Origin of the sequence: Chryseobacterium taiwanense (assembly GCF_000813825.1) — a bacterium.
GTDB lineage: Bacteria > Bacteroidota > Bacteroidia > Flavobacteriales > Weeksellaceae > Chryseobacterium > Chryseobacterium taiwanense.
This window is the reverse complement of the sequence record NZ_JWTA01000005.1, coordinates 461,374-516,090: the sequence shown is the minus strand read 5'-3', so window position 1 is coordinate 516,090 and position 54,717 is coordinate 461,374. Positions and strand designations below refer to the sequence as shown.

General features: G+C 32.9%; 40 protein-coding genes (1 of these 40 only partly in view). 14 read left to right on the top strand and 26 right to left on the bottom strand.

Going from position 1 to position 54,717, the window contains the following annotated elements:
- Positions 1 to 567: 567 nt before the first annotated feature.
- The 3 genes from RM51_RS08910 to RM51_RS08900 all read right to left on the bottom strand — a co-directional run bounded on the left by RM51_RS08910 (position 568) and on the right by RM51_RS08900 (position 4,594).
- Positions 568 to 1,113, bottom strand: coding sequence for a hypothetical protein (locus tag RM51_RS08910; protein ID WP_039367709.1), 546 nt, complete (start codon positions 1,111 to 1,113; stop codon positions 568 to 570).
- A 204-nt stretch (positions 1,114 to 1,317) separates the two neighbouring features.
- Positions 1,318 to 1,860, bottom strand: a complete 543-nt coding sequence (locus RM51_RS08905) for a hypothetical protein (RefSeq protein WP_039367704.1) — start codon at positions 1,858 to 1,860, stop codon at positions 1,318 to 1,320.
- A 415-nt stretch (positions 1,861 to 2,275) separates the two neighbouring features.
- Positions 2,276 to 4,594: an outer membrane beta-barrel family protein gene (locus RM51_RS08900; protein WP_039367702.1), complete on the bottom strand. Its 2,319-nt coding sequence runs from the start codon at positions 4,592 to 4,594 to the stop codon at positions 2,276 to 2,278.
- Between the two features lie 194 nt (positions 4,595 to 4,788).
- Here RM51_RS08900 and RM51_RS08895 point away from each other — a divergent pair, with 194 nt between their 5' ends.
- The 4 genes from RM51_RS08895 to RM51_RS08880 all read left to right on the top strand — a co-directional run bounded on the left by RM51_RS08895 (position 4,789) and on the right by RM51_RS08880 (position 10,857).
- Positions 4,789 to 6,489, top strand: a complete 1,701-nt coding sequence (locus RM51_RS08895; protein WP_039367698.1) for a helix-turn-helix domain-containing protein — start codon at positions 4,789 to 4,791, stop codon at positions 6,487 to 6,489.
- 123 nt (positions 6,490 to 6,612) lie between these two features.
- Complete coding sequence (locus RM51_RS08890; RefSeq protein ID WP_039367697.1) at positions 6,613 to 7,749, top strand: helix-turn-helix domain-containing protein; 1,137 nt, start codon at positions 6,613 to 6,615, stop codon at positions 7,747 to 7,749.
- Between the two features lie 102 nt (positions 7,750 to 7,851).
- The gene (locus RM51_RS08885) at positions 7,852 to 9,273 is read left to right on the top strand and encodes a serine hydrolase (protein ID WP_039367693.1); all 1,422 of its coding nucleotides are present in this window, start codon (positions 7,852 to 7,854) and stop codon (positions 9,271 to 9,273) included.
- A 72-nt stretch (positions 9,274 to 9,345) separates the two neighbouring features.
- On the top strand, positions 9,346 to 10,857 hold the full coding sequence (locus RM51_RS08880; RefSeq protein WP_052248444.1) for a serine hydrolase domain-containing protein: 1,512 nt from the start codon (positions 9,346 to 9,348) through the stop codon (positions 10,855 to 10,857).
- Between the two features lie 273 nt (positions 10,858 to 11,130).
- Here the strand turns inward: RM51_RS08880 and RM51_RS08875 are convergent, their stop codons facing one another.
- Positions 11,131 to 12,381 carry a hypothetical protein gene (locus RM51_RS08875; RefSeq protein ID WP_052248443.1) on the bottom strand — a complete coding sequence of 417 codons (1,251 nt, stop codon included), beginning with the start codon at positions 12,379 to 12,381 and terminating at the stop codon, positions 11,131 to 11,133.
- 263 nt (positions 12,382 to 12,644) lie between these two features.
- Here RM51_RS08875 and RM51_RS08870 point away from each other — a divergent pair, with 263 nt between their 5' ends.
- The 7 genes from RM51_RS08870 (at position 12,645) to RM51_RS08840 (ending at position 20,829) form a co-directional block, all read left to right on the top strand.
- A complete protein-coding gene (locus RM51_RS08870; RefSeq protein WP_039367690.1) occupies positions 12,645 to 13,304 on the top strand; it encodes a 3-keto-disaccharide hydrolase in 660 nt (219 codons plus the stop codon).
- 211 nt (positions 13,305 to 13,515) lie between these two features.
- The gene (locus tag RM51_RS08865) at positions 13,516 to 15,915 is read left to right on the top strand and encodes a hypothetical protein (protein WP_039367686.1); all 2,400 of its coding nucleotides are present in this window, start codon (positions 13,516 to 13,518) and stop codon (positions 15,913 to 15,915) included.
- A 195-nt stretch (positions 15,916 to 16,110) separates the two neighbouring features.
- On the top strand, positions 16,111 to 17,136 hold the full coding sequence (locus RM51_RS08860; protein WP_039367685.1) for an NAD(P)-dependent alcohol dehydrogenase: 1,026 nt from the start codon (positions 16,111 to 16,113) through the stop codon (positions 17,134 to 17,136).
- Positions 17,137 to 17,322: 186 nt separating this feature from the next.
- Positions 17,323 to 18,315 (top strand): SDR family NAD(P)-dependent oxidoreductase, encoded by a 993-nt coding sequence (locus RM51_RS08855; protein WP_039367682.1) that lies wholly within the window; start codon positions 17,323 to 17,325, stop codon positions 18,313 to 18,315.
- Between the two features lie 172 nt (positions 18,316 to 18,487).
- Complete coding sequence (locus tag RM51_RS08850; RefSeq protein WP_039367679.1) at positions 18,488 to 19,297, top strand: helix-turn-helix domain-containing protein; 810 nt, start codon at positions 18,488 to 18,490, stop codon at positions 19,295 to 19,297.
- A gap of 207 nt (positions 19,298 to 19,504) precedes the next feature.
- A complete protein-coding gene (locus RM51_RS08845; protein ID WP_039367676.1) occupies positions 19,505 to 20,059 on the top strand; it encodes a hypothetical protein in 555 nt (184 codons plus the stop codon).
- Between the two features lie 74 nt (positions 20,060 to 20,133).
- Complete coding sequence (locus tag RM51_RS08840; RefSeq protein WP_039367674.1) at positions 20,134 to 20,829, top strand: ABC transporter ATP-binding protein; 696 nt, start codon at positions 20,134 to 20,136, stop codon at positions 20,827 to 20,829.
- A gap of 32 nt (positions 20,830 to 20,861) precedes the next feature.
- Here RM51_RS08840 and RM51_RS08835 read toward each other — a convergent pair whose 3' ends face one another.
- On the bottom strand, positions 20,862 to 21,296 hold the full coding sequence (locus RM51_RS08835) for a hypothetical protein (RefSeq protein WP_039367673.1): 435 nt from the start codon (positions 21,294 to 21,296) through the stop codon (positions 20,862 to 20,864).
- A 42-nt stretch (positions 21,297 to 21,338) separates the two neighbouring features.
- A complete protein-coding gene (locus RM51_RS08830; protein ID WP_052248442.1) occupies positions 21,339 to 23,276 on the bottom strand; it encodes an SPFH domain-containing protein in 1,938 nt (645 codons plus the stop codon).
- Positions 23,277 to 23,723: 447 nt separating this feature from the next.
- Between RM51_RS08830 and RM51_RS08825 the strand changes: the two genes are divergently transcribed.
- The gene (locus tag RM51_RS08825; protein ID WP_052248441.1) at positions 23,724 to 24,164 is read left to right on the top strand and encodes a hypothetical protein; all 441 of its coding nucleotides are present in this window, start codon (positions 23,724 to 23,726) and stop codon (positions 24,162 to 24,164) included.
- A 31-nt stretch (positions 24,165 to 24,195) separates the two neighbouring features.
- Here RM51_RS08825 and RM51_RS08820 read toward each other — a convergent pair whose 3' ends face one another.
- The 19 genes from RM51_RS08820 to RM51_RS08725 form a co-directional block, all read right to left on the bottom strand.
- Entirely contained in the window at positions 24,196 to 24,996 is an 801-nt protein-coding gene (locus tag RM51_RS08820; protein WP_039367839.1) for a patatin-like phospholipase family protein, read from the bottom strand.
- A 121-nt stretch (positions 24,997 to 25,117) separates the two neighbouring features.
- Positions 25,118 to 25,732, bottom strand: a complete 615-nt coding sequence (locus RM51_RS08815) for a PH domain-containing protein (RefSeq protein ID WP_039367671.1) — start codon at positions 25,730 to 25,732, stop codon at positions 25,118 to 25,120.
- Positions 25,733 to 26,131: 399 nt separating this feature from the next.
- Positions 26,132 to 27,520: a dihydrolipoyl dehydrogenase gene (gene lpdA / locus RM51_RS08810; protein ID WP_039367669.1), complete on the bottom strand. Its 1,389-nt coding sequence runs from the start codon at positions 27,518 to 27,520 to the stop codon at positions 26,132 to 26,134.
- 230 nt (positions 27,521 to 27,750) lie between these two features.
- The gene (locus RM51_RS08805) at positions 27,751 to 28,002 is read right to left on the bottom strand and encodes a hypothetical protein (protein WP_039367666.1); all 252 of its coding nucleotides are present in this window, start codon (positions 28,000 to 28,002) and stop codon (positions 27,751 to 27,753) included.
- A gap of 95 nt (positions 28,003 to 28,097) precedes the next feature.
- Complete coding sequence (locus RM51_RS08800; protein WP_039367664.1) at positions 28,098 to 30,761, bottom strand: glycoside hydrolase family 3 N-terminal domain-containing protein; 2,664 nt, start codon at positions 30,759 to 30,761, stop codon at positions 28,098 to 28,100.
- 247 nt (positions 30,762 to 31,008) lie between these two features.
- A complete protein-coding gene (locus RM51_RS08795) occupies positions 31,009 to 32,451 on the bottom strand; it encodes an alpha-L-fucosidase (RefSeq protein WP_039367661.1) in 1,443 nt (480 codons plus the stop codon).
- Positions 32,452 to 32,581: 130 nt separating this feature from the next.
- Entirely contained in the window at positions 32,582 to 33,481 is a 900-nt protein-coding gene (locus tag RM51_RS08790) for a TIGR01777 family oxidoreductase (RefSeq protein ID WP_039367658.1), read from the bottom strand.
- 147 nt (positions 33,482 to 33,628) lie between these two features.
- Positions 33,629 to 34,333, bottom strand: coding sequence for a YqjF family protein (locus tag RM51_RS08785; RefSeq protein ID WP_039367655.1), 705 nt, complete (start codon positions 34,331 to 34,333; stop codon positions 33,629 to 33,631).
- 107 nt (positions 34,334 to 34,440) lie between these two features.
- Positions 34,441 to 34,917 carry an SRPBCC family protein gene (locus tag RM51_RS08780; RefSeq protein ID WP_039367652.1) on the bottom strand — a complete coding sequence of 159 codons (477 nt, stop codon included), beginning with the start codon at positions 34,915 to 34,917 and terminating at the stop codon, positions 34,441 to 34,443.
- Between the two features lie 77 nt (positions 34,918 to 34,994).
- Positions 34,995 to 35,777, bottom strand: a complete 783-nt coding sequence (locus RM51_RS08775) for a fatty acid desaturase family protein (protein ID WP_039367650.1) — start codon at positions 35,775 to 35,777, stop codon at positions 34,995 to 34,997.
- Between the two features lie 11 nt (positions 35,778 to 35,788).
- On the bottom strand, positions 35,789 to 36,601 hold the full coding sequence (locus RM51_RS08770; RefSeq protein ID WP_039367647.1) for a DCC1-like thiol-disulfide oxidoreductase family protein: 813 nt from the start codon (positions 36,599 to 36,601) through the stop codon (positions 35,789 to 35,791).
- Positions 36,602 to 36,606: 5 nt separating this feature from the next.
- Positions 36,607 to 36,978: a hypothetical protein gene (locus RM51_RS08765; RefSeq protein WP_039367644.1), complete on the bottom strand. Its 372-nt coding sequence runs from the start codon at positions 36,976 to 36,978 to the stop codon at positions 36,607 to 36,609.
- Positions 36,979 to 37,118: 140 nt separating this feature from the next.
- Complete coding sequence (locus RM51_RS08760; RefSeq protein ID WP_039367641.1) at positions 37,119 to 37,781, bottom strand: class I SAM-dependent methyltransferase; 663 nt, start codon at positions 37,779 to 37,781, stop codon at positions 37,119 to 37,121.
- Positions 37,774 to 38,721 (bottom strand): hypothetical protein, encoded by a 948-nt coding sequence (locus RM51_RS08755; protein ID WP_039367638.1) that lies wholly within the window; start codon positions 38,719 to 38,721, stop codon positions 37,774 to 37,776. The genes RM51_RS08760 and RM51_RS08755 overlap by 8 nt, the downstream gene beginning before the upstream one ends.
- A 73-nt stretch (positions 38,722 to 38,794) precedes the next feature.
- Positions 38,795 to 39,295 carry a GbsR/MarR family transcriptional regulator gene (locus RM51_RS08750; RefSeq protein WP_039367635.1) on the bottom strand — a complete coding sequence of 167 codons (501 nt, stop codon included), beginning with the start codon at positions 39,293 to 39,295 and terminating at the stop codon, positions 38,795 to 38,797.
- A 149-nt stretch (positions 39,296 to 39,444) separates the two neighbouring features.
- A complete protein-coding gene (locus RM51_RS08745) occupies positions 39,445 to 43,980 on the bottom strand; it encodes a TonB-dependent receptor plug domain-containing protein (protein WP_165584993.1) in 4,536 nt (1,511 codons plus the stop codon).
- Positions 43,981 to 44,028: 48 nt separating this feature from the next.
- Positions 44,029 to 46,794: a hypothetical protein gene (locus RM51_RS08740; protein ID WP_039367629.1), complete on the bottom strand. Its 2,766-nt coding sequence runs from the start codon at positions 46,792 to 46,794 to the stop codon at positions 44,029 to 44,031.
- A gap of 77 nt (positions 46,795 to 46,871) precedes the next feature.
- Positions 46,872 to 49,223: a TonB-dependent receptor plug domain-containing protein gene (locus tag RM51_RS19090; protein WP_052248440.1), complete on the bottom strand. Its 2,352-nt coding sequence runs from the start codon at positions 49,221 to 49,223 to the stop codon at positions 46,872 to 46,874.
- A gap of 12 nt (positions 49,224 to 49,235) precedes the next feature.
- Positions 49,236 to 49,754, bottom strand: coding sequence for an RNA polymerase sigma factor (locus RM51_RS08725; protein WP_039367626.1), 519 nt, complete (start codon positions 49,752 to 49,754; stop codon positions 49,236 to 49,238).
- 342 nt (positions 49,755 to 50,096) lie between these two features.
- On the opposite strand from RM51_RS08725, the gene RM51_RS08720 reads away from it, so the two are divergent.
- Positions 50,097 to 51,959 carry a T9SS type A sorting domain-containing protein gene (locus RM51_RS08720; protein ID WP_039367623.1) on the top strand — a complete coding sequence of 621 codons (1,863 nt, stop codon included), beginning with the start codon at positions 50,097 to 50,099 and terminating at the stop codon, positions 51,957 to 51,959.
- Between the two features lie 234 nt (positions 51,960 to 52,193).
- Positions 52,194 to 53,396 (top strand): C1 family peptidase, encoded by a 1,203-nt coding sequence (locus RM51_RS08715; RefSeq protein ID WP_039367620.1) that lies wholly within the window; start codon positions 52,194 to 52,196, stop codon positions 53,394 to 53,396.
- 395 nt (positions 53,397 to 53,791) lie between these two features.
- On the opposite strand, the gene RM51_RS08710 is transcribed toward RM51_RS08715, so the two are convergent.
- Positions 53,792 to 54,717, bottom strand: the 3' portion of a protein-coding gene (locus tag RM51_RS08710; RefSeq protein WP_039367617.1) for an NADH:flavin oxidoreductase. It continues 136 nt past the right edge of the window; 926 of the gene's 1,062 nt are visible here — the last part of the coding sequence; its start codon lies off the right edge, out of view — the gene reads right to left on this strand; it ends in the stop codon at positions 53,792 to 53,794.

Genomic DNA, 54,717 nt, shown 5'->3' with positions numbered 1-54,717 from the left:
AATGGTTTGGCACCGTTACACTTTTTGAAGAATTATAGGCTGTTGTATTCACATACTTAAAATCTACAGCACCTCCCGAAGCAACATTTCCTACATCTATTAAAATGAAAACATAGATTCTACCTTACAGCTGATAGATACTTATTCCCGGATTTTGAATTTTCTCCATATCGATATCATACATACAAAATCAAAGGCCTCCTATAGGAAGCCTTTGAAACACCAAATCACAAAATATTAATATGAAAAATTTTTACTTAAATAAATTTTACTAACAAATAAAATTAATTTTTTGATACTATTTAATCCCAGTAGATATGTTTTATATATTATTATCTACTTACTTGAATAGATTCTGAACGTAGTAATGATAATGAGCTGATAAAAGTTATACTTGTACGGTTTCCATTTTCATCTACTTTCAAAACAATTGATTTACAGCAGGGTGATGCTTTAAAATAGTTCTCATAACGTGTTCCACATTTGAAACATTCTGTCACTATACTTTTATTTTTTTCCATAATATATCTGATTTAAAAAATGAATAGTTTTATTAAAGCTCAGCAATTATAAAGCTGTCGCAGTATAAGTTACTGTTTGCGTATAAGTTCCGGCTGGTTTACCTAAAATATCAGAAGATGAGGATTTAGCTGCTGGAATCGTGTAGTCCAAATTCAGTGTTAATGCACTTCCAAGAGGAGCATTAGATACTAAGGTTTGATCAGTCGCAGATAAAACTACAGCGCTTTTTGTTCCTCCCATTGTTCCGGCAGCTGTAGCCGCTTTTATCGTCAAGACATTTACAGGGATTAAGTTCGTTCCATTCATAAAGTTAGCACCTCCTGCTTTTACTTTAACATTAAAGTTTTTCGTTGAAGTAACTTTTAAAGAGTTGGCTTTAGTAATTGTTTGATCCGAATTATAGTCTGCCGCAGTAGCATAGTTGAAATCAACTGTATTACCAATTGCTGTACTTCCTGCATCGATAGAGATCACATCATTCAAGGTAATGTTTACCGTTGTAGTTGCTGTAGTGTTCTGAGCCTGAACATTGCTAGTTCCTAATATGATTGCTCCGAAAGTTAAAGCTGTGATTAAGATTTGTTTTGTCATGATATTATTATTTTTTAATTTTTATTCTTATTTAATTGTCCTCTTTTGACATTACAAATCTACAGCGGTGAAAAAAGTTTCTTTGTAGTTGAAAATGGAAGTTCATGTAGTAAAATAACTACAAGGTTGATTTATCTGGCTGAAAAAGAAAAGCCCTCAACACTTGAAAGTATTGAGGGCTTTTCTATTGGAAAAAATATTTATTTATAATGCAGTGGCAGTATAAGTTACTTTTTGTGTGTAAGTTCCTTGTGGTTTTCCGAGGAGTACATTGGATGCTTTTTCCGCTGAAATAGAATAGGCAATATTTAAAGACTGTTTGGTACCTAAACTTGCATTACTTACCAATACCTGATCATTTGTAGATAAGGTAACCTCATTCAGGGTTCCCGTCACACTTCCGCCTGGTACTGCTTTCACCTTTAATATATCTACTGGAATTACGTTTGCACCACTTACAAAGTGCGCACCTTCAGACTTTACTTTTACATCAAAATTTTTAGAGGAAATAATGACCAAACTGTTTGGAACAGTCACATTTTTTGCCGAATTATAATCTTTTGTAGTTCCATAATTAAAATCTACAGTACCTTCTGAAGCAACAGTACCAATGTCCATTGCAATAACATCCGATAAAATAATATTTACTGATGTACTCACCTGTCCCGAATTTTGTGCCAGAACCCGGTCCGTTCCAAAAGCGATGGCTCCCAGAGACAGCGCAGCGGTAAAGATTTGTTTTTTCATAATTTGGATAAATTTGAAGAGCTGTAAAATAATATTGTCATTTAAAATGATCTATACTAACAAACATAATCAAGATCAAATCTAAGAACATTATCTGACCTGACCAAAACCTTTGTCCACGAAATCATGGAATTAGCATATTTATCGTAAGAATAATTAATCAAGTTATACAGTAGCATGATGTTTAAGGAAATTGTTGAACGATCCGATAACTGATGTCATTATTCATGGCTGAGCCACACTATCTTTTTAATTTCTAAAATTCATTCTAAATTCAACGTGAATATTTTAAATTCTTAGAGCTCGATTGCCAGAAACTTTAATTATAAAAAAATACTTCATAAAAATGAACGTTGCAATTCTTGTTTAATTTGACTTACACGTACCAAATCATAGATAAAAGTGTTTAAAATATCTATAAACGGTTAGCGTTTTCATTGACTTCTTTTTCTTTGTAATTGGATTTACTGATTTTACCAAGGTTGTATTTTACAGTTAAAGATATGGTAGGTGTATTACCATAAAAAGTACCTGTAGATGATATTTTTTTATAAGTCAATTTTTGAATATAATCCATTTGTTTAAATATATCGTTATACCTTACAGTAAAATCAAACTGACCTAAATTAGCATTTACTCCCATATTTACCAGACACATTGAATTATACTCAAAAATACCTTCAGTACGGTTGCTTATATAAGAAGCATCCAGCAAAATACTGAGATATTTTCTTAAACTATAGCTATTATTGGTTGAAAAATAGAGATAAGGTGTACTTTTCCTAGATATAGCCATAGCATCTTCAATCTTATCATAATTAAGGCTTAGGTTATTCTGTGATTTCAGTTTTTTAAGTATCAATTCATAGTCTACACCCAGATTCCCTCCGATTTCTTTATCAAAATTAACAATCTTAAATGTTGATATATTCTTAGCTTCATCAAAAACCAAAGTATAGCCCATCGGATTTTTACTTTCATAAAAAGAAGCCGTAACTGACCATTTTTTCAGTTTGGCACTCAGGGTAAATGTATTTGTGTATGATGGCAATAACAATGGGTTTCCTCTATATTCTATGTAAGGACTTCCATACAAACCTCCCGATGCCAGATCACCATAATTGGGTCTTGAGATGCTTTTCCGATAATCTAAGCTGTAGTTAAAATGCTCATTTGGTTCAAAACTGAGCTGAAAAGATGGGAACCAATCTGTATAGTTGCGTGTAATATTATCTGCTTCAGTTTCTTTATTTTCACCTTTTGCAATGGTATTTTCCATTCTTACTCCTGTTTTCAGAGCAAACTTTTCCATATTGAAATCCAAATTCGCATAAGTTGCCGCATTAGATTCTCTGAAAAAGTATTCCAAACGTTCCGGCTCTTTAGTACTCCCAAACTGAGTGGTATTATCCGTAAATGTTTCTGCGCTGTTAAAGCTTCCTCCCAATTCAGCTTTAAAAAGATCTGAGAATTTTTTCTCTATATCTATTCGACCAGAATAAACGTTTCCGGAATAAAGCTGATCTCGGGACTGACTGAATTCGTAACCCGAAAAATCTTTATTATCATAGAAATTGTAGTTCACATGATCTGTTTCTCTTTTATATTGGAAGCCTGTGAAAATATTGGCATTTAATTTTGGCAGATTTTTATTAAAATTAAATATTGCATTTACTGTTGTACGATTTCTATCTTGTATGTTTAAAGTTTGTACATTCGTATTTATGGTACTTTCAGAATAATTGGTCACAGTGGTATTATTACCTTTATCCGGTCGCATATTGCTATTGATAGCCAAAGAAATATAATCACCTTCCTTACCTAATTCCTGATAGAAGTTTGCTCCAAAAATCAATTGTGGACGCTTTGTTATTGATTTTATAATATAATCTGAAGCTATTGCTTTTGTATCAATCTCATAATCAAAACCATTGCTTTCCCAGTGATTGATCTGATTGTAAGAAGCGTTTAATTTCCACTCCGTTTTATTTTTCTTTGCCTGATAATTTCCGGAGAAGTAATTACTGTACTTTTTTTGGAAAACCCCTGTTTCGGTCAGTATCAATTTTTGACCATCCTTTTTACTTTTTTTTAGATTGATTTTTATAACAGCTTTTCCTTCAGCTTCATATTTAATAGACGGATTTCGTATTAGTTCTATTGACTTTATATCATCAACCGACAGAGTGTTTATGACAGAAAAATCAACTCTCTGATTATCGATGTACAATAAAGGCACCCCTTTGCCAACAAAAGAGAGATTTTCACCATTTGGATCTATCCTTACAAAAGGGAGTCGGGATAACAAATCTGTAGGATTTGCCACTTTGCTTAAAGCAGAATTGGCAATGTCAATATTTAAATTTCCATTTTCTGTTTTTACACTATTCCTGTTTTTAACGATCTTCAATTCTTCCAGTTCTGTTATGTGAGAATTGAAAATTATTTTAATCCTATAGTCTGCATTTAAAGTAAACGAAGGTTCATTCTGTAATTGTGAATGATTAACAACCTGGATATGATAAGAAGTATTGGCATCAATATTTTTGAATTCAAATGTGCCGTCTTGCGAAACTATGGACTTGATGATTTGATTCTGATCACCCAATAAATTAACTTCCGACAATTCCAACCTCTGATTTCTCTGATCCAGAATCTCACCTGAAATGCTGAAATAGCTCTGAGCCGAAAGACTAATTGAAAACAGACAGAGAAGCGCAATAATGCTTTTCATATTAATTTTGAATTTTTGCCAAATATAGCTCTGGATAAAAAATTTCTAAAACATTTTACGTCCTAAATGATGAATTAAGACCATACCAAAGTCCTAATTTATCAATGTGTTAGAATAAATACCGAACTCATCGCGCTGAGCCACTGAGCTTCATTGAAAAAATAGTCTATTTTTGTATACATTAACTTCTAACAATGAAATTATTCAACAGATTTTTAGTATTGTTTTCTTTTCTCGTGCTTGGCTTGGTTTGGGAAAAAGCTGTTCCGGAACAAGATTATAACTCTTTGAGACAACAATATTTTTCTCTATCGGAAAATGACCGTACAGCTTTCGATAAGGGGCTGGATATTTTCATCACAAAAGCCACCAAAGAAAAAAATTACGAAAAATTAGCTCAGGGTTACGATGATGCAAGCTTTTTCATCACCGATAAAAACCAAAAACTAAGTTATGCCAATAAAGCAATAAAGGCCGCATTATTATCCAAAAACGAAGATACTATCGGCAGTGCTTATCTCAAGAAAGGTGTAGTTTATTATTATCATTTCAGGCAATTTAAAAAAGCTCTTAACGAATATCTTTTTGCTTATAAATATCTGGAAAAATCAAAAAACAGAGCATTAACCTATCAAAATCTCTATCATATCGCAGAGATGAAAGCCCATTTGGGATACAACGAAGAGGCTTTACATTTATTTAAAAAATGTATGGCTTTCTTTGCTGATCATGATGCCAATGCAAAGTCTCCTTCTATAGATTATTTAAACAGTCTGCATCAAACAATTGTATGTCTTCAAAAACTGAATCACTTTAAAGAGGCAGATATTTACATTAATAAAGCTCTTCATCTTATAAAAAACGATTCAAGCATTCAATTACAAAAAAGTTATTTTTATAAATCCAAAGCCATATCCGAATTACAGAAAGGCAATTACAAAGCCGCACAAAACTATTTCGATAAAGCGCTCCCTGAATTGATATTAAATGATGATTTCATTAATATTTCTATCATTCATTTTTACCAAGGTCTTCTTTTTGAAAAAATCGATCAAAAACATCTGGCTTTAGATTCCTTTAAGAAAGTAGATTCTATTTTCAACAGACATCAATTTGTTGTTCCCGAAGTCCGCCCCGCTTTCGAATATCTTCTGGAAAATCAGCAGAATAACATCAACGTAAAAGAAGAATTATATTATACAAGACAGCTCTTAAAAGTTGATGAAAATTTAAATGGAAATTTCCAGTACCTTTCCGGCAAAATCCACAAAGAATATGATAAACATACTTTGGAAGTACAACAGGAATTATTGATAAAAAAAGAGGCAAGAACATTTTACATCCTTCTTTTTACCGCAGTTTTGTTGACATTATCAATCATATTCAGTATTTATAAATTGCTGGAGCACCGCAAATCCAAACGTGAATATTTTACATTAAAAAATCAGTTGCAACAGGTGGAAAATGAGCTTAATTCTATTAAAGATTCAGCCTCTGAAATAACTGAAAAACCTAAACTTCAAGTCCCTGATGAAATTACTCAACAAATTTTATTGAGATTGGAAACATTTGAAAAAGAGAAAGGTTTTCTACAAAAAGGTCTTACACAACAGAAGTTAGCGACTCAGTTACAGACCAATGTCAATTATCTTTCACAGATCATCAACGAACACAAGGGTACAAATTTTAATAAATACCTTGGTACTTTGAGAATCGGTTATATCACAGAACAGCTGCACAAAAATAAGGTCTTTCTCAAATATAGCGTTGAAACCTTGGCACAAGAATGTGGTATCGCATCCAGGCAGAATTTTTCAGATCTCTTTTTTGACATCAATGGCGTACGGCCGACAGACTTTATCCGTAATCTTAAACGGAACCACCAGATTTCTTAGAGTATGTTCTAAGTAATTCCTAGTGAAAATAATGCAATATTCATCAAACCCGCTTAACCAAATCAAAAATATTATTGATTTTATAATTCTTTAGATCGTAGATTTGTATCTCTATTAAAAAAAATGGACAAGTTCAATTTTCTGCATCTCGTTTCCGCGATTGGGATTTTCATGGTATTTTTGCTTGCCCTGTTTTTGATGACTGTAAAAACTAAGCACAGACTTTCAAATTGGCTGATTGCTTTTTTTCTTTTTACAAATGCCGTAGATGCCATCAAATTTCTTACGCGAGATCTCCCGGTAAATCATATCAACCTTGAGGCATTTCGCTGGAGTATTGTCTATCTGGTTCCGGCATCATTTTATCTTTATGTGTTGTCTGTTTGCTACACAAACTTTCGGCTAAAACCAAAACATGCATTGCACATAATTCCGTTTGTTGCTTACAATTTGTATTTAATGTGGGGGATTTACTTTGTAGACATACCCTCGAAAATACATTTTATAAACGGCATCTATAAAATGCCTATCACACAATTTTTTTATTTTCTATTCGAATTTCTATTTCAGGTATATTTTATTGCTTCATTTCTTGTAATCAGAAAATCCAAAACGGTCTATCTTGAGAATTATACAAACCCCAATATTTCTACCCTCAACGCACTTTACAAAATAACTATTCTATATTATTTATTACATTTTATAGTCCTAATAAGATGGCTGGTTACTTTTATCTTTGGTCCGGGCGAGATTCGAGCCTGGATTGTAACGCTTGATGGGTTCGCATTTTTATTTTGCACATGTTGGTATTTGTTGACTGCATTAAACAATCCAGACTTTTTTCGAGGAGTACATTCCAATCTAAAACCCATTACAGAAGTTATTCCGAAACAAAAAAAGAATCCATTAATCAATGAAGAAAAAAATAAGGAAATCGAATTCTTAAAAGACTTTATGATAGAAAAAGAACCTTATTTGGATTCATCATTAACCATTCAGGATTTAGCTGAGCAGGTAAAAATGCCCGTTAAAGATCTTTCTACTTTAATTAACTTGTATATGGATAAACACTTTTTTGATTTCGTAAACGAATATAGAATTGAAAAAGCAATGCAAATTCTTGCAGATCCTTCCCAAAAAGAACTCACTGTTTTGGAAATTTTATATCAAGTTGGTTTTAATTCCAAATCTTCGTTTAATACTTCTTTCAAAAAATATACAGGAAAAACACCAACTGATTACAGAAAAGAGGCTTTGTAAAATCAAAGTATTTTCAAAAAATGAGTTCGATTTTTTTTAATCGGTCGCGTCCTAAGCTTTTCTGAGGCATATTTGCATCAAATTATAAAATCAGAATCCAATATGAGAAATTTCCTATTTGTACTTTTTGCGCTTTTATCAATTTCTGCTTTTAGCCAATCTAAAGTTGAATTAAAACAAAAAATAACTCCCCAAAACATAAAAACAGATCATACCAATCAAATTGATTCCTTAATGGCAAAATCTTATGAAAGAGGTTTATTCAATGGAAATGTCCTTGTTGCCAAAAACAACAAAATTATCTATCAAAAATCATTTGGTTTTACTGATGAAACGAAGCAAACAGCTTTAAATAAAAAATCAATCTTTAACATTGGTTCTATTGCAAAAGAATTTAATGCAGTTTCCATCATGATTTTGGTTGAACGTGGTCTTCTAAGTCTTGATGACCCGATTTCCAAATTTAATTTGGGATTACCAAAATGGGCAGAAAAAGTAACGATTAGACATTTGATTAATTATGCGAGTGGTATTCCCAAAATAGAGTCAGGCTTAAGTTCGGTAACTGATGATGATGCTTGGAAAATTTTGAGAAGTAATAATACTTTACTTTTTGAACCTGGAACTGGTTACAAATATGATAATGGCAATGTATTTTTACAAAGAAGAATCATTGAAAAGGTAACCGGAATATCATTTGAGGAATTTGTCATTAAAAATATCATCAAGCCTTTGAAAATGACCAATTCGGTATTTGACCCAAAACCGGGTTATAAAAACCGAACGTCTTGTTATGATATGGACAATGTCCGATGTCCGGAAATGAACTTTATTAGCGGCTGGCTTTGGGTAGATATCAATGATCTCTATAAATGGATTGATGCGATGAATCATAACCGATTAATATCCAAAAAATCCTTTCAAACCTTATTGAATAATCCCTATGCAAAAGACGAAGGCGGATCACTTGGCAGATACTTTGAAAAAGATGAATTGCAAAGACACAATGGAGTTTCTTATAAATTTGAATCCATTTTTTTAAACGATTTTAAAAATAATATGACGATAATTCTAGTGTCAAACAATCTAAATAAAGTTTGGGATTTAGGACATATTATTCACAATTTAATATTAGGAAAAGAGTACGAAATTCCTAAAAAATCTATTTATCAAACGATAAGAAAAGAATCTCTCAACGATGTAAATAAAAGTATTGAAACGTATTATTTACTCAAAAAAAATTCTGAAAAAGAATATAGCTTTGAAAACCCAAGTGAACTTAATAAATTAGGATATGAATTATTAAGACTTGGAAAAATGAATGAATCAATAATAGTATTTAAATTAGCTACAAAAGAGTTTTCTAAAGATGCTAATGTATTTGACAGTCTAGGAGAAGCATATTATACAAATAAGCAATATGATTTAGCAATAGAGAGTTATAAAAAAGCAATCAGTCTTGGCGGAACCAACGGTAATGCAGAAAAAATGATAGAAAAAATCGAGAAAGAAAGGGGCAAGTAAACCAGTCCCAAAATGTAACAACATCCATTTCTTAATTGTCTTATTAAATACAAAATCAATTAATATTTCTAAATGAAAAAACTAAATCTCATCTTACTGCTGTCTTTATCCCTGAATGTTTTTGCACAAAATGTAAATGATAAAATAAAATCATTTGAAGACAATCTACTTGGCTGGGATACATCGAAAACCAAAAAATGGACTTTAAAAGAAAGAATGGCTTTCTATAATATGAATGCGGTAAGCATTGCGGTCATCAAAGATTATAAGGTAGAATGGTCAAAAGCTTACGGTTATGCAGATGTTGCTGAAAACAGAAAGGCAACTCCGCAGACATTGTTTCAAGCGGCTTCGATCAGCAAGTCGATCAATAGTCTTGGTATTTTAAAATTGGTTGAACAAAGAAAATTAACTTTAGATGATGACATCAATAACTATCTTAAAACCTGGAAATTTCCATACGACTCTGTTTCTAAAGGTAAAAAAATCTCCATAGCGAATCTTTTAAGCCATAAAGCAGGTCTGTCTGTTCATGGTTTCGGAGGCTATCAAAAAGGAAAAGATTTACCAACCATAATACAAATTCTTAATGGGCAGAATCCTGCCAATTCTCCTGCAGTTCGTTCTGTGTTTGAACCCAATCTTAAATTCCAGTATTCAGGCGGTGGAACAACCATTTCACAATTAATTCTTGAAAATACTACAGGAGAAAACTACCAAGATTATATGTGGAAAAATGTTTTGATACTATTAGGAATGAATGAAAGTTCCTACAATCAGCCCCCTTCTCAGGATAAAGCAAAACTACTCGCAACAGCTTATAACAATGGAAAAGAAGTAAAAGGTAAATATCATATTTATCCTGAAAAAGCTGCAGCCGGTTTATGGACTAATCCAAATGATTTGGCAAAATATATCATCGAAACCCAGTTATCATTAGTAGGGAAATCGAATAAAGTTCTATCCAAAGAAATGTCTGTAAAGAGAATTGAAAATAATTACGGTGTATTTCTGAACGATTTTAAAGGCACAAAATATTTCGGACACAGTGGTGGAAATGAAGGTTTCGTATGTTATTATATTGGAAGTCTTGAAGATGGAAATGGTTTGGCAGTGATGACCAACGGTAATAATTTTAAATTAATAGATGAAATCCTTTTAAGTATTGCCAGCTTGAATCAATGGAAGAATTATCCTATCGAGCCACAAAAAGAATCTATCGGTTTAACCATCAGAAAAGAATGTTTAAAAAATGTTGACAAAGGAATTGCGCTGTACAAAGAACTGAAAAAGAATAATCCAAAAGGCTATAACTTCAACAATGAAAATGAACTGAACGAGCTTGGCTACGAATTTTTAAGAGATAGTCAACTAGATGCAGCACTTAAGATTTTCACTTTAAATGTCAATGAGTTTCCGAATTCAGGGAATGTTTACGACAGCCGTGGTGAAGTTTATTTTAATAAAAAAGAATATGCATTATCAAAAAGCGATTATCAGAAATCTTTGGAACTTGATCCTACCAATCACAATGCGAAGGAAATGATTCTGAAAATCAATAAAATTCTCTCGACTAAAAATTAAAGTAATTATATACAATTTTACATTAATCCTGCTATCTTATTATTATAACTCTGTCATTCTGACGAAGGAAGAATCTCATGATATCTTAGATTCTTCCTTCGTCAGAAGGACAATAGTGTAAAATTGTATATAGTCATCAAAATTAATTTAAACTTTTAATATTACAAGACAAAGAAAGCTAAGTAAAAAAAGGAAACAGCTTCAGAAGATATTATTAAAAAAATAGGCGATCTCAAAAAGACTGCCTATTTTAATTTTCACTGAGTATTTCTACTATTCATATTTAGAAAAATCAACCGCAAAAATACATCGATTGACCTGGCTTCCATTCTGTGCACCAGCATTAGGTTCATATTCCGTTAAGCTCCACAGATAATTATATTGAGATTCATAGTAAAGAGATTCTGCTCCATATGGCCATCGGTAACGTACAGTATCATCAGCTCCATCGGTATAACGGGCTAATCTTGCATTCGAACCATAAGAATTGCTTGGAGATCCTGTACACGAAAGCCATGTTCTGTTTCCTTTTCTGAACACCCCTTGTATTCCATGAGCGTGACTATCTGTGAAAAGACTATTCTTTGGAGTTACAGCAACAATCCCTGTATTTTGAAGCATTCCATTTGCATCAATAGGGAAACCAAATACTTGAGGAACAATGCTTGCATCCGCACTTCCTGCATAATATTGTCCTGTCCAGAGCTGAGTTCCTTCTTCATTGACCTGTATCGTGGAGAAAGGATCTGCATCATTGATCTTTTGATATCCTATTTGAGGCAATATATATCTATAATTAAAGGCGTATAAATTACCGCTTGTGTCTTTACCACATTTATCATTGGTTGTATCACCCGTACTTACTTCAATTATTTTATTCAAATCGAATACACGAACCCCTAAATTCGTGCTGCTGAGATATATTTTACCATTAAAATAGGCAATTCCACCGGCATGTACATTCAGTGGAGCGTAAAAGCCATATTGTGAATAGGTTGTTACATTTGCCGGAACATCAGGCTGTACCAACAGAATATGACGATAGGTAAGATAAGTACTTGAACTTGGGCTAATATCAATCAGAGTAATTCGGGAACCTTTAAATTCAGCATCATCTTTTGCATACCAACTTACCAACAGATAGCGAACGCCATCTTTAGTAAAACCTGCAATCCCTTGTGGTCTCCAGATCGATGTAGTTTCATCATCGGTATTCCAACGAATTCCTCTTACTCTGTTTTCTTCAGGAATATTGAATCCATAAACTTCGGTGTAAGCACTTCCGCCTATTGCCTGACGGTTTTTGTCGAGTTGAGATGGGTTTAGAAAACTAAAACCAGAATTGATGTAGCTACTTGTATCAACATAAGCATTTACACTGATTTCCGAAGCCAATTTATTGGCGTTAAGTTTTGGTGAAAGCTCTTCTTCCTTTGTAACAGAAGAAATTTCCTCATTTTGGCACCCGATGCACGTGACTGCAAGCATAAGCATCCATCCAATGAATTTTTGTCTTTGACTCATGATTAATTAATGTTTTTTAATAGTTTTTAAATTGATTTCGAAACTATCTGATTCTCTTTTCATTTGGATCACGTCAGCATTAATTATGTATTAAATTTATGATTCCAATACCTCTTAAGGTTTATTGCAAACCGGTTTAAAGTTTTATTACTGTACGCAAGTTCACATTTAGTTTAAATCCTATCTCCTTTTTCCTTTAAATACGAAATCTAATAATTACTTTTACTGCGTCTTTATAATACACTTCTTTTAAAGTTTCGTTTATGTCTAAAAAAATTATTCTTGTTTTTGCCTTTCTTTTTATTTTAAATTCATGCGGTGTTCAGCAAAAAATCAGCTCTGAAAGTGATTGGTATGCCTATACAAAAACGAATTCCGAAAAACAGGAACCTTCAAAAGTATACGAGTTTTCTGATAAAATGATCAGAATGCATGGCGAAAATATTGGGTATCTGATGACTAAAAAAAGCTATACGAATTTTGAACTTTCTCTTGAATACAGATGGAATATGGATGAGAAATATAACAAAGGAAAAGGCAAGAAGAACAGTGGAGTTATGTATAATATCCCGACAGATTCACCCGATAAAATCTGGCCAAAGGGAATTCAGTTTCAAATCAAAGAAAATACGACCGGAGATTTTATTTTTCTGGATCAGGTTACGGCAAAGGTAAATGGAAAGCTTGTTGAGCCGGGAGCAAGTGTTACTTCTCCTAAATTTTTAGAAAATGAAAAACCTTATGGGGAATGGAATTCGATCACAATCAAATCCATTAATGGAAAAATCACCCAATTTTTGAATGAAAAACTCGTGAACGAATGCGTGGAAGCATCTTCTGTAGAAGGTAGGATTTCATTAAATTATGAAGGTTCTGCTATTGATTTTAGGAATATTCGTTTACAACAAATCATGACAAAGTAGAACAACGTTTCTCAAGAGCTTAAATACATAGTGTCAATAATAAATTTTATTTCTCTCAAATCAATTTTTGATCATATTACTTTAGATACAACTTTTAAATAAGTAGTACCTCTCACATTTAGTTAAAATCTCCTTAATTTTTGAAATTAAAAGATTTAGAAGCTTTTTATTGAGTAATTTAGCGTTGGATTAAAAATGCGTTAAGATTTCTATGAAAAATATTTTCTTTTTATTGCTTATTTCAACAGTACAACCGGTATTTTCACAAACCAAACTAGAAAAAGCAATAACAAATCTTGAGAATAATTACGAACAAGAAAAAGTATACCTCCTTACCGACAAAACTCAATATGCAGCGGGTGATCAAATCTGGTTCAAAAGTTTTGTTTTTGACGGTTACAATCGTTCTGAACTGTCTACTACCCTATTTGTCGAATTGTATGATGCTGATAAAAAATTAATAGACTGGAAAACGATACTTCTTACCAATGGTGAAGGCTGCGGAGATTTTAAACTGAAAGAGAATCTTCCAGAACAAATTTATTTTGTAAGAGCCTACACTCCTTACATGACCAATTTTAGTGAAGATTTTCAGATTGTTAAAGCTATTCCGATTTACAATCCAAACTCAACGGAGTCATTAGAAATCTCTAAAAGTTCTGATTGGTCTGCAAAAGCTTTTCCTGAAGGAGGAACTTTCATTAATGGAATTCCAACGAAATTTGCGGTAAGATTATCAAGCAATACGTCTTTACCTGAAAACTGGAGTGGGAAAATAATAGACTCGCAAAATCCAAATGTTTCTATAACTACCTTTAAATCTTTTGATAAAAATGTTGCATCTTTTACCATAACTCCGGCGTTAGGTAAAAAATACCAGGCGATCATTCAGGATAATGCAGGAAAAAAGCAGACAATAGATTTACCGGAAGTGGCAAACAGCGGTCTTAGTTTAGAAGTTTCCAGTTCTAAAGATGGGATTAAATACAGTTTAAAAGGTGTTAACTTAAAACAACAACTCCAAAATTATAAAATTGTAGGAACCATAAGCAATCATCTAGCTTACAGAGCCAATATCAATCAGTTAACTAATGAAGCTTCAAGCCTTATTCCTACAAAAATCAGCAATGGAGCCAACGCTGTTTTACAATTAGCTATTTTTGATGACCAAGATAATTTAGTTGCACAAAGACTTTGCTTTATAAAGCCCAACAATTTAAAAATTGAGAAAGCAGATATTATTGCTCAAAGTTTAAAAACAACCCCACGATCTTTCAATAGTATTGATCTTTCTCCAGAATCTTATTTTAAAAATTATACGGTTTTGGTAAGTGAAGATGATGGCAACAACAATGCTGAAGAAGAAAATTTACTTAGTGGACTTTGGTTAACAGGAGATTTTACTACAAAAATAGATGCACCGGCACAATATTTTTCTAAAAATACCAATAGTGAAGCTTTAGATGCTTTACTTATTTCTGAAAAATGGAAAAGATTTGACTGGAATTCTGTCCTTAGCGGATCTGTACCTGCCATTAAAAATAATTCGCCAAAATTTCTTTCTTACAGGATAAAACCCATTAAAGATAACGCAATAGTTAGAGATGCTGCTGTAACTTTAGCCTTAAAGTTAGGTAACAATCCACCTGAGATTAATCTGTTTAAAACGGATCAAAATGGCTATGTGTATTTAGATAATCTTAACTTTAATGAACCTTTGAGTGTTTCGTTATTTGTAAATGCAGAAAAGGGAAAGGAATCAAATACTGATAATCTATTTGTTACAGCAGAACCTTTGATAAATCCTACAGAGTTTAAAGGCAATTTCCCCGGTACAAAATACAAATTGGTGAAAGCTACAGAGAACAGGAAACTATCTCCTTCCATTTCCAGAGCCATCAACACTCAGAAAAACACTAAAAAAACAGAGAACGTTGATGTACAAATTGAAGAGGTAAAATTAGTAGGAAAGAAAAAGGATCCGAAAGAAGAATTGGACAAACAGCTTTCCACCGGAATGTTTAGTTCGATCAATTCTACCATCTTTGACTTCGTCAATGAAGACCAGCACGTTTCAGGATCGAATAATATTTTTGACTGGCTACAGGGAAGAGCGGCCGGATTAACATTTCAAAGAGATAATTCAGGAGTGAACGTTCCTTACATCCGCAACAGCCAAGCTAAAGTTTACTTAGATGAAGTACAAAGCGATGCTAGTATGATTGCAAGTCTTCCGGTAACCAACATTGCCATGGTAAAAATTATCAAAGGAGCTGGATTAATTGGTGATGCCGTATTAATTTACACCATGAAAGGGAATATGAAATCTAAAAGTAATGAAAAAGCAGCCCCAAGTAATAATTTAGCGATCATAAAAGGATATGATAAACCTTCGGAATTCCCTATTGAAATGATTGATAATGATTCTCCTGTGAAAATCGAAAATGATAGCAGGGAAACCCTTTATTGGAATCCGAATCTATTTGACAGTGATTATGTTCCTCCAAGAATTAAATTCTTTAATAATGATAGCGCAAAACAATACAAAGTACTTATCATAAGTTTTGACGAAGATGATAATTTACTTTATGAGCAGGAAATCTTAAAATAATTTTTCTAAGAAAAAATTAGAAAACAATATTATCTTACTTCATTACAGACATCAAGTTTTTTCTTGATGTCTTTTTTATTCTATTCATTATCTTACAAAAAACAACAAATTAATTTAGAATTAATCCTTATCTCACACCTCTTTTTCATTGAATATTTCGTATTTTAGTAAGCATAAATCACAAAAATTAAGCTTATGAAAGCAGTACGTTTTTTTGGACATAAAGATGTCCGTGTAGTAACCGATATGGAAAAACCTACCCCAAAAGGAGATGAAGTTTTATTGAAAATCGGAGGAGCCGGTGTTTGTCACTCCGATCTTCATATCATTGATGAAGGAACGGTAGGCGGTTCTGTATTTACATTAGGACATGAAAATGCAGGTTGGATAGAAGAGATGGGCAGCGATGTTCAGGGATATAAGAAAGGCGATGCTGTTTTGGTTTACGGACCTTGGGGATGCGGACACTGCAAACCTTGCCAACAGTCTAAAGAAAACTATTGCGATCACCAATCTGAAATGGCTTACGGAGGAGGTTTAGGACTTGACGGAGGTATGGCTGAATATATGCTTGTTCCTTCTTCGCGCCTTTTGGTTCCTATTCATGATTTAGATCCTGTAATTGCCGCTCCGCTCACCGATGCTGCACTTACCCCTTATTCTGCCATTAAAAGATCAATCAGCAAATTAACCCCTGATGAATATGTCGTAGTTATTGGTGTTGGAGGTTTAGGACATGTCGCGTTACAGATTCTAAGAGAAATTAGTTCCAGTACGATCATTGCATGTGATGTAACAGAAGAGAAACTCGCTTTTGCAAAAGAACTAGGTGCTTCACATACAATCAATTCTAAAGACGAAAATGCTGCGGAACAGATTCAAAAAATCACAGGAATTAAAAAAGCTAAAGTAGTGATTGACTTTGTAGGAGCTACTTCCACAATTGAACTTGGGACTAAAATCGTAAGCTTAGATGGTGATCTTACGATTGTTGGATTAGGCGGCGGACATTATCAATACAGTATGTCGGGGCTTCCGTTTGGGGTAAGTATGACCAATCCGTATTGGGGATCAAGAGTGGAATTGATGGAGGTGGTAGGATTAGCCCGTCAGAAAAAGATTCATATCGAAATTGAAAAATATAAATTAGATCAGGCCAATGAAGTTTATGATCGAATGAGAAACGGAAAAATAAAAGGAAGAGCCGTACTTATTCCATAAGATCATAACTCATAAAAAAATAAAAAGCCGGAGGTAAATATTTACTTCCGGCTTTTTTATTTCTTCTCATCTCTTTATAAAAATCAATCGGCCTTTTAAACAAAGTTAATTAAGCCTTTTGAACAAAGTGAAACACTTGAATCCACTCTAATTTTGTCCTATAAATAACACGTAAATTTATTTAAAATGGAAAACAATAATTATCAGGGAGCAAAACAATTCCCAATCGGTTCAGGCTTTAATTCAAAATCAACAGCAAGCGAAGTCATTGAAAATATTGATCTTACCGGGAAAATAGCCATCGTCACTGGTGGAAACACAGGAATAGGATTAGAAACGACACGAGTATTAGCAGCAGCCGGAGCTACAGTAATTGTACCCGCTCGAGATGTAGAAAAAGCAAAGAAAAATATGGAAGGCATTACCAATGTAGAAATTGCCTCAATGGATTTACTATCTCCTGCATCTATTGATGAATTCGCAAAACATTTTATCGCTTCAGAAAGACCTTTACACCTATTGATCAACAACGCGGGTATCATGTGGGTACCATTACGCAGAGATGAACGTGGCATAGAATCACAACTTGCTACCAATTATTTAGCCCCCTTTCAACTCACCTCCAAATTGTGGACTGCATTAAAAAAGGCCAATGGAGCACGAGTAGTTAATGTTTCTTCCCATGGACATCATTTTGCCCCCTTCAACTTTGATGACCCCAATTTTATGAATAGAGAATACGAAACTTTACAGGGGTATGGACAATCTAAAACCGCTTTAAATCTTTTTTCAATGGAACTGGATGTGCGTGGACAATCTTCAAATATCAGAAGTTATGCTGTTCATCCAGGTTCTATTGGCGGAACAGAGCTTGGCAGAGAAGCTCCGCTAGAATTATTTCAAAAAATGGGTTTTGTGGATGAACAAGGCAATATGTTACCAGAAGTTGCGGCATCATTAAAGACCATTCCTCAGGGAGCATCTACAACAGTATGGTGTGCAACGAGCCCTTTATTAGACCATATTGGAGGAGTATATTGTGAAGATGGGGACATTGCTGAACTCTCATCGGATATAGCCTCTCAAAAAGGAGTTAATCCTTACTCCTTAGACAAAACCAATGCAAAAAAACTCTGGAAATTAACGGAAGAAATGACGGGTATTCAATTCAATCCATAAACTCATACAATATGAATAATGGAGTTCTAGCAAAACTAATTCATGCATTAAGAAGAAAGGCAAACTGAGATTTCGCCTTTCTTACTTTCAAAAGATGATCCTTTAAACAAAGTCAATTCATGTTATTTCTTATCTTTACTTTATTGATTTCCTTTATAAAAAAGCAAAAATCATGGAATACCAAGCACGATACATCACCGAAGATATAAAGCTTTCCAGCTATGAGGACAAGTTTTTCAAGTCAGACATCATGTTTGATCAGCATATGTTGGTATGGTTTCTTTCCGGTGAAACTAAGATCGTGCAGGCAGATGCTACGTATTTCTTCGGAAAAGGCGATATTTTTTTGATCCCGAGAAATCAATTGGCAACAATTATCAACTATCCTAAAGATGGTGAACCGCACAAAACCGTAGTCATGCATTTATCATTGGAAACACTGAAGAAGTTCTATGCCAACAAAAATATCAATCCGCAACCACAAAAATCGCAGAAGATTTTTAGTTTTAATAATCACCCATTGTTAGAAAGCTGTTTAGCATCACTCATCCCCTATTTTGAGATGAAAGATCTCCCTGAAGACATTGCCTCGATTAAAATTACAGAAGCCATAAGCATCCTCAGAACATTAGATCAAGAGATCGATCATGTACTCGCTAATTTTGAAGAACCCGGGAAAATTAATCTGGTTGACTACATGGAAAAAAATTTTATGTTTAATCTTCCCCTCGAAAAGTTTGGTTATCTTACAGGCAGAAGTCTTACCACATTCAAACGCGATTTTAAAAAGGCCTTCACTATGACTCCACAACGGTGGCTAACTCATAAACGGCTGGAGCTTGCCTATTATCAGCTTACGGAAAATAAGAAAAAACCTCTGGAAGTCTGTTATGAAGTAGGATTTGAGAATCTTTCCCATTTTTCTTTTGCCTTCAAGAAACAATTTGGATTGGCTCCCAGTCAACTCAGTAGCATTTCCTAAAGTTTAAAAATTAATTTAATTACAGATTTTGAGAAATTAAAGCATTTAAAATCAACTACAAATCTTTGTATCGTCGTCGTATACGATTATTTAAAATAGAAGTATCAAAAAAAGTACTATTTTTGTGAGAAATTGTAAATGTTGTTTAATAACATATTTATTATTAAATTAGACATACCAATTTATGAAATATTAAAATTCACTCAAATGAAAAAAATAATTCTACTCCTTACTTGTACGTTCGGTATTTCGGTTTTCTCACAAATCAAAGTACTAAAGAACGAGACTTTAGTAGAGATTGGAAAAGATAATTCTGTAGGTTTATTCAAAAAAGACGATAAATTCACTATTAATTATCAGGATCTCAATACCAGTAACCTCAATACGTTCAGGTCATTTTCTTTTTTAGATGTAAATGGAGATGTACAGGGCTTATATAAATTAATCACAGATGGTTTTATAGACCAGCCTTCGGGGAATATCACATTGGAATTGCCTAATGACATTATTGAGCTACATTATGAAAAAAACTACGGGCAACCTACCGTTCAGTTTATTCAGTACATCAATAAGAATAGAAAATACGTAGGAAAATCGCAGTTTTTAAATAAAAAACAGATCGATAAAATTTTCGGAGTCGGAACTGCAAAAACAGCTTTATATAAGCCGACTGCACATGCGAATTTAACTCCTGTCAATCCAATGCCTGCTCCGGACACACCAAAGGCATCCTCTACGAAAGGCAAGAAATCAAAAAAATAATCAATAATACTCAACTCATTCTATCCGGATGAGTTTTTTATTTTTATTTTTGTAAAAAAGATTCCCATCAGATTATGTCTCTTCAAATAACTAATTTAACGAAAAAGTTTGCAGAACAAACTGCACTTAACAATATTAATATTTCAATTGATAAAAACGAAATCATTGGTCTTCTAGGTCCCAACGGAGCCGGAAAATCTACACTTATGAAATCTATTGTTGGTGCACTTACAATAGATGAGGGCGAAATTATTTTCAACGGAAAAAACATCACAGAACAGGAAATTGAAAGTAAGAAAAAAATAGGTTTCCTTCCTGAAAACAATCCGTTGTATCTGGAGATGTATGTAAAAGAATATTTACAATTTGTTGCCAACATTCACAAAATTCCTTCTTCAAGAGTCGATGAGGTGATCGAGCTGGTAGGAATCACTCCTGAAAAATCTAAAAAAATAGGACAACTTTCCAAAGGATATAAACAAAGAGTAGGTCTTGCACAAGCCATCATTCACCAACCTGATTTATTGATTCTGGATGAACCAACCAATGGTCTTGATCCCAACCAAATCATTGAGATCAGAAATGTGGTAAAGGAAATTGGTCAACAAAAAACAGTTTTGCTTTCTACACACATCATGCAAGAAGTAGAAGCACTTTGCTCCCGTGTAATCCTTATCCACAAAGGAAACATTCTCCAGGATTGCCCTATTGATGAATTTAAAGGCAAATTTGAAAGTTTAGAAGAAGCTTTTGCAAGTTATACCGCATAAAATGAAAATGCCCGAAAATTTCGGGCATTTTTTTATTCTTTCATTATATATCCAATTGGGGCTGTAAGCTTTAAAAATTCATATTTTTTATAATGAATCCAAAATTTATTTCTATTTCTAAGATCTTGATTCAAGTAAACAGTATCTTTTCGAGGCAAAAGCACAACATGTATATCAGAACCTATTACTCTTATTTTCTCACTTGCAAAATGTATGTTTACTAATTCTTTTTTTGAAAAATTTGAACTCTTCTGAATCATTGTTGCCGTTTTAATATTTTTCACCAGTTCATTTTTAACTAAATGATTACGAACATTCATCATTAAAAAAAGTAAAATGAGACTCATAACCATACCCAAGAAAGCTTTAGATTCTTTTTTAATAATTTTACAATAAATTCCAACAATAGAGAAAATAATAAAACTAACAGTTAGAATCGCTATAATAAACAGAACTACATAAATCATTTTAATATTACTAAAAATTTAACCATTCAATTTTGTTTAAAATTAAGAGTTTTCATCCGTGTTTTCATTACTTACAGGAGCACTTTCAACGCTTTTCTTTTGAACCTGTTCTAAAAGCTGAAGTCCCAAAAGCCCACTAATTCCACCATTCGCAGAATCACCATTCCCTCCGATCAACACTTCAGGCATAATTCTCACATTCTGATTGGCAATATTTTCCATGATTTTCAATTGGGTAAAATTATTTCCACCCATTGCTTCCACAGATAATTTGTAAGATTCCGCATTCGATTTACCGATTGCCAGGATTTTTTCTGCTTCAGCATTACCTGTTAATGAAATCTGTTCCGCACTGGCTTTTGCTAACAACTCTATTTTCTCGGCTTCTGCTTTTGCAAGAAGTCTTGTTTTTTCGGCTTCACCGGTTGCTAAGAGCTTCAATCTGTCTCCTTCTGCATTTGCCTGTAATCTTACGGAATTTGCGTCTCCCGTGGCTTTTTTAACGGATGCATCAGCAATTCTCTCTGCAATTACAACCCCTTGATCTGCTTTTACGATTTCTTTCTGCATATCAGCAACAGCGGTTTCTTTTTCTAAAGCCTGACGTGTTTCCTGAGCCAACATTTCGGTTTCGTAGGTGATTTTTTGTTCTTCCGCCAATTTTCTGTCTGTTAAGGTTTTCATCAAACTTTCAGGAGGAACAATTGCCCCGATCAACGTATCAACCGCATTTACATTATACTGTTCCAAAACACTGCTGATATGATCTTTCGCCGACTGCTGTCTTTCTTTACGAGTTCCTAAAAATGCAATGACATCACTATCCTGAGCAGAATTTCTGAAATAATTTCCAATGGTGGGTTCTAACACCTGACTGACAAGATTGATCATATTCCCGAAACGGGCAATCACTTTTGGAGCTTCATAAGTCGGGATATGGATGATTTGTGACACGTCAAGATTGAAAGGGAAACCGTCTTTACTTCTTACCGTAATGGTAGAAAGGTTTTTATCCAGTTGGTGAGATTCACTTCTTTCATAAGCCCAGTTCAGTACCAAATTGGTCGTAGGAACAAGTTCTACTTTCATAATATAAGGATTGATCGGATATTTTCCGGGACCAATAGGTTCTGCCCAAACTCCTTTATGACCTTTTTCAACAATATTTCCATGTTTAAAATCAACACCGCTCAAATCTTTACCTTCTTCTCCTACATAGCTGATAATCACCCCAACATGACCAATTGGAATTTCCGTCATTCTCACCATTTCAACTTTTGTAAACCAAGGGTTTAAGAAATAAGAACCTGCCAAAATCACCTGCTCCTGAAGACCTTTATATCCTCCGTTATTTAAAAAAGTATCAACATCCTGAAATTTATTATGATCGTTAATAATTTTCCCGGCAATCTGCCCTTCTTCCAAAGGACTTCCTTCCATTGTTGTAATAATTCCCACTGCATTATCCGGAATCTGAGTCATATCAGTTAATTCCATTTCAAACAATAAGGTATTGATTCTGTAAGATCCCGGTGCAATGATTGCAGTCTGGCGGCCTTTTCTTCCTCCGTTCTTTAAAAAAGCTTCCGCATCCTGAAAAGAATCGCAATCGACTTTTCTTCCTAAAATCCTTCCGGTTTCCAGCTCCATACCGTCTTTAGCCAATAACAATCCTATTTTCCCGGTTGGGATTACAGTAAAAGGCTGAAAATCGATAGAATACTGCCAAATCCATTTCCCAAAATAGACTCCGGGAGCTAATGTCTGTGCCTGAAAACCTGCTTCACCGTTGGTGGCAATAATCCTTCCTTCGGGAAGTTCCTGTTTACCCACCAATACAAATTTCTTGGTAACCAGTCCTATTCTGTCTTGGGGAACAATAATTAATCCAAAGAAAATTCTCAAAATGAATTTGTAGAAAAATACGCACAAAAGTGCAATTACGGCCGGAACCATCCAGCCATGAAAAGCTAATTCCATAGTTTTTTTGTTTTTTGTTTTGATTAAATTTGAAAACAGGGATTGTGCTCTATTTCTTCGGAATACGAAAAAGCAGAGTACGAATTATGTGATAATTCTTTCGAAAAAATTAAGAGATTGAAGGAGGAGATGTATTAAAAATCGTGAAGATGATTTCTGATACTTTTAATAGAAAAAACTTAAAGTTAATTAGTTTCATTTCAATAGTAAAGGAACGAGATCCTTTGGTGATACAAATGTACACAAGAAAAGTAATCCGTTGTTTCAGATGCTGGCGATATTTTATCAACATTATCATAATAAATTGAAAATCAATATTATTATTTTCTAACACAAACATTTAATACCTTTAAAAACCTCTTTTTCAGCACCCTATATTCTTGTTTAAATTTAAAAATTGGCTTTAAATTTGATGAAGTTTAACATCAACAACAAAACATTAAAAAAATGATTAAAAACCTTTTATTCGGAATCGCACTCTGCATTGTTCCGGTATCGTTGGTTTCTGCCAATAATTTTGATCCCAAACCTTATTATACAACAAACAATAAGGGATACACTCAAAACGTTCCAAAAACAGTTATTATTAAAACCAAGAAATTCAAGGTAAGAATTGATAAACAACCTAACGGAAATTACCTGTATCAATCGTGGGGAGCCAATACAAAAATAACGGCAAAACCGAATATGATCATCAGCAATGGAGAATTAACTCCGGATGGATCTGGCGGAAATTACTATTATGAGTTCAATAACAACGGATATATTTATCAGGTCTGGAGAAATTACCTTACAGATTCAGCTAAAAAAGCTCCTTATACGCTCGTTGTGATTAACGATAAAGGAGATACAGTAGTAAAACAAGACGCATATGTCGTTAAACAATAATAAAATCACTCTGGTAAACGCCAGAGTTTTTTTATGTTCCCGATTTCCTTAGTTCTGTATAAAAATGACTTTCATAAAAACTGTCTTTGGCAGCATTATACCCAATATTGAAAATCTGTTCAAGACGGTCTCTTTTTCGTTCAAACGTTCCAAAACTGGATAGTTGTTGAGAGGAAATAAACCAGTCACAATAGTCAAATTTCACCTTCTCAATTCTATAAGAAAGAAGATCATACGAACGTGAAACAATAGCTTTAATTGATTTTAAATCATCAATTTTAGTATCATGAGGTGGGGAAACAAAAACACCGATTAGCTTATCACAATCGTCACGAATAATATCTGCAGGAAAATTATTAAGTACCCCTCCGTCACAAAACATTTCCTCCTGTAAAATATAAGGAGTCGTAATTCCCGGAATAGAACAGGAAGCTATAATGGCATCAGTAACTAAAAAATCTTTGTCAAAGATCTTCTCTGTTCCGGAAACTAATTCTGTAGCGACAATACGTACTTCCTTGTCTAAATCTCCAATCTTCATATCCTGAAAAATCGGCTTTAGGTAATTGTTAAAAATAACCGAAGAAACTAATCCCGGCTGATTGAACGTAAAATGTTTCCAGTTAAAGAAATAAACCGACTGAAAAAAATCAAGGATTTCCTCAGGAGTTTTGCCTACAGCATATAGACATCCCACAATAGAACCTGCACTACAACAAGACAAAATATCTATATCAACATTTTTTTCATGTAGAAATTTTAAAACTCCCGCATGAGCAATACCTTTAGTACCACCGCCCGATAAGACCAATCCTGTTTTTTCAAAATTCATTGAATAAATGTAAGAAAACATCATTACACAACGCATTTAAATATTCTAAATATTTTGTTAATTCTTTACAGCAAAAAACCACAGACAACATCTGTGGTTTTTAATATGTAGAGGGTAACTCTTAATTATTAATATACTTTTCAAAAATTCTTGAGAAATCTTTCTGATTATATTTTTCGAAACTATTAATGTTCCAGTCAAAAATATATTCGTTGATCGCTCTTAGCTCCTGACTTTTCGAAACATTCTCCTGTTTTCCGGAAGCCACTGTTGTGATTGCTTTTTGTATGCTGTCATTAGAAAAATTCAACAAAGAATGGTTGTGATGAACCTCTTGCTGAATGGCTAAAAGCGCTTTATAAAGATCTTTTAACTGATCGATCTGACCTTTTGCAACACTGATCATCATGGGAACATTCCCTATATTAAATGAAATCTCAACATCCAAATCGATTGTTCCCGCAGTTTGCAAAGCAATATTTGAGAAAGGAAACTGATAATATTCGTATCTCTTTAATATTCTCTTTTTATCCAAAGCACTTGCTCCGTCGATGTGGATCAAAGCTCTGTTGGTAAAACAATATTCGTCTCTTTTAGATTTAATCAGGAAAAATATTTTCTCCTGATCTTCAGATAAAATATAATCGTCTGAATCAACTTTATCATAATCCTGAGAAGGAATAATCTTACCTATATCTCCCAATCCTAAAGCTTCTGCAGCTAATTTCTTAAACATAATTTATTTTAATTTGTATTTTATTAAGTGGCTAAAATTAAGAAAATAACTGAGATAAAATCGAAAAAAATTATCTTAGTGCCTGTTTAAATTTCATTAGATATTAAAATTATCATTCATTTTTTGACGCAAAGATTTTGTCTAAAGACTTAATTATTTAAGTGAGCAAAGAAGAATCAACAAGTTGATTAGATGAAGCTGGGTTTTCAAGCTTCGCGAGGCAAATTTTATTTGCCTTTGCTTCCTAAAAATAACCCATATAGCTGAATAAAAACTTTGCGTTTAAAAATAATAGAGCCATAAAAATTTTAAATATCAAATTTAAATAGACTCTTACAAAATGAAAAAACCACAGACAAAATCTGTGGTTTTAATATATTTAAAATTGATTATATCAAATTAAATGTGGATCACTTCTCCGTAAGCAGCAGCTGCAGCTTCCATGATAGCTTCAGAAACTGTCGGATGCGGGTGAATTGACTTAATGATTTCATGACCTGTAGTTTCTAGTTTTCTAGCAACAACAGCTTCAGCAACCATATCTGTAACTCCTTCTCCGATCATGTGACAACCTAACCATTCACCATATTTAGCATCAAAAATAACTTTGATGAAACCATCTGTATTTCCGTTTGCCGTTGCTTTTCCACTTGCAGAAAGAGGGAATTTACCCACTTTGATTTCGTACCCTTTTTCTTTAGCCTGCTTTTCTGTAAGACCTACAGAAGCAACTTCTGGGTGACAGTACGTACATCCAGGAATATTGCCATAGTCGATTTTCTCAACGTGCATTCCTTTGATTTTTTCAACACAAGTAATTCCTTCAGCAGAAGCAACGTGTGCTAAAGCTTGAGTAGGAATCAAATCTCCGATTGCATAATATCCAGGAACTGAAGTTTCGTACCATTCGTTTACTAAAACTCTTCCTTTATCTGTCTGAATTCCTACTTCTTCAAGACCGATGTTCTCGATGTTTGCAGCAATACCAACAGCAGATAATAAGATATCAGCTTCAAGAACGATGTTTCCTTTAGCAGTTTTTACAGTAGCTTTCACTCCTTCTCCGCTTGTGTCAACACTTTCTACAGAAGCATTGGTCATAATTTCGATCCCTGATTTTTTCAAAGATTTCTCTAAGTGTTTAGAGATTTCCTCGTCTTCTACAGGAACGATATTTGGCATAAATTCAACAACAGTTACTTTAGTACCCATTGTATTATAGAAATCAGCAAATTCTACTCCGATAGCTCCAGAACCTACAACGATCATAGATTTTGGCTGCTCAGGAAGAGATAATGCTTGTCTGTATCCGATTACTTTTTTACCGTCTTGAGGTAAGTTTGGCAATTCTCTAGAACGAGCTCCTGTAGCGATAATGATATGAGTACCTGTATATTCAGTTACTTTTCCATCTTTATCTGTAACAGAAACTTTTTTACCTTTTTGTACTTTTGCAGTTCCTAAAATAACGTCGATTTTGTTCTTTTTCATCAAGAATTCAATCCCTTTGCTCATTTTAGATGCAACACCACGGCTTCTCTGAATTACGTTTGGAAACTCAAAGCTTGCTTCCACTTTGTTCAAACCATAATCTTCAGCATGGTTAATATAATGAAAAACCTGAGCAGACTTCAACAAAGCTTTAGTTGGAATACATCCCCAGTTAAGGCAAATTCCTCCTAAATTTTCTTTTTCGATAATTGCAGTTTTGAAACCCAATTGTGCCGCTCTAATTGCAGTAACATATCCACCAGGACCACTTCCGATGACAATAATATCGTAATTCATTAGTTTAAAATTTTTATGCGAATTTAAGGAAAAATATTGGATGAAGCACGTTTCTGGAAAAACGTGAAGCAATGCATAACAATTACTACTTTCATTTAATTTTAAACAAAAAAGAGAACACAAAAAGCATTCTCTTTCAATAAATTTTACTTTAATTTAAAAATTTCATAAAACCGAAAGTATAGAATTAATCGATTTCGATTTTACTATTTCTAAAAAATATATGATTATTATAACTGTTTAAGCAATTTTTTCTGACTTTGATATTTTTCATCCAACGCTTTCAGCTGATCTCTTTTCATTTTTTTCGTTGCCAACGGGTGATTTAAAATTGCTTTTCTTTCTGCGTTATATCTTTTATCCAGTTCTTGTCTTTTATGAGCGATAAGTTCCTTTTTCGTAGGATGTGGCGGCAGCTCCTGAGCAAGAACATTCATAGATAAACCTAATAACAATACGATTGATATGAATAACTTTTTCATAATATTTATTTTTTATTTCACTTAGGTTACCCTATAAATATTACAGATATCATACCAATATTGAATTTTGCTTTAGATACAAGGATTGATAAACATTATTCTATTTCAATATTTTGCTTCAAAGGCAGATTTTTAGAATAATTTCCAACAAAAATTCTGTACATTCCTTTTTCCACGATCCAGTTCTTTTTCTCGTCTAAAAACTGTAATTCTTTCACAGGAACTTCAATTGAAATTTGCTTTGATTCACCAGGTTTCAACTCCACTTTTTGGAAACCTTTCAACTCAATAATCGGTCTTGAAACTGAAGCCAATAAATCTTTTACATATAATTGTACGACTTCGCTTCCAGCTTTTGAACCTGTATTTTTCACATTCACTTTTGCAATGATCGTATCGTTTTCAGAATATTTTGTTTTATTTAATTGTAAATCAGAAATTTCGAAAGTCGTATAACTCAGTCCAAAACCGAAAGGATACAATGGTTCTCCACTCAAATCATGGTAATCGTTTCCTCTTCCTGTCGGATGATGATTGTACGTCAAAGGCAATTGTCCTTCCTCAATTGGGAACGTAATCGGTAATTTCCCTGAAGGATTTTCTACACCGAAAAGCACTTTTGCTACGGCATTTCCGCCTTCTTCTCCAGGATACCAAACGTCTAAAATCGCTCCTACTTTATCTTTCCAATCCGTTGTTTTGATCGCAGAACCGCCCACCAAAACAACTGCTGTTGGCTTATTTAATTTTGAAACTTCCTGAATAAATTGTTCCTGGTTTCCTGGAAGACTCAACGAAGAACGATCCTGAAATTCACCTTCATGAATTCCAGCTGTAACGATGATGTAATCTGCATTTTGAGCCAACTTTAAAGCATCATTAAATTCTTTTTTATAGTCATTCAGACCATAATTCCAGATTAATTCGATGTTTGCTTCTCCTCTATTTTCATGAAATTCAATGACAATATCAGATTTTTGACCTTTAACAAAATCAACTGCAACTGTTTTTGTTGAATAACTCAATTTTTCCCAATTATCAATCAATAATTTTCCATTTAAATACAATCTGAAACCATCATTTCCACGAAGTCCCAATTGATATTTTCCGGAATTCGGAGCTTCCAGTTTTCCAGTCCAACGCACACTGTAATTGTCGGGCTGCAGTTTTTCAGGATTTGGAGAATATAAAGTCCATTTAAAATTTAACTGCTCATCCTGTTTTTCAAAAGCAGGATTTCCTTTTAAATCGGAATTGGAAAAATAATTTCCTTCCAACCCTTTTTGATTATCCGAAGATAAAAACTCGGTCGGAACTGTTACAAATTGCTTCAAACTCCAATCAATTCCTTTTGAATAATTGACTTCGATATTTTTATTTTTAGCGAAATTTTTAATTCCATCCAAAATACTCACCTTCTTATTTCCCGGCCCGGAATAACCGCCTAATCTCGCATCAACAGCATCGGTTCCAACCACCAAAATCTTTTTATAATTTTCAGAAATAGGAAGCGTCTTGTTATTATTTTGAAGCAAAACAAAAGATTCAACAGCCGTTTTTTCCGCTAAAGGTTTATGATTGATTTTCTTTAATTCTTCAATATTTTTAGTCGAAACATAAGGGTTTTCAAACAATCCTAATTCAAATTTCGCTCTTAAAACTCTTACCACCGCATCATCAATTCTTTCCTGTGAAATTCTTCCATCCAAAAACGGCGGAATAAACAACTTATAATGTTGATATTCGGTTTGGAAAATCACATCAAGTCCTGCATTAATTGCCTGTGCAGAAGCATCATCGTAATCTTTCGCCGTAAAATGCAGAACATTTGCACCGCCAACCGCACTTGCATCGCTGATCACAAAACCTTTGAAATTCCATTCATTTTTTAATTTTTCGGTCAATAACCAATGATTTGCTGTAGAAGGTCTTCCATCCAATAAATTATAAGAAGTCATCACCGAATGACTTTTCCCTTGATTAAAAGCCTTTTGAAAAGGAATTAAATGAGTTTCTTCCAAATATCTTTTGCTCCAATGAATCGGATATGAATCTCTTCCGCCTTCCCCAACATTCGCTAAAAAATGCTTTGGAGTTGTAATAATTCCCTGATTTTCAAAAGAAATAACGAAATTCACACCCATCACGGAAGTCAAAAAAGGATCTTCACCGTAAGTTTCTTCGGTTCTTCCCCATCGAACATCGCTCGCCAAATTCACAACCGGAGTCAAAATCTGACGAATTCCTCTCAATTTAGATTCTTTTGCAATGGCTGTCGAAACTTGTTTCATCAACTCAGGATTGAAGGTTGCCGACAAACCAATCGCCTGTGGAAAAGCTGTCGCACCTTCACGCATCAATCCGTGCAAAGCCTCATCAAAAGGGATAATTGGGATTCCCAATCGAGATTCTTCCACAAAATATTTCTGAATTGCATTGATTTTTTTCGCCAATCTTTCCGCATCTTCATTCGCATTGTATTTCAACAATTGTCCGGCAACTCCACCACCCTGATTTCCTGCGCTCACCTGCAATCCGAAAATTCCGTGAGCATATTGACCTTTCGGAACATTATCCAAATCTCCTGGAATCATGAAGCATTGCCAGAATTTCTCTTCCGGGGTCATACGTTTCAGCAAATCCTGAACCCTTGCTTCTATAGGTTGTTTTGGGTCTTTGTATAAAGGTTTTTGAGCGACAATAAATGTAGTGCTCAATAATGAAATTACTGTAATTTTAAATCTAAGTTTAAAATGCATAGCAAAATAATTTTATTTTAATGATGTTCTTTTGCCTTGAAGCAAAAGAACCAAAAATTCAAGACTTGGAACTCTCCACTAAAAATTAAAATTTAATCCTAAAATTCCCAAAACTTGCGCGAATTCAATATTCATTCTTCGGTTCAATATTCGTGTCGCGCTTCAAACAATGGGAATTTCTTAACGGATTAAGTTTTAATTTTCTTAACGCTTCGATTTCCTAAGTCGTTTTAAAGACAGTTTATAGTTACTGTGTAATTTGTATTACGGTTGAATATTTTAATTGAGTTCTTTCTTTTGGTAAATTGAGTTCAATTGAATTTCCTGATTTTTTCCATTGAATTTTGTTTGATAATCCTAAAATTTTCACAGATTTTGGTTTAAAATTATCCGGAATTGTAAAACTTAATGTTGATGGAGATTCATAATTTGTTTTTTCATCCAAGTGAAAAACATTTACTGTTTTACCGTCTTTGCTTTGTGTGTAATAAAAGTTTCCGTCATGATAAGGAGCAATACTTCTCGTCGCAAAAACTGCCGACTGGTTTTTATCCATCCAACCTGAAATTTCATTTAATCTTTCATACACAATTGGATCGTAATCTCCGTTTGGTCCGGGAGCAATATTCATCAGATAATTTCCACCTCTCGAAATAATTTTAATTAAAGTTTCGATGATTTTTTGAGACGATTTATAATTGTCATTCGGAACATACGAAAACGAATCTCCCATCGTAATGCAGCTCTCCCAAGGAATAGAAAGCACTTTTTCCGGAACGGCTTGTTCGGGTGTTACATAATTTTCCCACTTTCCGGGAACGGTACGGTCTACAATGATAATTCCGGGTTGATTTTTTCGAGCCATCGTTCCGATTTTATCCATGTCGATATCCTGTTCAACCTTGATGGTTCTTTGCCATTCAACATTCGGATCAATGGTGTGAAACGGACGAACCCAACCTCCATCTAACCAAAGAATATCAACTTTACCGTAGTTTGAAGTGATTTCATTTAATTGATTAAAGGTGAAATTCTTGAAATTATTCCATCTTTCAGGGTACTTTTTAGGATCGTAATTTACATTTCGGTCTTTCGGCGGAAAATATGACCACCAATAATCATCTGAATGCCAATCGGGTTTTGAAAAATAAGCTCCGATTTTGAAACCGTCTTTTCGGAATGTATTAAAAACTTCTTTCACCACATCCGCTTTTGGATTTTTGGAGAAAGGTGTTTTCGAAGAAGTTATTTTATAGTCAGACTGTTGCGTATCGAACATCGCAAAACCATCGTGGTGTTTTGTGGTAAAAACCACATACTTCATTCCAGCTTTTTTGGCTGCATCTGCCCATTTTTGTGGATTGAACTGAGTCGGATTGAAAGTCGTCTGAAGATTTTCATAGTTTTTCACGTATTCGTAGTAAGATTTTCCGTGTTCAGATTTTCTTTTCGTCCAATCTTCATCTTCCGGACATAAACTCCAACTTTCGACAATTCCCCATTGACTGTATGTCCCCCAATGCATAAAAAGTCCGAATTTTAAATCCTGCCAGTTTTCAAGATTCTGAACAACAAGCGGATCTGTCGGTTTTTGATAGCCTTCTGAAACATTATGTGCCTGAGAAAAAAATGTTGATGATATGAGTAATGATGAGAAAAATAAGGTTTTCGTTTTTGGTCTGATTGACATTGAAGTTTAGTTTTTGCTAATTTAATCATCATTTATTAAAATCGCAAAAAGCTTAAATATTTTAGGCTAAGGTTGAGATTTAAATTAAGATAAATCAAAAAACATTTACAAATTCACAAAAACACCCTTATCATACTTTTATTAAATTTTCAAATGCAGAATCGATTTCAGAATAAGAGAATTTAAAACCACTATTCATTAATTTATCTGGATAAACATTTCTACTTTTTAATAATAATTCCGTTTCAGTATTTAAAAATAAGGAAGCGATTTCCAATTGCCAGACTGGTGCATTTAATCCAAATGGAACCTTCATTTGCTTTCTTAATTCCTTCATAAATTCTTCATTAGGCAAAGGCTTGGGAGCCGTAATATTGATTTCTCCTGAAATATTTTCATTGTAAATTATAAATTCTATAGCCTTGCAAAAATCATCAATGTGAATCCAACTTATGTTTTGATTTCCTCTTCCCTGCTTTCCACCCAAACCAAATTTTGTCATCATCTTTAGTTTAGGAAAAGCTCCGCCATTGTTACCTAAAACAATAGAAGTTCGCAAAGCTACTTTTCGTATATTTTCTGTTTTTGTTTTAAAAAATTCGTTTTCCCAACTTTTACAGATATTCATTGAAAAATCATCGCCAATGATTCCGTTTTCTTCTGTATTTAAATGATTTTCAGAATGAACATAAATAGTTGCCGAACTTGCATTTAACCAGATTCTAGGTTTATTGATACATTGATCGATTGATTGTTGGAGAACTTTTGTACTTTCGATTCTTGAAGAATAAATTTCCTCCTTATTCTTTTCGTTGTATCTGCAATCAACAGATTTTCCGGTAAGATTGATAAGAACATCTGAACCTTCAATCAAACTTCCCCAATCACCTAGAGTTTTTGCATCCCAATAAATTTCATTTTCACGTTTTGGATTTCGGGTTAAAATAAACACCTGATTTCCTTTTTCTGTAAAATATCTTTCGAGGTTTTTTCCTAAAAAGCCCGTTCCGGCAGCGATGATTATTTTCATGGTATTTTGTTTAATGATTTATTGTTAAAATTTTACATGAGATGCTTCGACTTCGCTCAGCATGACATCGCTAAAACTTATCTCTTTAATTGCTTAACAAAAAAAATGATCCAAAACTTTTTACTTTTTACTTGGCTCTTTTTACTTTCAAACTAAATATTTCTTAGTTTTCACTTCAATTTCAGAGCCTTCTGCTAGCATCACGGAAATTGGTTTCTGATGATTTAAATATTCAAAATCATTTCCGTAAATGGCTTTAAAATCGATTTCTAATTGATGATTTTTAACTAAATAATACTCCCATTTTGGATGGCAGACTTCATATTCTGAAGTTTTATTTTCTTTTTTTGTAAAGCCGTAATAATGTTCTGTAATGAATTCAAATTCGGAATGGGGTTCCATTTTTAAGGGTTCATTCTCAGCTTTAATTTCAATAGAATGCCATGTTTTATCTTTCCACGAGTATTTTATTAGTAACTCTTTATCATTTTGATCAATTGTATTTTTCATTGGCATTGTTTTATAATTTTCTTTATAGATAGAATTGGCAACAAAACTTAAAGCCTGTTTTGGTACAATTTCTTTGATGAAAACCACCCCTCTTTTCCATTCGTTTCCTTCTTTTTTCTTTACGTAAAATCTTAAATTAACTTCTTCAAAGTTTCGATGAAAAGGAATCGGAAGACCTAATAGTTTTGTATTTAAAAACATAAAACCAACAAGACTTACGTAACATTTTCCTTGATAGAAATCGAGTTCTGTACCAATTGGAAGATATTTTTCTAAGATTTCTGGATTGATTTCGTAATTAATGATGGCTAGTTTTCGCCATTCGGCTTTTAGGAAGTTCATTGTGTTTGTTTTTTAATTAATTCTTGATTTTTATGCTGAGATGCTTCGACAGGCTCAACATGACATATTTCTAATACTAAGTTTTGACGCTCGCTTCGCTCGCGTTTTTATCCTATTTTTCTAATCTCATTCTCCCTATTTTCTGCCAGAGTTTTTATCAATTTATTTCGTTCTAAAAGAAAGTTTTTCATATAATTTGTAAGAAAAAATTTGTTGAACATTTTTCCGATCATTCCGAAAGGGGATTCAAATTCAAAAATATCTGTCATGATTGTGTTTTTACCTTCCTGCGTGAAAATATGTTGATGTTTCATTGATTTAAAAGCTCCTTTCTGCATTACATCTACAAAATGATGTGGTTTATTCATACTAATAATTTTGGTAGTTAATGTCTGATAAACTCCTAAATGTTTTGCTCTCCAGGTTACAGTTTCGCCTTGTTCTATTAATCCTGAAGTTCGTCCTGCAATTGCTTTTTCATTGGTTTTAGAAGTTGACATTTGGTGTAAATCAATATTTCTAGATAGGTCGAAAACAGTTTGAATATCCGCTTCGATTATTGTACTTAAATGGATTCTGGACATTTTTTTAAAATTTTGTTTAATAAAGATGCTTCGACAAGCTCAGCATGACATCTCTACTATTTTTTATCAAGGCTTATTTAAAAGGTTTGCTTCTTATTCAATTCAGGTAAAACGTTGTCGATTCTTTCTGCCAATTTTGGAAGTTTTATGGTGGGAACAGCCGGAAAAAGATGGTGTTCCATATGATAAAACATACTGAATGTTAATTTATTTTTCCAAAATCCGCGTTGAGTTCTTGCTATGTTTGGATTTTCATGGGTATCATGATGAACTGTCCAGACTGCAAAAAATGCCATTAAAAGTTCTCCGAAAAACATAACTAAAATATGATACTTCAGAAAATTAATCTGAAAATAAAACACAATAAAGGCAAATACTAAAATTGAAATCAGCTCAAAAGCCATATCTCTTTTGTAGTATTTATTAGCTTTTTTGAAAGTAATCCAATGAATCAAAAACATATGTTTCGGTCCATACAAAATCGCTTCGTACCATTTCATGGAAGCTGATTTCCCCTCATAATCTTCTTCGGAAAGACAGTATTTATGATGTCTGATATGATTGAATTTCACCGCATGAATCGACGCCATCATTGAAATACTATTTAAATACATTGACAACCAAGTGAGAAATTTCCCTGTTCCCAATGAGTTGTGAAAACCATTGTGAACCTGTCTCAAAGCGGTCAGAAAATAAAATCCGGAAAACGGAAGTGCCACCCAATAATATCCTTTATAAGCTAGAAATAAGGAGATGAAAAACCAAGGTAGACTGATGTTATTTTCAACCAACATTTCCTTTGTAGAAAGGTATTTTAAATCTTTCCATTCCACTTTTTTTATTAATTCTGTATGTTTCATTTTTTAGTTTTTTAGAGAGTAATCCAAATTAATGTTATTAAAACAATGATTCTGAAAATCATCCATGAAAGTGTCGGCAGAAAGTTTAGTTTTAAAATTCTACATCTTCTGATATGTTCCAAAAACATGATCAATACTACAATTCCAAAGTAGATCATTGATGAGATTGAATTTAGATTTAAAAATAATCCGGGAATTAACAACAGAGTTCCAATGAGAGAAACTGTCATCATATTTCCTAAATAATTCCATGTTTTATCTTTTAAATAAGATTTTAAAAATAGAGTCTGCCAAACGATTTGTCCTGCACAGATTGTAAATTCTCTCCAAAAATTCTGACTTAAGCCCAAACCTAATTTTGTTGAAAATAAACTTAAAATATATCCTGATAAAATGACTACAAAAACCATGTAAGCAACTCTATACTTGAAGTTAAAATCAGGAACACAGGCTTCTTCCGTCTGATCTTTCGCTGAAGGGATAATCTGTTTTCTGTTATAGGAAACGAAAGAATACAGCTTTTTGAAAAACCAATATAAAGGTGCTATTCTTGCTATTTTTTCTAGTAACGGAAATGAATTCCCTATAATTAAAAGCAAAGAATCCAATCCGTAAACTACTCTATTTTCATTATGATCTACCAAAGCAATTTCGTTTTTTGCACGATGAACATCAATCAATGCTTTATTTTTTAAACTCAGTTCTGTAAAGGCTTCTCTACCATTTTTATCCAACATTCCGGATTTTATGAAACCTTTTGAATAGATTTTGCACATTGGGCATTCATTGTCGTAGATGAGGGTGTGATTTTTAAGAGTTTTCATTGTGTTTATTTTTGAGATTTGTAAGCTATGTAAGTATAAATGATATAAGAAATTGCAAGAAACGGACTGTAAATGAATCCAAAGAAAAGTATGTAGAAAAATATTTCGCCAACTTTTTCAATTTGAGAGTCATAGAAATATATTAACCAAACAGGGATAATAAAGATTCCATATAAAATGTACATCAGATTTTTAGGATATTTTAATCCTAGGCGAATTAAATAACTTAATAATTGAATTCCTCCCATTACATGATAAAATAGCAGAAAGTAATTTTCAAAAATTAAGTCATAATGTTCAATAACAAGCCATCCAATGATATATGCAATGAAAATTGTGGACTGAAAATAAAAATCATATTTCAAGAATGCTTTCATGGTTATAAATTTTAAAAAGTTACTTTTTTATTTTTCCCACTGAAGTAAAAAATCAGGAATAAATGAATGATTAAATTTTTCATAATTATAGTTAATTTTATATTTTCAGTAATTTTTGAAATTCATTATCAAATAAAAAATCAATTTCTTTTTACATGCAAGATTTCAACCATATCCAAGTATCTTTTGTGAGATAAAATTGACAAATCATTATTAAAAAACTGCCTTTTCAAGCTGAATAAACTTTTGTTTTTATCTATGTAATGAAACAATTCTTTAAATTCTTTTCCAAATAATTTAGTCACCAGAACTTCAATATACCATTTTACACAATGCAACCTCCATTTGGTTTTTGGCTTTACAAATTCCACAATGATAATTTCCCCGTTTTTATCAATTATTCTTGATAATTCATTGGCAAAAAGAATCATTTTTTCGTCTTCTATAGTTTTTGTTCCGTAAGAACAAAGTATAATATCTGCCGATTGATCTTGAATTTTATTATCAAAAAAATCACTCTGAATCTGCTCGATCGAAAATAAATTTTTATATAATGACAATAATTTTTTGTTCATCACAGAAGAAAAATCTAAAGTGATAATTTTTGTTTTTTCATTGTGTTTTTGTAAAAATCTAAGGTTTTCACCTTGTCCGCTCATTAAGTCGAGAACTCTTTTATTACCATAATTATCAATCTTTCTTACGGCAATTTTTCTGAACAGCTTTGTAAAACCACAAGAAGCAATTTCATTAATGTAATACTTTGGCTGAAGTTTGTCGAAGTATTGTTGAAGATCAGTCATTTTCAGATTGTGTTTTTATTGAATTTAAAACCTGGTATTGCATTCTGTCTAAAATATAATTTGACCATTTTTTCCAGTACCATTTTGGAGCAATTCTATAGCTGTATTGGGTTTTTGCAATAATTTTCGTTTTATTTTCAGTGATTTTTTCTAAAGAAATTTGTCCGTAATCTACAATAAAATAATCATGTAAATGTTTTGCATCAATATCTTCATAAGGCGTCATTTCTTTCATCGGTACGGTCTGATTAGCCAATGAGAACTTTACCGTTTTATTTTTCACAAATTCATCAATATTTAAATTGATTTTGTCATTATTGGTTTTACATTGATACATCATTTTACCATTTGTATTAATCAACTCAATGCTTTTAGGATAACTTACTCCTTTTTCAAATAAAATAAATTCAGGATCATTAAATAAAATTTCTGAACTTAATAATTTCCAGACATTTTCCTGAGAAGAATTAACTATAATTTCTGTGGTTACGGTATCCTGAATAGGTTTTATATAACTGTCAAAAATATAAGAAGCCGGATTCACAAAAAATATAAAAATCAAAATACTGTTGAGTGTTTTTTTCCTGTCGTAATATCCTGCAATCATCCCTATCAGAAACATTACATACAAAGGAATAAAAATAAAAGGCATTGCCATGAGAATACAAATTGCACCTTCGGCTCCTATCATAATTAATAACCCACTGACTGCAGAAAGTCCTAAGAGAACTAAAAATAGGTTCAAAGCAATTTTCTTGGATGCATGATTTTTATCGTATTCGGTATTATAACCCCAAATTAGACCAATTGTTCCCGGAATTGTTAAAAACAAAGTAATTCCATATTCTCCATCTGTAATAAGATGAAACCATGCCAGAATTATAATCAAAATAACAATAACACTTGTAATATAAGGATATTTTTTAAAGCAATTTTTCATGATATTATAAGTTTTATATTTTCAGTAATTTTTGAAAGTTTGTTTGAAATAAAAAAGGATTTTAAAGTCCTTTCTATTTTAATAAGTTAGTGATCTTTCCGACCAACCAGTGATCATCACTCTTAATTGCCAGATCCATAATGTTGAATACTTTTCCCGTCACATTTTCCATTTCCTCCATTAAAGCGGTAAATCTTTGAGCTTCTTCGGTGTTTTCATCTACATTTTTTAATTCGGAGATTGAATTTAAAACGGGTTCGATCTCTCTTTTCTTACGTTCTTTTACCAACTGTTTGAATAGATACCACATATCTCTTTCTGCAAAAAAATATTCTTTTCGGTCTCCTTTCATCAATTCCTTTCGTACCAGTCCCCAATCCATTAAGTTTCGGAGATTCATATTGGCATTTCCTCTTGAAATTGCAAGCATTTCCATCACCTCATCAGTAGAAAGAGGCTTCCCTTCCGCCAAAAGTAAAGCGTGAACCTGCGCCATGGTACGGTTAATCCCCCAATTTGTCGCCAAAGTTCCCCAAGTCTGAATATACTTTTCTTTTGCTTCTGAAAGTTGCATTTCCTTCTTCTTTTAAATTTCTAATACAAATGTAATTATAATTTTTGAATTTTCAATAATTATTGAAAATTAAATTTTAATCTTATTTTAAAAATGGTTGATTTTATCAAAATAAAAAACAACCATTTACTATTAACTAATTTTTAATATCACGGATTTATTAACGCTTTAATTCCCTCATTCCAAAACTTAGCTTCAGGCATATAATAGAGATAAACATTACTCGCCTTTCCTGTGTATTCACCGGCAAATTCAACTTTTAGATCAAGATTAATGGTTTTCGTTTCATTAGCGTCAAAATGTTCCCAATACAAGACTAGATAATTATCGAAAATTTCATAATAAGAAACCTGCTTTTTGTCGACCATATCTTTTAACAACGCATTTTGTAAAGTTAAACCAGCAGGAATTCCGATTTTTACGGTTGTCATAGGTAATTGTGCATTAACCGTATTTTTAACAGTAACAGTCAATCGGTTTGTCTCTCCTACTTTTGAGGATTGAGATTTTAATTTCGTTTCCAATCTAACAGAGATATTTTCACTTTTAGGAGCTTCTAAAGTGTAATACTGATAATCTAATTTATACGGTAAACCTTTTTTATGTAAATATTCAACTGTCACATCATTTTCTCCTTTTCTGAAAGCCGAAGCAAAACTGTTATTTTTATCTAAAACGGCGACATTATTTACTTTAATTGTAGGTTTATCAGTTCCATACAGCTTCTCATTTTTTGCAAAGAAGTTGGATAATGTTTCCAGAGCTAAAGCTGTTGCCTGAGTGGAACCAAAACCGTAATACCCATTGTAATTGATTAATTCATCAGCAACCTCAGCGATTTTCAATTGATTTGAAGATTCATTTTTTTGCAAAGCCATTATGTAAAGTGAAAGCGTTTCTGCATTGGCGGAAATTCCACTAGAACCTGTAAAAGTTGCTTTCGTTTTAATATTTTTCCCGGAATATTGTTCGTTAAGAATCGAAACTAAATTATTGTAATCTTCAATTTTCTCAAGATTTTTTGCGGTATTTGCCATCAAAGACAATTGATAAGAATCTTTTGTCACTAAAACTCTTTTTAAGCTGTAGTCATAGTTTTGAAGCAATTCGTTTTTAAAACCAATTTTAGAAAGCACATACAAAACATACATATTTCTTGACCATGAATATTCGGAATAATTGGCTCTCATTTCATAGTTTTTTCTTACTTCAAAAAGTCCGTTTGCATTTTTTTTAGATAAAATAAATGCGCTTAAATTCTGAATTAATTTTGGGTCTACATTCACATATTTTTTCAAATCTTTAAATTCCAGTAAAGCAAATGCAGAAAGTGCAACATCGGATTCGTTTCCTCCAAAATAGGAAAAACCGCCATCTTTATTTTTGTAGGATAACATTTTTTGATATCCTTTTTTCATATTTCGGATAACGTTAGATTCAGTATTTACATCGATTTTTTTTGTTGATTTTAAATAATCCAAAATAAAAATATTGGGATAAACCGTTGAAGAAAGTTGCTCAAAACATCCATAAGGTTCTCTTTTCAATCTTTCCAAATCTTCAAACATCTGCAACGCAGAATTTTCGTATACGTAATATGAAGATATCAAACTTCCGTTGATATATTCTGGAATATTGATTTTGAAATTTTCATTTTTATTATTAATGATTGAAAATTGATGTGGAAAACCCTTTTCTTCAACTTTCAAAGGTAAAATCATTGTTTCTCTAAATTCTCCAGATTTTACAGCGAATTGAATATTAGAGCTAATCAGTTTATCAGTCTGCATGGTTACAAATAATCTTTCCGATTCCAGAGGTTTTAAAGTAATTGTACTATCAGCTTTCATCAGTTTTATATAATTCGGAACAATGACATCCATCGTTAAAGTTCGGGTTTCTGGTGAATTATTTTTAATGACGACCGGAATTGTCATTTGGTCTGTTCGTGTTAAATATTGTGGGATTTTAGCATCAATAGAAATCAAGCTTTGAGCTGCATACGTAGTTTCATCTCTTCCTATAAGTCCATAAGAAGAAATACCTTCCGTCATAATTCTAAACGCTGAATTAGCATCAGACTGATAGAATTCTATCTGAGCTTTTCCGTTTTTATCGGTTTCAACAACCGGATTCCAATATAATGCTTCACGATAATCGTGTCGGTACGCTGTATTTGTCGACTCATAAACCGGATAAGAAAACTGACGTGAATACTCATAACTGACTAAGCTATCATTTGGAATATTTTTTACAGCAAAATAGTTTTTGGGAGTGATGTTAATTTTTAGATTTGAGTTTCTACCTTTTTTAGTATTAATAATTATAACTCCATTTGAGCCACGATTACCATAAATTGATGTTGCGGCCGCATCTTTCAGTATTGTCAAGGTATTAATATCATTAGGATTCAACTGTCTATAATGAAATGCATTTGAAGGTGTATTATCTATTATAATCAATGGTTCTGTATTACCACTGATTGAACTTGTACCACGTATTAGTAAAGAAAACTTTGCTGAGCCAGGAGAACCTGATGCAGAATTCATAATAACACCAGGTGCAGAACCTTGCAGAGCACTTAAAACAGAAACATTTGGTCTATTTTCAAAATAATTATCTGTAATCGTATTTGATGCAACTACTGAGTTTTTTTTTGTAACAGTTTTTGAATAACCTAAAACAACAACCTCTTCAATCTGTGTATTTCTAGAAATTGTATCTGAATTTGAATTAACAGAAGGTAATTTTTTTCTTTCATTTGAAATTGAGAACTTTTTCTCTTTAATCTCCGCTTCTTTAATAATCTCTTCCAAATCGATATTTTCTAAAGACTGTTTTGCTAAAGGATTTATATTAAGCTTATAAGAAAGCATTCTTACATTCACTTTCTGTTTTTTATCTACAGATTTAGCAATAACAGAGTAATATTCATTTCTATTTAAATCTGAATAATAAAACAATCCATTTTCTGAGGTCAACTGTTTTTTAATTTTAGAATTGCTTCCGATTAAATAAACTTCAGCTTTTACAGGTTTTTTGTTTTCATCTTCAACAATTCCGTAGATTGGGTTTTTCTTTTCCGGAAGATATTTGTAGTTTCCTGTTTTTTCAACTTCAGGATTCATTTCAAAGTAACGATAACCGTTTGTCAGCATGACTAGATCTAAACTTTTTGTAGCTTTTTCTTCTTTTTTATCAAAATAAAACGGTAGTCTTTCAATTTTTCCTCTTAATTCTGAATCCATTAAAAACCAAGAAAGAATATGATTCTGTTTATCATCTGCATACGTCCATAATTTATCATCAAAAACACTTATAGCAAGATTTGCAGGAATTGGTTTGTTATTTTCATCGGTTGTTTCGATATTGACAACCGCTTTTTCTCTCGGTAAATAATTTTTCTTAACCAGAGTGACTTTTACTTTCATCTGCTTATTTTCATTCGTGAAAAGAATTCTCTCTGCAAGCGGGATATTATTTTCTGAAACCGTAAACCTGCAAATCCCGATTGGAAGTTCTTTTTCTGAGATTTCGACTTGATTTAAACCTTTTTTTACACTTAAATTTTTAGAATAAATCTCTTTTTCACGGAAATTACCAGAGATTACAACGTTTCTTTCCGAAGTGGAGTTGATGAATAAAGTGATGTCTTGATTTTCCTTTTTTAGATTAAAAACAATTCCTTCATTTTTTGCAACAGGAAGCTGGTAAATCTGACTGATATTTTCCGGTTTTAAAACTTTTACATAATATGTTTCACTATTTTTTGGAGTTAAATAAAAACTTCCCATTCCGAAATTGTAAGCTGAAACCTCCGTTATTTTCTGATGATTCTGATTATAAATTCCTAAAACGGCATCTACCGGTTTTTCAAATTCATCCAAAACTTTAAAAGCGATATTTTGCTCGATTCCGTTAATCATAGTTCCGCCTTCGGGCATAAATTTTAAGTCCAGATTATTCAAAACAATCGGAATATTTCTAGAAATAGATTCCGTGAAACCATCAAAATTGACTTTTATATTCAAAAGAGCATCAGAAGATTTCAAAACTTCAGGAAGTTTAAATTTCAGCAGATATTTTCCTTCTTTATCGGTAATTAAATTGCCTTCCGTAATTTTTTCACCTTGATGCATTACCGTAAAATATGCCTCATAATAAGGAATCGGAAGATTGCTTAAACTTCTCATTGAGAAATCAGCCAAAACCTCATCTCCGGCTCCATAGCCTTTTTTAGGGAAATCGAGTTTCATTAAAATTCTTGGAGATACAATTTTCTGAAGCGTAATTTCTTTTTCAAAAACGTTTTTTCCAGCTTCATTCTGCATCCAGGCTGTAAACGCTCTGACTTTGTAAATTCCACCTTTCATGTCATCTCCAAAGTAGAAATAGCCTTCTGCATGACCATTTTTAATTTCATACTTCGATTTTTTCACTACAGTTCCGCTCGGATCAACAAGTTCAAAATTGACAACTTTAGATTGCTCGGTTGGAAGTTGATTTTCAGCCTGAACAACATAAATTTTAAAATATATTTCCTCTCCAGGCTTGTAAAAAACATGATTGGTTTGTACGTATGTTTTTTCTTTTTTGAAATCATTGAATTTATTTTGTGCTTTACAAAACGAACTTGAAAACAAAATAAAGAAAAGAACGATATAGTATAAAAATTTGAATTTCATGGGTTTCATTTTAAGTTTGAAATACTTTTTGGTTACGGATAAATTCAATTAAAATTTAAAAGAAACTGTGCAACCATAGGTTTTAAAAGACGGCAGATTGAAAAAATCCAAACCTCTGCTGTCGTCAAAATCATAAAAATTCTGATTAGAATCTACCCCCCTGTTTGCCTGCCAAAGGAAAATATTGTTTACATAAAAACTTACACCTAAAGCTCTTCTGAAATTCCCTATATCAAAATATGCGGAAAGTGTAATATCATTAATCCTTATGTAATCAGATTTTTGCACATAGTTTTCACCAACACCAAGCAAGCCATATCTCGTCCATCGATTTTCACTTACTGCCTGATTAGGATTGTAAAAATCAACAGGAATCTGATTGATATTGCCGTTAGAATTGACGCCTTCAAAAACATAATTTTTAATATTTCTTTCATCTCCCGAAGTTTGAGAACGACCGTAATAATCGAGAACAGCCTGAGTTCCATTCCAGACTTGTCCGCCTTTTTTCCATTCCCAATTGATGTCTAAAGCAAACATTTTATAAGTAATGTTATGCGAAAATTTTATCACAAAATCAGGAGTTGGATCTGCAATAATTTTCGTTCCGGAAGCTTTAATTGGATAACCATTATCATCAATAACTACTTTTCCTTCTGCATTTCTTTCATAATAACTTCCCACAACTGCGCCTAAAACCTGACCTTCGGATAGTGTTTTATAAATATCATTAAAACCAGAAATCATCAGATTATTATATCCTGAATTTACACGGTTCACAATATCTTGGTATTTAAAAAATGAAGCTTTGCTACCGATAGCAAAATTGTATCTGCGATAAATATTATCATAATTGAAATTAACTTCATAACCATCATAAGTATGTTCTGCTAAATTTTTTAATACTAAATTCTGATTTTCAAATACAGGAAATACATCGTCAGAAATTTTACGGTTAAAGTATTCCGCAGTCAAATTCATTTTATGGTTGATAATAAATTTAAATCCCGTTTTCCATTCTTTCACATTAATATTCGAAAGATTTTTAAATGTTTCAACCTCTTTTAAAGGAAAATAAAATTGGGCATTCTGAGCAGAAAACTGAGTTGTTGCATACGAAGAATATGATTTTGAAATCTCAGGTTCGGCTGCTAACTGTGTGTAAGCTCCCAAAACCTGAAAGTCTGTATTATTCCAACCAAAGATGTCTTTAAAAGTAAAATAGCTGTTTGCTTTTGGTAACCAATAATTGTTTTTCAGAGAAGTATTTGAGATGTAAAATGAGTTTCCAAGGTTTACTCCAAATTCGATGTCATCATAATCTTCGTAATCCAAATTATAATTAAAAATATAATCCTGTGAAGTTCGTTGATAAAAATAATTTCTGTCTAAACTATGACTCACATTGATTTTTCTATCATTTAAAATATGATTTAAACTGAATTTATTCGTTAAATCGCCACCTTGTAACTCGTAAGTCGCCGAAATATTTGAATTATAAAATTCATTTTGCTGATTTCTGACATTATAAAGTCCGTTTTGAAAACCAGTTGTTGAAACCTTGTAAACATCTCGATGCATCATACCCTGATTATCATAAGCCTGACTAATATTGAATTTAAAACCTCTCCATTGTCTACTCAGATCAAAATTAAGCTGTCTTACATTTTCGCAATAATTGTACTTATTTTCCTGCTTAAAAAGAAATTCCGGATTGTCCGCAAACAAACTGTAACTTCTCTGCAAACCATTATTCAGATAAGCATTTTGCTGATTTGAAAATGATACGGGAGTAAGAAGAGAATTCTGATAAGCTCGATTGAAAAGCCCTATTCTATTGGTATTGGTTGCTTTATTTTCTTCATAATTAAATCCTGCATTGATTTTAAATTTTAAAATTTCCGTACTGAATTTAGCTTTAAAAAAATTTACAATATCAAACTGATCTATAAAATACATCTGGTCTTTTTGTTGCCCCATACTTAATAAAAGTCGTGCATCTTCATTGTAACCGCCACTTCTAATGATTGCATTTACATTCAACTGATTGCTGTAACCGACTGTCGTTTTGAAGAGATTGTTATTGTAAGATTTTGCAGGAGAAATTCCGTTTGATAAATTGACCAATTGTCCATTACTATCATATTCATAAGGTTGTCCGTTGTAACCTAAAGTTGAAATATCGGGGCCGAAGCTGAACATTTCGCCTGTTTCAGGACCTTTCCAAACCAACGAACCGTTTTCACATCTTCCCTGAACATATCTGTTTTGAGTTTTGGGAATTCTGTTTCTATTTTTTATATCTAATGATGAGCTGAAACTTCCATTAAAAACAAGATATTTTGTCGGCTGACTTTTGAGTTTGTAGGTAGAATCTGACTTTAATTTTAATTTTCTGACATCCGAAATATTATATCCTGCATTCTGTCTTAAAGAATCGTAAGAATTCTCAATACTAAATTCATCTGCTTCAGTCTTTTTTATCAGATTGTCATAATCTTTAGAACTGATGTTTTCAACATATCTTCTATTTATTCTGCTTTCAAGAATATTTTTTAATTCATAAACACTATAAATCACCTGAATATTTTTTCCGTTATTCCAAACCAAAGTATCACTTACATTAGCCTGAATAATCGCAAAGCCTTTCTCATCGGTTAGTTCATAAACACCTTTATTTTTATTAAAAATCTTTAGAAAATTTTGAGGTTTCTTTTTTTCATTATAAAATGTTCCCGAAAAATAACCCTGAGAATCCTGCGCAAAGGCAAACTGCACCACAAATACAGGCAATAACAGATAAACTTTTTTCATCCTTGATAATATTTCTAAAAATAGAGAAAAAAAAGAAATCCCCGGAGAAATTTCTTTTTTTGAAACCTTCTTTTGTATTAGTTTTTAATGACTTTAAAGGTTTCCCATCCTTTTTCTGTTCTGGCTCTGATGAGATAAACACTTTGAGGATAAGATGAAATATCAATAATACTTTTTCCTGAAAGTTTTTCCTTTTTCATGATAATTTTTCCTGCCAAATCATATACATACAGTTCATCAATCGGAAAATCTGAAATAATGCTTACCGAACCTTTAGTAGGATTCGGAAATAATTTGATTTGATGTTCAGCGTTGACATCTGCTTCTGTTTCCAGTTTTTTATTCAGATAATTTTGAGAAGTATTTTTGTTGCATTCGGTAAGTGTTGCGCGTTGCAAAATAAGTCTCAGAAGAAGATCATTCAATTTTTCTACCTCATAAGATTCTACTGTAGGTTCAATATGATTGTTTCCGATTCCGCTGTGGTTGGTAAGAAAAATGTAAGTCCCGTTCGTCATTAGAGCAAAAGTTCTCATCAGATATTCTGTCTGCTTATCAATATCACTTGCGGATAGAGGAATAACAGTTATTCCTTTCTGAGATGCGGTTTTTATATATTTAAAAAGCTTGTCAATATTTTCTTCCGATTGATGTGGCGGTGCATCAAGAATTAAAAATATGATTTTGGTAGAATTTTCTGTGCTCCATTTCAGTTCATTTACAGACACGTCCATTGCTTCAACTACAGCTTCAGGAAAATCACCGCCACCTGCAGCATTTTGCTCTTTAATAAATTTCAAAAGCTGATCGGCATTGTCATTAAAATCAAACTTTTTGGTCACATATTCATCTCCTTGATCTCTGTAAAAAACAGAACCATATCTTACCTCAGTATTTTTCAGGTTAGATTCAACTTTTTTAAGAACGTCCAGAAGCTCAGACTGCAAATAGGCGATTTCATCTCCCATCGAGCCTGTTGCATCAACTACAAATGCAAGATCTAAAGCTCTTTTTTCAGTACATGGTTTATCAAGAATAATAAGGTTTTGTCCGTTTTTGAATTCTTTAGGCTGATTGCTGATAATATTATTTGAGCGATCTGTCAAAATATATTTCCCAATTTTTTGTTCAGAGCTAGTAAGTGGATCAATCCATAACTCTGCATTCCCCAGATTATCGGTAATGGCTTCCCAGATAACTTCATTTTTGTCATTAACTAATTTTAGTTTTTCTCCTACGATTGGTTTTTTATTTTTATTAACCAATTGTACAGATACTCTTCTTTCAGGGAAAAATTTCCATTCATTTTTATATCTTTCCAAAGTGGGTACGGCAATATCCATCCAGTAATTCCATTTAGAAAAATCATTTGCTTCTCCCGCAGTAAGTTGTCCGGCTTTTGGAAGTATTTCTTCTTTTTCTTCCGCCTTATCTATAATATCTGTTTTTGCTTTTGGGAAAAGTTTTTTCAGAAACTTATCAAACTTTTTATTTTTTGATTTTGATGCATCTTTAGTAGAAATTACAATAACTCCATTTGCCGCTCTGCTTCCATATACAGAAGTTGCAGCAGCATCTTTTATCACTGAAACTTCCTTGATATTCTCAGGTTTTAGTTTTTTGAATTTTTCTCCGTTTGCGATTTCACCGTTAATAATATATAAAGGTTCTGAACTTTCTTTAATTGAAGCAACTCCTCGAATACGAATAGCGTTTTTAGAAGAACCCGGACTACCTGAACCAGAACTGATTGATAACCCTGGAGCTTCTCCACTTAAAGAATTTAAAAATCCTACACTTGATGAATTACTAGCAATAAGATTTCCACTTACAGTTGAAGTTGATGATACAGATTTATATCTGGTTACTGTTTTACTGTATCCAAGCACTACAACTTCTTCAATATTTTTTTCTTTGTAGCCACTGTCTACAGGAACATAAGCAACTTCTTTATTAATTGCTATTGGTTTTATTTTATAATTTTTAATGCGATTTATTAATGGTTTTTCTTCAAAAACAAAACCTGATTCAGGATTATACAATCTTTTTGCATCTTCATAAGCTAATATTTTTTGATTTTGATGCTCTTTTAAACCATTATCTTCTTTTTCAATATTAGACTTTACCGTACTATCAATTGTCTGAACATTTGAATTCACTTTAGAAGAAACCGTGTTGTGAGCAATTGCAGGTTTTTGAATTTCCGAAACATCATTTTTATTAATAAAATAGAATGCTCCCAATCCAATAATTAAGCTCGCTGCAACTCCATAAGGAAGCCAGATCGGGATGATCCTTTTTTTATTTTCTTTTGTCTCTAATTTTTCTTCAACTTGAGCCCAAACTTTATCAAAACCAGGAAAAGTCGCTGGTTCTTCCGCTTTAGAAGCCTCATTGAATTTTTTATCGATATCGTGATTATTTTCCATTGTTGTAAAGTTTTAAATGTTGTGATTAACCAAAAGTTCCTGAAGCTTTTTTCTTGCAAAATTCAGCTGTGATTTTGAAGTTCCTTCACTGATTGAAAGCATGGTAGCAATTTCCTTGTGCGGATATCCTTCAATCGCAAAAAGATTAAAAATCGCTCTGCAACCTTCCGGAAGAAAGTTGAGTAGTTTGAGAATATCTTTTTCGAAAGAAAGACTTTCTACAGGAATATCTGAGGACTCAATCAGGTTTTCATCCAGAGAAATATGAAGTGCTTTCATCGCTCTCAGTTTCTGTAAACATTCATTCACCGTAATTTTTTTTGCCCACGCTTCAAAAATCTCGGGATTTTGTAGCTGATTAAGTTTCGTAAAGATCTTATAGAAAGTATCGGCCAATACTTCTTCTATATCTTCATCATTTTTCAGGTAACGTTTGCAAACTGAGTAAAGTTTACCCGCCATCTTTTCGTAAACCTTCCGCTGTGCATTGCGGTCATTCCGTTGACATCCTATTAGTAATTCGTATTCCATAGGTTCGCTTTATACTCTAATAGATGCAGAAGTGTTGGATTGGGTTGGAAACATGTAAAACTTTTTTTTAAAAATATGAAATTTCTTTTCTAAGTAATTAGTTTATGAATTCACAATATGTAAAGGCAATTGCTACTAAAAACACAATTATTTCACTGAATTATGATTTTATATTTTTTAATTGATTACTTTCGAAAAAAATAATAACATCAAATAATCATGAAAAGTATTCATTCTAACAAAATCCTACAGAGGAATTTTATTAAACCTTTTTTTCAGCCTCAAGTTTTAGATAAAATATTATTTTTCATGAAATATTGCAATAGAATAAATACTTTCATAATGGCTCAGAATAAAAAAGGATGGGTACTTTTTTTACTATTACCCGTATTATATTGTAGTCAGACATATCAATGGCAATGGGGAAAACAGGCAGGAGGATTAACAGGCTCTGCTGATCCGGGGTTTCATTATGTATTTGACGAATCTATAAGAGATATTGTAGTGGACAATAACAATAATACCTACTATCTTGCAACAATGCGCCAACAGGAACAAAACCTGAATGGTACACCTGTAACCAATTACGGTCTTAGTGATCTTTTTCTCTTCTCAACTGATTGTTCAGGAAATATTAGATGGACAAGACCAATCGGAGGTACAGGAGACGGAGAAAATGCATGGCATATTAAAGTGGATAATAACGGGGGATTATATATTCTGGCTACGATTTATAACAATTCGTATGTCGGGGATCCTAATGCAGTTCCGGTACATTTCGATGACACCCATACACAGCCTCTGTATACCTATTATGATCAAACCATAGAGCCCGCTCACAAAGCAGCTTTCCTATTAAAATATAATACTTCGGACGGTACGTTAGCGTGGAGTAAATCTTTACAGGGGGATGTTAATTATTTTTCCCGTATGTGCGATGTTCAAATGATGTATATGGATTCTTCCAAAAACATTCATGCTGTTATGGGCTTCAGAGCTGGAACACATTTAAATGGATTGATTACTGTACCTTCCACCTATACATCAAGCTATCAGTATTATGCTGTAAAGTTTAATTATGACAATGGTAATATGACACTTGCCACTCCCTTACTTCTTCCTATTACCGGAGATGCAATAAATATTGTAGGAAGAGAAGGGACAGTTAATTTAGTCTACGATGAAAGTTTAAATCGCTATTATCTGGCAGGTAAAAGAATGTCTCCGGGATTCGGTTACATGGCTGATCTTTCCTACAATAATGTTCCGTTTATAAAAGAAGCTTATGTGCTGGCTTTTGATGGGAGTACCGGAGCTGAGGTATGGAGAAGAGAAATTAACAATGGTTCCACAGCTACGGATGATGAAATTCATTCTATTATAAAAGATCCAACTACTTCAGATATTTACATTTCAGGACGTTATTTTAATGGAATAACCGTCCCTGCAACCTTTGGAAGCTATACTTTTCCATTAAGAAATTATGTTGAAGCTGTTCCGTTTGTTATGAAGATCAATGCTTCGGGTACCGTACAGTGGGCAAGAACTCCGGAAGCAATGTCTGGTCTTCAGTTTGGATATCGCTTTACCAAAGGAACAATTGCTATTAATGGAAATGAAATAGCATTTGCAAAAGGAAGCTGGTCTGATATCTGGGGTAGCTATACAATGACTCGCTCTAACGGAGATCGTTCCGACCCTTTATTAGTTCGCCTTAATAAAGATACCGGAGCTGTAATAGGAGCTGCAGAGATTGTTAGTCCTTATGGATTTATAGATGAATTTACAGCTATTGCAGCAGATCAAGATGGTAACTATATAGTGGGAGGCTTTTTCCATGATCAATTATTTACAGATCCTAATGATAACGTCAACACAATGGCGGTTAATGTAGCAGGAGGAAAGTCCCAGTCTTTTTTCACAAAATACGCTAAATCAGCATGTAGCCAGATGTCTGTAGAAGAAACTGCAGCTAATGCAGGAATTCAATTATATCCAAATCCTGTACAGGATATTTTGCATATTAAAAGTAAAGAACCATTGGTTTCTTATGAAATTTATGGAGCAACAGGACAATTTATAAAACAAGGTAGTTTTAGTTCAACACAGGAGAATATAGTCCTATCCTCTTTTTCAACAGGAATATATTACATAAAACTTAAAACCCAATCTTCTACTGTCACAGAAAAAATTGTAAAAAAATAATTCCATTTACACAACCTTATCATATACTGCTCTCTTCGGAGAGCATTTTTTTTGTAATAAAATTCTGCTCTTTTTCAACTTATAAAATCATAATGAATAGGTAATCAGATCTTATAAAAACATTTATTGCAGGATAAAAATTAAATCATAAAATTCAATTTTAAATTTAACTTTTCCCTTTGTAACAAATCTTTAATATGAACGACTATTCATATAAATAATCTTTTTATAGTAATGAAAAATACCAAAATTGCGTCATTACTTTTTGTTTTGTCTGCAGGAAGTATGATGTTTGCTCAGGATGACTTAATCAATAAGCTAAAAAACAATCAGTCTCAAAATGCTAATTTCCAGTTTACAACGTTGAAAGACGTAGGAGCGACTTCGGTAAAAAACCAAGGTTCTTCAGGAACTTGCTGGAGCTATTCAGGGAATTCTTTCCTAGAATCTGAAATGCAGAGAATGGGTAAAAAGCCTGTTGATTTGGCGGAAATATTCACTGCAAGAAATTCTTATCATGATAAAGCAAAATTATATGTTTTAAATAATGGAGCCATCAGTTGGGGAGACGGAGGAGAATTGCACGACGTTATTAACATGTACAAAAAATACGGAGCAGTTCCACAAGATGTTTACACAGGATTAAAATCCGGACAAACATTAAACAATTTCTCTGAAATGCAAGGTAAATTAAAACCAGTTTTGGACAGTTTGGTTCAGGCAGCTTCAAAAGGAAAGTTAACTGATAACTGGATGGCTTCTGTAGATGCTATTTTGGATGAATATTTAGGAAAAGTTCCAACCAACTTTACGTATGAAGGAAAATCTTATACTCCGCAAACATTTGCTAAAGAAGTGGTAGGGATCAATCCTGAAGATTATGTAGAAATCTCTTCTTACAAAGATTATCCTTATTATCAAAAATTTGTAGTTCCAATTCCTGATAACTGGAGCCACGATTCTGACTGGAATGTACCAATGAAAGACTTAACAGCAATTATTGATAATGCTGTAGATAAAGGATATTCTATCGGTTGGGCAACAGACGTTTCAGAACCATATTTCTCTTATAAAAACGGAGTGGCTTATGTTCCGGATATGGATTTAGATCAAATCACTAAAGACAACAAAGGAACTTTATTTACAGAGCCTAAAAAAGACAAAACGATCACTGAAGATATGCGTCAGAAGGCTTTGAACAACCTTTCTACAACAGATGATCACGGAATGCACATCGTAGGATTGGCAAAAGATCAGTCTGGTAAAGAATATTATATGGTAAAGAATTCTTGGGGTGTGACGAATGATTTTGAAGGGTATATCTATGTAACAAGACCATATGTTGAGTACAAATCAACAGCAATTCTTGTTCACAAAAATGCGCTTCCAAAGTCTATTAAAAAGCAATTGAAGCCTACTAAGAACATTGGTTTATAAGAATCACTTTTTGCCTTTACAGGCAATTTAGATATTTAAATCTGTTAAAGAAACCGTTTTCAAATTTTGAGAACGGTTTTATTTTTATTTGAACCATTAAGGAAATTAAGAAATGAAGTTTAATTAAGAAAAATCAAATTGATTTTTAAGTTTTAATCTAAAAGCGAAGCCCAACTTAACAAATCTAAACTCCTTAAAATAAATCTTAACGGTTCAAAATATCATCTATCATAAAAAACCGCCTCAAGTAATTATCCTGAAGCGGTTCCGTGTAAAATAATTGATAGGTAAAAATATATTAAAGTCAAAAGAGAACTTTACTGTGTAAGTGAATAATTAATTGTCAAGTAAATACAAACTGAAAACGCAGCAAATTCACCATTGATCATTGATTTTTAAAATAAAACAGCCATACTTTCAGCCTTGAAATCTAAAAGATCTTCTGTTTTTCCTTCTTTTACTTTTCTCACCCATTCCGGATCCTGTAAAAGAGCTCTTCCTACAGCAACCAAATCAAAGTCGCCTCTTTCTAATCTTTTAGTTAATTCGGTTAAATCAGCTTTCTCAGTTCCTTGTCCTGAAAATGCTCCCATAAAATCTCCTTCAAGACCTACAGAACCTACCGTGATTGTTGGCTGACCTGTAATTTTCTTTGCCCAACCTGCGAAGTTTAAATCAGAGCCTTCGAATTCCGCTTCCCAGAAACGTCTTTGTGAACAGTGGAAAATATCAACTCCGGCTTCTTTTAATGGCAATAACCATTCTTCCATTTCTTCCGGTGTGTTCGCCAATTTTGTTGAATAATCCTGCTGTTTCCATTGAGAAAGCCGGATAATAATGGTAAAATCCTCTCCTACTGCCGCTCTGATTGCTTTTACAATATCTACTGCAAATTTGCTTCTTTCTTTTAATGTTTTCCCACCGTATTCATCTGTTCTTGTGTTTGTTACTTCCCAGAAAAACTGATCGATCAAATAGCCATGCGCTCCGTGAATCTCAACAACATCAAATCCAAGATCTTTTGCAGATTTTGCAGAAGCTGCAAACTGAGCAATCGTATCCTGAATATCTTCCAATGTCATGGTAGAAGCTTTTTCCATATCTACCAAAGGATAGTCTGCAGAACTTCTTGTATCTCCAACATGCCAGATTTGAGGACCCATTTTTCCACCATTTTCATGAACGGCATCAATAACGTTTTTCCATCCGTTTAATGCCTCAGTTCCATAGAAATCAGGGATATTCTGCATATTTTTTGAACCCGGTCTGTTGATTACAGTTCCTTCAGAAAGAATTAATCCAACCTCTGAAGCCGCTCTTC

Excerpts from the sequence above, each read along its gene's own strand:
- lpdA (WP_039367669.1), bottom strand. The coding sequence starts at position 27,520 with ATGAATTACGATATTATTGTCATCGGAAGTGGTCCTGGTGGATATGTT.
- RM51_RS08720 (WP_039367623.1), top strand. The coding sequence starts at position 50,097 with ATGGCTCAGAATAAAAAAGGATGGGTACTTTTTTTACTATTACCCGTA.
- RM51_RS08800 (WP_039367664.1), bottom strand. The coding sequence starts at position 30,761 with ATGCATTTTAAACTTAGATTTAAAATTACAGTAATTTCATTATTGAGC.
- RM51_RS08865 (WP_039367686.1), top strand. The coding sequence starts at position 13,516 with ATGAAAAATATTTTCTTTTTATTGCTTATTTCAACAGTACAACCGGTA.
- RM51_RS08890 (WP_039367697.1), top strand. The coding sequence starts at position 6,613 with ATGGACAAGTTCAATTTTCTGCATCTCGTTTCCGCGATTGGGATTTTC.
- RM51_RS08880 (WP_052248444.1), top strand. The coding sequence starts at position 9,346 with ATGAAAAAACTAAATCTCATCTTACTGCTGTCTTTATCCCTGAATGTT.
- RM51_RS08785 (WP_039367655.1), bottom strand. The coding sequence starts at position 34,333 with ATGAACTTCCTAAAAGCCGAATGGCGAAAACTAGCCATCATTAATTAC.
- RM51_RS08795 (WP_039367661.1), bottom strand. The coding sequence starts at position 32,451 with ATGTCAATCAGACCAAAAACGAAAACCTTATTTTTCTCATCATTACTC.
- RM51_RS08845 (WP_039367676.1), top strand. The coding sequence starts at position 19,505 with ATGAAAAAAATAATTCTACTCCTTACTTGTACGTTCGGTATTTCGGTT.
- RM51_RS08765 (WP_039367644.1), bottom strand. The coding sequence starts at position 36,978 with ATGAAAGCATTCTTGAAATATGATTTTTATTTTCAGTCCACAATTTTC.
- RM51_RS08850 (WP_039367679.1), top strand. The coding sequence starts at position 18,488 with ATGGAATACCAAGCACGATACATCACCGAAGATATAAAGCTTTCCAGC.
- RM51_RS08855 (WP_039367682.1), top strand. The coding sequence starts at position 17,323 with ATGGAAAACAATAATTATCAGGGAGCAAAACAATTCCCAATCGGTTCA.
- RM51_RS08725 (WP_039367626.1), bottom strand. The coding sequence starts at position 49,754 with ATGGAATACGAATTACTAATAGGATGTCAACGGAATGACCGCAATGCA.
- RM51_RS08770 (WP_039367647.1), bottom strand. The coding sequence starts at position 36,601 with ATGAAAACTCTTAAAAATCACACCCTCATCTACGACAATGAATGCCCA.
- RM51_RS08910 (WP_039367709.1), bottom strand. The coding sequence starts at position 1,113 with ATGACAAAACAAATCTTAATCACAGCTTTAACTTTCGGAGCAATCATA.
- RM51_RS08835 (WP_039367673.1), bottom strand. The coding sequence starts at position 21,296 with ATGATTTATGTAGTTCTGTTTATTATAGCGATTCTAACTGTTAGTTTT.
- RM51_RS08825 (WP_052248441.1), top strand. The coding sequence starts at position 23,724 with ATGATTAAAAACCTTTTATTCGGAATCGCACTCTGCATTGTTCCGGTA.
- RM51_RS08815 (WP_039367671.1), bottom strand. The coding sequence starts at position 25,732 with ATGTTTAAGAAATTAGCTGCAGAAGCTTTAGGATTGGGAGATATAGGT.
- RM51_RS08805 (WP_039367666.1), bottom strand. The coding sequence starts at position 28,002 with ATGAAAAAGTTATTCATATCAATCGTATTGTTATTAGGTTTATCTATG.
- RM51_RS08885 (WP_039367693.1), top strand. The coding sequence starts at position 7,852 with ATGAGAAATTTCCTATTTGTACTTTTTGCGCTTTTATCAATTTCTGCT.
- RM51_RS08830 (WP_052248442.1), bottom strand. The coding sequence starts at position 23,276 with ATGGAATTAGCTTTTCATGGCTGGATGGTTCCGGCCGTAATTGCACTT.
- RM51_RS08775 (WP_039367650.1), bottom strand. The coding sequence starts at position 35,777 with ATGAAACATACAGAATTAATAAAAAAAGTGGAATGGAAAGATTTAAAA.
- RM51_RS08875 (WP_052248443.1), bottom strand. The coding sequence starts at position 12,381 with ATGAGTCAAAGACAAAAATTCATTGGATGGATGCTTATGCTTGCAGTC.
- RM51_RS08740 (WP_039367629.1), bottom strand. The coding sequence starts at position 46,794 with ATGAAAAAAGTTTATCTGTTATTGCCTGTATTTGTGGTGCAGTTTGCC.
- RM51_RS08750 (WP_039367635.1), bottom strand. The coding sequence starts at position 39,295 with ATGCAACTTTCAGAAGCAAAAGAAAAGTATATTCAGACTTGGGGAACT.
- RM51_RS08820 (WP_039367839.1), bottom strand. The coding sequence starts at position 24,996 with ATGAATTTTGAAAAAACAGGATTGGTCTTATCGGGCGGTGGTACTAAA.
- RM51_RS08790 (WP_039367658.1), bottom strand. The coding sequence starts at position 33,481 with ATGAAAATAATCATCGCTGCCGGAACGGGCTTTTTAGGAAAAAACCTC.
- RM51_RS08745 (WP_165584993.1), bottom strand. The coding sequence starts at position 43,980 with ATGAAATTCAAATTTTTATACTATATCGTTCTTTTCTTTATTTTGTTT.
- RM51_RS08895 (WP_039367698.1), top strand. The coding sequence starts at position 4,789 with ATGAAATTATTCAACAGATTTTTAGTATTGTTTTCTTTTCTCGTGCTT.
- RM51_RS08870 (WP_039367690.1), top strand. The coding sequence starts at position 12,645 with ATGTCTAAAAAAATTATTCTTGTTTTTGCCTTTCTTTTTATTTTAAAT.
- RM51_RS08760 (WP_039367641.1), bottom strand. The coding sequence starts at position 37,781 with ATGACTGATCTTCAACAATACTTCGACAAACTTCAGCCAAAGTATTAC.
- RM51_RS08900 (WP_039367702.1), bottom strand. The coding sequence starts at position 4,594 with ATGAAAAGCATTATTGCGCTTCTCTGTCTGTTTTCAATTAGTCTTTCG.
- RM51_RS19090 (WP_052248440.1), bottom strand. The coding sequence starts at position 49,223 with ATGGAAAATAATCACGATATCGATAAAAAATTCAATGAGGCTTCTAAA.
- RM51_RS08780 (WP_039367652.1), bottom strand. The coding sequence starts at position 34,917 with ATGTCCAGAATCCATTTAAGTACAATAATCGAAGCGGATATTCAAACT.
- RM51_RS08860 (WP_039367685.1), top strand. The coding sequence starts at position 16,111 with ATGAAAGCAGTACGTTTTTTTGGACATAAAGATGTCCGTGTAGTAACC.
- RM51_RS08755 (WP_039367638.1), bottom strand. The coding sequence starts at position 38,721 with ATGAAAAATTGCTTTAAAAAATATCCTTATATTACAAGTGTTATTGTT.
- RM51_RS08840 (WP_039367674.1), top strand. The coding sequence starts at position 20,134 with ATGTCTCTTCAAATAACTAATTTAACGAAAAAGTTTGCAGAACAAACT.
- RM51_RS08715 (WP_039367620.1), top strand. The coding sequence starts at position 52,194 with ATGAAAAATACCAAAATTGCGTCATTACTTTTTGTTTTGTCTGCAGGA.
- RM51_RS08905 (WP_039367704.1), bottom strand. The coding sequence starts at position 1,860 with ATGAAAAAACAAATCTTTACCGCTGCGCTGTCTCTGGGAGCCATCGCT.